The 53405-nt window shown below is 66.9% G+C and carries 59 protein-coding genes and 2 pseudogenes (2 of these 61 running past the window's edge); 27 read left to right on the forward strand and 34 right to left on the reverse strand.

From position 1 onward, the window contains the following. The 10 genes from acs to L1081_RS31375 form a co-directional block, all read right to left on the reverse strand. A protein-coding gene (gene acs, locus L1081_RS31330) for an acetate--CoA ligase (RefSeq protein WP_489418019.1) crosses the window boundary here: on the reverse strand, nt 1–1522 show its 5' portion. 401 nt of this gene lie to the left of the window's left edge; 1522 of the gene's 1923 nt are visible here — the first part of the coding sequence; it begins with the start codon at nt 1520–1522; the stop codon falls past the left edge of the window. Between the two features lie 94 nt (nt 1523–1616). Continuing rightward, complete coding sequence (locus tag L1081_RS31335; protein WP_489417370.1) at nt 1617–2525, reverse strand: acyltransferase domain-containing protein; 909 nt, start codon at nt 2523–2525, stop codon at nt 1617–1619. Then, entirely contained in the window at nt 2522–3385 is an 864-nt protein-coding gene (locus tag L1081_RS31340; RefSeq protein WP_489417371.1) for a triphosphoribosyl-dephospho-CoA synthase, read from the reverse strand. Before L1081_RS31340 ends, L1081_RS31335 begins: the two co-directional genes overlap by 4 nt. Continuing rightward, the gene (mdcG, locus tag L1081_RS31345; protein WP_489417372.1) at nt 3382–4074 is read right to left on the reverse strand and encodes a malonate decarboxylase holo-[acyl-carrier-protein] synthase; all 693 of its coding nucleotides are present in this window, start codon (nt 4072–4074) and stop codon (nt 3382–3384) included. Before mdcG ends, L1081_RS31340 begins: the two co-directional genes overlap by 4 nt. 17 nt (nt 4075–4091) lie before the next feature. Next, nucleotides 4092–4793 carry a biotin-independent malonate decarboxylase subunit gamma gene (gene mdcE, locus L1081_RS31350; RefSeq protein ID WP_489417373.1) on the reverse strand — a complete coding sequence of 234 codons (702 nt, stop codon included), beginning with the start codon at nt 4791–4793 and terminating at the stop codon, nt 4092–4094. Nucleotides 4794–4818: 25 nt separating this feature from the next. Then, nucleotides 4819–5700, reverse strand: a complete 882-nt coding sequence (locus tag L1081_RS31355) for a biotin-independent malonate decarboxylase subunit beta (protein ID WP_489417374.1) — start codon at nt 5698–5700, stop codon at nt 4819–4821. After that, nucleotides 5697–6029: a malonate decarboxylase acyl carrier protein gene (gene mdcC / locus L1081_RS31360; RefSeq protein WP_489417375.1), complete on the reverse strand. Its 333-nt coding sequence runs from the start codon at nt 6027–6029 to the stop codon at nt 5697–5699. The genes L1081_RS31355 and mdcC overlap by 4 nt, the downstream gene beginning before the upstream one ends. A 14-nt stretch (nt 6030–6043) precedes the next feature. Then, a complete protein-coding gene (gene mdcA, locus L1081_RS31365) occupies nt 6044–7726 on the reverse strand; it encodes a malonate decarboxylase subunit alpha (protein ID WP_489417376.1) in 1683 nt (560 codons plus the stop codon). Nucleotides 7727–7757: 31 nt separating this feature from the next. Further along, the gene (locus L1081_RS31370) at nt 7758–9140 is read right to left on the reverse strand and encodes an SLC13 family permease (RefSeq protein ID WP_489417377.1); all 1383 of its coding nucleotides are present in this window, start codon (nt 9138–9140) and stop codon (nt 7758–7760) included. A gap of 159 nt (nt 9141–9299) precedes the next feature. Further along, a complete protein-coding gene (locus tag L1081_RS31375; protein ID WP_489417378.1) occupies nt 9300–10214 on the reverse strand; it encodes a LysR substrate-binding domain-containing protein in 915 nt (304 codons plus the stop codon). A gap of 279 nt (nt 10215–10493) precedes the next feature. Here L1081_RS31375 and L1081_RS31380 point away from each other — a divergent pair, with 279 nt between their 5' ends. Then, nucleotides 10494–11165, forward strand: a complete 672-nt coding sequence (locus L1081_RS31380) for a glutathione S-transferase N-terminal domain-containing protein (RefSeq protein ID WP_489417379.1) — start codon at nt 10494–10496, stop codon at nt 11163–11165. A 170-nt stretch (nt 11166–11335) separates the two neighbouring features. Continuing rightward, complete coding sequence (locus L1081_RS31385; RefSeq protein WP_489417380.1) at nt 11336–11605, forward strand: hypothetical protein; 270 nt, start codon at nt 11336–11338, stop codon at nt 11603–11605. A gap of 24 nt (nt 11606–11629) precedes the next feature. On the opposite strand, the gene L1081_RS31390 is transcribed toward L1081_RS31385, so the two are convergent. Together L1081_RS31390 and L1081_RS31395 are read right to left on the reverse strand one after the other, a co-directional pair. Beyond that, nucleotides 11630–13033: a heavy metal sensor histidine kinase gene (locus L1081_RS31390; RefSeq protein ID WP_489417381.1), complete on the reverse strand. Its 1404-nt coding sequence runs from the start codon at nt 13031–13033 to the stop codon at nt 11630–11632. Further along, entirely contained in the window at nt 13030–13701 is a 672-nt protein-coding gene (locus tag L1081_RS31395; RefSeq protein WP_489417382.1) for a heavy metal response regulator transcription factor, read from the reverse strand. Before L1081_RS31395 ends, L1081_RS31390 begins: the two co-directional genes overlap by 4 nt. A gap of 127 nt (nt 13702–13828) precedes the next feature. Between L1081_RS31395 and L1081_RS31400 the strand changes: the two genes are divergently transcribed. From L1081_RS31400 to L1081_RS31410, 3 genes are read left to right on the forward strand one after another with little or no spacing between them, the layout of a single operon-like run. Then, on the forward strand, nt 13829–14464 hold the full coding sequence (locus L1081_RS31400) for a DUF5666 domain-containing protein (RefSeq protein ID WP_489418020.1): 636 nt from the start codon (nt 13829–13831) through the stop codon (nt 14462–14464). Between the two features lie 2 nt (nt 14465–14466). After that, a complete protein-coding gene (locus L1081_RS31405; RefSeq protein WP_489417383.1) occupies nt 14467–15081 on the forward strand; it encodes a cytochrome b/b6 domain-containing protein in 615 nt (204 codons plus the stop codon). Beyond that, nucleotides 15078–15815: a molybdopterin-dependent oxidoreductase gene (locus tag L1081_RS31410; protein ID WP_489417384.1), complete on the forward strand. Its 738-nt coding sequence runs from the start codon at nt 15078–15080 to the stop codon at nt 15813–15815. The genes L1081_RS31405 and L1081_RS31410 overlap by 4 nt, the downstream gene beginning before the upstream one ends. Before the next feature lie 427 nt (nt 15816–16242). Here the strand turns inward: L1081_RS31410 and L1081_RS31415 are convergent, their stop codons facing one another. The 3 genes and pseudogenes from L1081_RS31415 to L1081_RS31425 form a co-directional block, all read right to left on the reverse strand. Beyond that, nucleotides 16243–17208, reverse strand: coding sequence for a tripartite tricarboxylate transporter substrate-binding protein (locus L1081_RS31415; protein WP_489417385.1), 966 nt, complete (start codon nt 17206–17208; stop codon nt 16243–16245). Between the two features lie 548 nt (nt 17209–17756). Further along, nucleotides 17757–18023: pseudogene (locus tag L1081_RS31420) on the reverse strand (helix-turn-helix domain-containing protein); the annotation flags it as partial. Nucleotides 18024–18196: 173 nt separating this feature from the next. After that, nucleotides 18197–18640 (reverse strand): universal stress protein, encoded by a 444-nt coding sequence (locus L1081_RS31425; protein WP_489417386.1) that lies wholly within the window; start codon nt 18638–18640, stop codon nt 18197–18199. Between the two features lie 102 nt (nt 18641–18742). Here L1081_RS31425 and L1081_RS31430 point away from each other — a divergent pair, with 102 nt between their 5' ends. The 13 genes from L1081_RS31430 (at nt 18743) to L1081_RS31490 (ending at nt 30909) form a co-directional block, all read left to right on the forward strand. Further along, nucleotides 18743–21088: a heavy metal translocating P-type ATPase gene (locus tag L1081_RS31430; protein ID WP_489417387.1), complete on the forward strand. Its 2346-nt coding sequence runs from the start codon at nt 18743–18745 to the stop codon at nt 21086–21088. Then, nucleotides 21088–21225: a cbb3-type cytochrome oxidase assembly protein CcoS gene (ccoS, locus tag L1081_RS31435; RefSeq protein ID WP_489417388.1), complete on the forward strand. Its 138-nt coding sequence runs from the start codon at nt 21088–21090 to the stop codon at nt 21223–21225. Before L1081_RS31430 ends, ccoS begins: the two co-directional genes overlap by 1 nt. Before the next feature lie 65 nt (nt 21226–21290). Further along, entirely contained in the window at nt 21291–22730 is a 1440-nt protein-coding gene (gene ccoN, locus L1081_RS31440) for a cytochrome-c oxidase, cbb3-type subunit I (RefSeq protein ID WP_489417389.1), read from the forward strand. 10 nt (nt 22731–22740) lie between these two features. Next, nucleotides 22741–23370: a cytochrome-c oxidase, cbb3-type subunit II gene (gene ccoO / locus L1081_RS31445; RefSeq protein ID WP_489417390.1), complete on the forward strand. Its 630-nt coding sequence runs from the start codon at nt 22741–22743 to the stop codon at nt 23368–23370. Between the two features lie 13 nt (nt 23371–23383). Beyond that, nucleotides 23384–23524 (forward strand): CcoQ/FixQ family Cbb3-type cytochrome c oxidase assembly chaperone, encoded by a 141-nt coding sequence (locus L1081_RS31450; RefSeq protein WP_489417391.1) that lies wholly within the window; start codon nt 23384–23386, stop codon nt 23522–23524. A gap of 18 nt (nt 23525–23542) precedes the next feature. Then, the gene (gene ccoP, locus L1081_RS31455; RefSeq protein ID WP_489417392.1) at nt 23543–24457 is read left to right on the forward strand and encodes a cytochrome-c oxidase, cbb3-type subunit III; all 915 of its coding nucleotides are present in this window, start codon (nt 23543–23545) and stop codon (nt 24455–24457) included. Nucleotides 24458–24470: 13 nt separating this feature from the next. Further along, the gene (gene ccoG, locus L1081_RS31460) at nt 24471–25910 is read left to right on the forward strand and encodes a cytochrome c oxidase accessory protein CcoG (RefSeq protein WP_489417393.1); all 1440 of its coding nucleotides are present in this window, start codon (nt 24471–24473) and stop codon (nt 25908–25910) included. A gap of 10 nt (nt 25911–25920) precedes the next feature. Continuing rightward, nucleotides 25921–26211 carry a FixH family protein gene (locus L1081_RS31465; RefSeq protein ID WP_489417394.1) on the forward strand — a complete coding sequence of 97 codons (291 nt, stop codon included), beginning with the start codon at nt 25921–25923 and terminating at the stop codon, nt 26209–26211. Beyond that, a complete protein-coding gene (locus tag L1081_RS31470; RefSeq protein ID WP_489417395.1) occupies nt 26208–26459 on the forward strand; it encodes a hypothetical protein in 252 nt (83 codons plus the stop codon). Before L1081_RS31465 ends, L1081_RS31470 begins: the two co-directional genes overlap by 4 nt. Beyond that, nucleotides 26456–27877 (forward strand): oxygen-independent coproporphyrinogen III oxidase, encoded by a 1422-nt coding sequence (gene hemN / locus L1081_RS31475; protein ID WP_489417396.1) that lies wholly within the window; start codon nt 26456–26458, stop codon nt 27875–27877. The genes L1081_RS31470 and hemN overlap by 4 nt, the downstream gene beginning before the upstream one ends. 2 nt (nt 27878–27879) lie before the next feature. Next, nucleotides 27880–28590: an urease accessory protein UreH domain-containing protein gene (locus L1081_RS31480; RefSeq protein ID WP_489417397.1), complete on the forward strand. Its 711-nt coding sequence runs from the start codon at nt 27880–27882 to the stop codon at nt 28588–28590. A gap of 95 nt (nt 28591–28685) precedes the next feature. Next, complete coding sequence (locus tag L1081_RS31485; protein WP_489417398.1) at nt 28686–29510, forward strand: universal stress protein; 825 nt, start codon at nt 28686–28688, stop codon at nt 29508–29510. 46 nt (nt 29511–29556) lie between these two features. Continuing rightward, nucleotides 29557–30909: an MBL fold metallo-hydrolase RNA specificity domain-containing protein gene (locus tag L1081_RS31490; RefSeq protein ID WP_489417399.1), complete on the forward strand. Its 1353-nt coding sequence runs from the start codon at nt 29557–29559 to the stop codon at nt 30907–30909. Between the two features lie 41 nt (nt 30910–30950). Here L1081_RS31490 and L1081_RS31495 read toward each other — a convergent pair whose 3' ends face one another. The 8 genes from L1081_RS31495 to L1081_RS31530 form a co-directional block, all read right to left on the reverse strand. Then, nucleotides 30951–33047 carry a PAS domain S-box protein gene (locus tag L1081_RS31495; RefSeq protein WP_489417400.1) on the reverse strand — a complete coding sequence of 699 codons (2097 nt, stop codon included), beginning with the start codon at nt 33045–33047 and terminating at the stop codon, nt 30951–30953. A 4-nt stretch (nt 33048–33051) separates the two neighbouring features. Beyond that, on the reverse strand, nt 33052–33798 hold the full coding sequence (locus tag L1081_RS31500; protein ID WP_489417401.1) for a winged helix-turn-helix domain-containing protein: 747 nt from the start codon (nt 33796–33798) through the stop codon (nt 33052–33054). A gap of 156 nt (nt 33799–33954) precedes the next feature. Then, on the reverse strand, nt 33955–34215 hold the full coding sequence (locus L1081_RS31505) for a BON domain-containing protein (RefSeq protein ID WP_489417402.1): 261 nt from the start codon (nt 34213–34215) through the stop codon (nt 33955–33957). Nucleotides 34216–34243: 28 nt separating this feature from the next. Further along, nucleotides 34244–35275 (reverse strand): alcohol dehydrogenase AdhP, encoded by a 1032-nt coding sequence (adhP, locus tag L1081_RS31510; protein ID WP_489417403.1) that lies wholly within the window; start codon nt 35273–35275, stop codon nt 34244–34246. An 11-nt stretch (nt 35276–35286) separates the two neighbouring features. Continuing rightward, a complete protein-coding gene (locus L1081_RS31515) occupies nt 35287–35940 on the reverse strand; it encodes a BON domain-containing protein (RefSeq protein WP_489417404.1) in 654 nt (217 codons plus the stop codon). Continuing rightward, a complete protein-coding gene (locus tag L1081_RS31520) occupies nt 35937–36437 on the reverse strand; it encodes a universal stress protein (RefSeq protein WP_489417405.1) in 501 nt (166 codons plus the stop codon). The genes L1081_RS31515 and L1081_RS31520 overlap by 4 nt, the downstream gene beginning before the upstream one ends. Nucleotides 36438–36579: 142 nt before the next feature. Then, nucleotides 36580–39282: a GNAT family N-acetyltransferase gene (locus tag L1081_RS31525; protein ID WP_489417406.1), complete on the reverse strand. Its 2703-nt coding sequence runs from the start codon at nt 39280–39282 to the stop codon at nt 36580–36582. A gap of 57 nt (nt 39283–39339) precedes the next feature. Further along, on the reverse strand, nt 39340–39849 hold the full coding sequence (locus L1081_RS31530; RefSeq protein WP_489418021.1) for a universal stress protein: 510 nt from the start codon (nt 39847–39849) through the stop codon (nt 39340–39342). Between the two features lie 155 nt (nt 39850–40004). Here L1081_RS31530 and L1081_RS31535 point away from each other — a divergent pair, with 155 nt between their 5' ends. Further along, entirely contained in the window at nt 40005–40589 is a 585-nt protein-coding gene (locus L1081_RS31535) for a hemerythrin domain-containing protein (protein WP_489417407.1), read from the forward strand. Between the two features lie 33 nt (nt 40590–40622). Here the strand turns inward: L1081_RS31535 and L1081_RS31540 are convergent, their stop codons facing one another. From L1081_RS31540 to L1081_RS31550, 3 genes are read right to left on the reverse strand one after another with little or no spacing between them, the layout of a single operon-like run. Beyond that, nucleotides 40623–40943: a TraR/DksA C4-type zinc finger protein gene (locus tag L1081_RS31540; RefSeq protein ID WP_489417408.1), complete on the reverse strand. Its 321-nt coding sequence runs from the start codon at nt 40941–40943 to the stop codon at nt 40623–40625. Nucleotides 40944–40993: 50 nt separating this feature from the next. Then, a complete protein-coding gene (locus tag L1081_RS31545) occupies nt 40994–42493 on the reverse strand; it encodes a trypsin-like peptidase domain-containing protein (protein ID WP_489417409.1) in 1500 nt (499 codons plus the stop codon). Between the two features lie 11 nt (nt 42494–42504). Continuing rightward, on the reverse strand, nt 42505–43032 hold the full coding sequence (locus L1081_RS31550) for a flavodoxin family protein (protein ID WP_489417410.1): 528 nt from the start codon (nt 43030–43032) through the stop codon (nt 42505–42507). Nucleotides 43033–43228: 196 nt separating this feature from the next. Between L1081_RS31550 and L1081_RS31555 the strand changes: the two genes are divergently transcribed. Genes L1081_RS31555 through L1081_RS31570 form a run of 4 tightly spaced genes read left to right on the forward strand, consistent with a single transcriptional unit; the run spans nt 43229 to nt 45279 of the window. Continuing rightward, on the forward strand, nt 43229–43651 hold the full coding sequence (locus L1081_RS31555) for a universal stress protein (protein WP_489417411.1): 423 nt from the start codon (nt 43229–43231) through the stop codon (nt 43649–43651). 36 nt (nt 43652–43687) lie between these two features. Continuing rightward, nucleotides 43688–44089 carry a hypothetical protein gene (locus L1081_RS31560; protein WP_489417412.1) on the forward strand — a complete coding sequence of 134 codons (402 nt, stop codon included), beginning with the start codon at nt 43688–43690 and terminating at the stop codon, nt 44087–44089. Between the two features lie 30 nt (nt 44090–44119). Beyond that, nucleotides 44120–44443, forward strand: a complete 324-nt coding sequence (locus L1081_RS31565; protein WP_489417413.1) for a hypothetical protein — start codon at nt 44120–44122, stop codon at nt 44441–44443. Continuing rightward, nucleotides 44440–45279 carry a universal stress protein gene (locus L1081_RS31570; RefSeq protein ID WP_489417414.1) on the forward strand — a complete coding sequence of 280 codons (840 nt, stop codon included), beginning with the start codon at nt 44440–44442 and terminating at the stop codon, nt 45277–45279. Before L1081_RS31565 ends, L1081_RS31570 begins: the two co-directional genes overlap by 4 nt. Nucleotides 45280–45312: 33 nt before the next feature. Here the strand turns inward: L1081_RS31570 and L1081_RS31575 are convergent, their stop codons facing one another. The 5 genes from L1081_RS31575 to L1081_RS31595 form a co-directional block, all read right to left on the reverse strand. Next, on the reverse strand, nt 45313–45897 hold the full coding sequence (locus L1081_RS31575) for a hypothetical protein (protein ID WP_489417415.1): 585 nt from the start codon (nt 45895–45897) through the stop codon (nt 45313–45315). A gap of 88 nt (nt 45898–45985) precedes the next feature. Continuing rightward, the gene (locus L1081_RS31580; RefSeq protein ID WP_489418022.1) at nt 45986–46975 is read right to left on the reverse strand and encodes a zinc-binding alcohol dehydrogenase family protein; all 990 of its coding nucleotides are present in this window, start codon (nt 46973–46975) and stop codon (nt 45986–45988) included. A gap of 69 nt (nt 46976–47044) precedes the next feature. Further along, on the reverse strand, nt 47045–47767 hold the full coding sequence (phbB, locus tag L1081_RS31585) for an acetoacetyl-CoA reductase (RefSeq protein WP_489418023.1): 723 nt from the start codon (nt 47765–47767) through the stop codon (nt 47045–47047). Beyond that, nucleotides 47764–48417, reverse strand: coding sequence for a BON domain-containing protein (locus tag L1081_RS31590; protein ID WP_489417416.1), 654 nt, complete (start codon nt 48415–48417; stop codon nt 47764–47766). Before L1081_RS31590 ends, phbB begins: the two co-directional genes overlap by 4 nt. A gap of 132 nt (nt 48418–48549) precedes the next feature. Then, a complete protein-coding gene (locus L1081_RS31595) occupies nt 48550–48987 on the reverse strand; it encodes a Rossmann-fold NAD(P)-binding domain-containing protein (RefSeq protein WP_489417417.1) in 438 nt (145 codons plus the stop codon). Nucleotides 48988–49268: 281 nt separating this feature from the next. On the opposite strand from L1081_RS31595, the gene L1081_RS31600 reads away from it, so the two are divergent. Next, the gene (locus L1081_RS31600) at nt 49269–50057 is read left to right on the forward strand and encodes a helix-turn-helix domain-containing protein (protein ID WP_489417418.1); all 789 of its coding nucleotides are present in this window, start codon (nt 49269–49271) and stop codon (nt 50055–50057) included. 125 nt (nt 50058–50182) lie between these two features. Beyond that, the gene (locus L1081_RS31605; protein WP_489417419.1) at nt 50183–50458 is read left to right on the forward strand and encodes a glycine zipper domain-containing protein; all 276 of its coding nucleotides are present in this window, start codon (nt 50183–50185) and stop codon (nt 50456–50458) included. Between the two features lie 124 nt (nt 50459–50582). On the opposite strand, the gene L1081_RS31610 is transcribed toward L1081_RS31605, so the two are convergent. Genes L1081_RS31610 through L1081_RS31620 form a run of 3 tightly spaced genes read right to left on the reverse strand, consistent with a single transcriptional unit; the run spans nt 50583 to nt 51790 of the window. Beyond that, nucleotides 50583–51014 (reverse strand): DUF6691 family protein, encoded by a 432-nt coding sequence (locus tag L1081_RS31610; protein WP_489417420.1) that lies wholly within the window; start codon nt 51012–51014, stop codon nt 50583–50585. 12 nt (nt 51015–51026) lie between these two features. Further along, the gene (locus tag L1081_RS31615; protein WP_489417421.1) at nt 51027–51461 is read right to left on the reverse strand and encodes a YeeE/YedE thiosulfate transporter family protein; all 435 of its coding nucleotides are present in this window, start codon (nt 51459–51461) and stop codon (nt 51027–51029) included. Between the two features lie 2 nt (nt 51462–51463). Then, the gene (locus L1081_RS31620; protein WP_489417422.1) at nt 51464–51790 is read right to left on the reverse strand and encodes a metalloregulator ArsR/SmtB family transcription factor; all 327 of its coding nucleotides are present in this window, start codon (nt 51788–51790) and stop codon (nt 51464–51466) included. Between the two features lie 69 nt (nt 51791–51859). Here L1081_RS31620 and L1081_RS31625 point away from each other — a divergent pair, with 69 nt between their 5' ends. Together L1081_RS31625 and L1081_RS31630 are read left to right on the forward strand one after the other, a co-directional pair. Then, nucleotides 51860–52753, forward strand: a complete 894-nt coding sequence (locus L1081_RS31625; protein WP_489417423.1) for an MBL fold metallo-hydrolase — start codon at nt 51860–51862, stop codon at nt 52751–52753. A gap of 79 nt (nt 52754–52832) precedes the next feature. Further along, nucleotides 52833–53405 (forward strand): annotated as a pseudogene (locus tag L1081_RS31630) (thymidine phosphorylase) (it continues 937 nt past the right edge of the window).

Genomic DNA, 53405 nt, shown 5'->3' on the forward strand with positions numbered 1-53405 from the left:
TGCGGCCGGTGATCGTGAAATAGCCGGTCTGCGCATCGCGGATCGCGCCGTCGCCCGCAAGGTAGAAGCCCTTGAGCTCCGGCGGGAAGTAGCTCGCCTTGAAGCGCTCCGGATCGCCCCAGATCGTGCGGATCATGCTCGGCCAGGGCTTCTTCACCACGAGGATGCCGCCTTGGCCGTCCGGCACGTCGGCGCCGGTTTCGTCGACGATGGCCGCCGCGATGCCGGGGAAGGGCAGGGTGCAGGAACCCGGCACCAGCGGCGTGGCGCCCGGCAGCGGCGTGATCATGTGGCCGCCGGTTTCCGTCTGCCAGAAAGTGTCGACGATCGGACAGCGGCCGCCGCCGACGTGTTCATGGAACCACTCCCAGGCCGCCGGATTGATCGGCTCGCCGACCGAACCCAGGATGCGCAGGCTCGACAGGTCGTAGCGCTTCGGGTGCACGGCTTCGTTGCCTTCGGCCGCCTTGATCAGCGAGCGAATGGCTGTGGGCGCGGTGTAGAACACGCTCACCTCGTGGTCCTGGATCATCTGCCAGAAGCGGCCCGCGTCGGGGTAGGTGGGCACGCCTTCGAACACCACTTCGGTGGCGCCCAGCGCCAGCGGACCGTAGGCGATGTAGGTGTGGCCCGTGACCCAGCCGATGTCGGCGGTGCACCAGAACACGTCGGCGGGCTTCAGGTCGAAGGTCCACTTCGTCGTGAGCGCCGCATGCAGCAGGTAGCCGCCGCTGGAATGCTGCACGCCCTTCGGCTTGCCGGTCGACCCGGAGGTGTAGAGCACGAACAGGGGATGCTCGGCGCCGACCCATTCGGGTTCGCAGGTCTCCGGCTGGGTTTGTGTCTCGTCGTGCAGCCAGCGGTCGCGCGAGGGCTCCCAGCCGATCGGCCCGCCGGTGCGCCGGTAGACGATGACGTTCTTCACGCGCTCGCAGCCGCCCAGCGCGATGGCATCGTCGACGATGGCCTTGAGCGGCAGCTGCTTGCCGCCGCGGACCTGCTCGTCGGCGGTGATGACCATGACGGCGCCGGCATCCTGGATGCGGTCGCGCAGGCTTTGCGCCGAGAAGCCGCCGAACACCACCGAATGCGTGGCGCCGATGCGCGCGCAGGCCTGCATCGCGGCCACGCCCTCGATGCTCATCGACATGTAGATGACGACGCGGTCGCCCTTCTTCACGCCGCGCGCCCTCAGCGCATTGGCCATGCGGCAGGTGCGCGCGAGCAGTTCGCGGTAGCTGACCCGCGTCACTTGCCCGTCGTCGGCTTCGAAGATGATCGCGGTCTTGTCGCCCAGGCCGTGCTCGACCTGGCGGTCCAGGCAGTTCCAGGACACGTTCAGCGTGCCGTCCTCGAACCACTTGAAGAAGGGCGCCTGGCTGTCGTCGAGCCCCTGGGTGAACGGCGTCTTCCAGCCCAGGAACTCGCGCGCGAGGCGCGACCAGTAGCCGCTGAAGTCGGCTTCGGCCTCGGCCACCAGTTTTTCATAGGCGTCCATGCCGTACACATGGGCGTCCTTCATGTCCGGAGCCGGGTAGAGAAGTGTCTTGGGTTCGTTGCTGCTCACGATGGATCTCCTGTTGTTCGATTCAAGACTTCAAGCGCTCTGCCTGGACTCATGGCTGCGCATGGCTGTTCAGCCAGGCTGCAACCGCCGCGGCACTGCGGAAGTCATCGCAGGCGCGTGCGGGCACGGTGGGAAAGCGCTGGTTCCACATGCGTGCCAGGGCCTGGCCCGGGCCGACTTCAAGAACGCAACGTACCTGCCGGGCCGAGATGTTCTCCATGCATTCGTCCCAGCGAACCGTCTGCGCGATCTGGGCAGCCAGCGCGACGCGGGCGGACCCTGCATCTCGGATGCGGTCCCCCGCATTGCTGAACAGCACGACCTGCGGCGCGTGAAACGGCACTTCGGCCAGCGTGAGCGAAAAGCTCTGCGCCGCCTCGCGCATCCAGGACGTGTGGGAAGCAACGTTGACCCGCAGGCGGGTGCACTGCGCACCGGCTGCCGCGGCCCTGCGCTCGGCGTCGTCCAACGCGGCGAGAGGACCGCCGAGGACCACGCTGGCATCGCCGTTGCGAATGGCGAGTTCAAGCCCCGTTCCGGCGCGCAACTGTTCGAGCTGCCGCCCGGAAAGGCCGCTGACGGCCAGCAGGCCGCCGGGCACCCGGGCGGCGCAGCGGTCCATCGCTTCCGCCCGCTGCGGCGCAAGTGCCGATGCCGTGGCGGGATCGATCACGCCGGCCGCGCTGAAGGCGGCCAGTTCGCCGACGCTGTAGCCGGCGACCGCGGCGGGCGGCGGGACCCTCGGTGCGAGCTGCCCCCAGGCTGCCAGGGCAAGGCCCGTCAGCAGCGCCTGTGCGTTGTCGTTGCGCGCCGCCCAGTGCGCATCGGCGAGCGCACGGCGCCAATCGTCGACGCCGAGTTGCGCGCACATGCCGCGCACGAGCGCGTCGTCCGCCAACCACGGCAGCATTTCGGGATGCTGGGTTCCCTGGCCGGAAAAAAGCAGTGCGAAGCTCATGGGGCCGGACACACGCGCCGGATCCAGCAGGCCGCGGCCAGCGTGTCCGCCGCCCCGCCGGGCGACAGGCGGCGCCGCACGAAATCGGCCGCAATGACCTGCGCCTGCTGAAGGCCGCCGGGCCGGGCGATGCCGCCCCCGTCGAGGAAGTCTTGCGCGGCAGCCTGGGCATCACGCAGGCCGGCAAGGCCGCCGCGGTGCGCGAGATTGCTGTCGTCCAGCACCGCGATGATGTGGAACAAGGTGTCGAGCCGGGCCAGGCGGGGTGAGAGGCCCCGGGCCAGTGCATCATTCAATGCGGGCAGCGCGGTCTCGAACAGCACCGGAAACGCCAGGGCCGCCTCTTCGGATGCGCTGCGCAGGCTGTGGCGCCGTGCTGCGATGCCCCCGGGGAGGGTGGGCGGCCGTAGGCTCCGCCTGTCGAGGGCGCCGCCCCAGTGCCGGCGCAGCGCATCGCGCAGTGCTGCCGGGTGCAGTGGACCGTCTTGTTCGCGCAGTGCCGCGCCCGCCGCGGCGCACAGCAGGCCGAGCATGAAGATCGCGCCGCGGTGCGTATTGATGCCGCCGGTCGCGGCCAGCATGCGCGCCTCGGCCGCAATGCCATGCCGCTCCAGCACGGCGAAATCCGCACCGGTCGACCCGGCCTCGGCGATCTGCACGAAGTAGCCGCGCAGCGAGAACAGGCTGCGCATGAAGGTGTGCGCGTCCATGTCGTCGTGGCTGCCGCAGTCGATCAAGGTGACCAGGCCAGGCTTGGGCGACAGCGACAGTTCGTCGTACAGCGCGAGCGTGGCGGCGCGACCGATCGCTGCCAGTGTCGGCCGTGAATCCGGGGCCAGCGAGAGTGCGGCGTTCCTCATGCGACCGGTTCCATGATCTCGGCTTGCCCGCACCAGGCGGTATCCCGCTGAAGGCACACGCCGTCCAGGCGCTTGACCAGCACCGCCCGCGCAGATCCGGCGCGCCACTCGCGCCATTCACGCCAGGCCACGGCCGCGCCATCCGCGAACATGAGTTCGCCATCGAGCCGGGGCCGTTCCGCCTCGAAGGACCCGAGCGCACGAACCACGGCATCCGCATGTGCCGCGCCTTCGACGGCGATCGACAGATCGAGATCGGAATCATCCCGCACGTGATCGAGGCCGCTGATCGCCTGCCAGCCGAAGCTGCCGAACACGCGCGCGGTCGCATGGCTTGCGTCGAGGCTGCCCAGCAGTTCACGCACTGCGCCACGCGCCGACGGGGGCAGCAGCTGCTGCATGTCGGCGAGCCGTGGGAATTCGCCGAGGCCCTGCACCGCCGCCTGCGGCACCTGCAGCGCAAGCCGGCGCCGGTGCCAGCGCACAGGCGCAGGCAAGCCGAGCGCGATCCATCCATCGGCCGTGGCGTCCGCCGGCTGGCGCGTCACGACCAGCGGCAGCCGGTGCGATGCCCAATGCGCGAGGCAGTCGCGTGCCTGCGCATCCCACGGCCGGCCGAGCAAGGCGGCCCATCCGCTCGTGGAGAGGCGGGCGAGCTGGTGGCGGCGCGGCGGAAGCATGGCAGTCATGCGCATTCAGGCCGAAATCAGGCGGCGTCCAGCACGCGTTGAACGACCGATGCGGCGAGCCGGCGGCCGCCTCGTTCGGCGCCGTCCCGTGCACGCTGGTCCTCGGTCGGCGCATGGGCCAGGGCCTCGCGCAGGCAGGCCTGCAGGTCGCCCTTCCAGAGCGAACGCACGCCGCCCATCGCCACGTAGTTCTGCACGCCGGGTGCGAACACCGGGTTGGATTGGGACAGCGCGGTGAGCTTCTCTTCGGGCAACTTGGTCACGCGCGCCATCGCGGGGATGCGCATCACGCGGATCTCGGCGTCGGGCAGCGCGTAGCATGCATCGGCAATCAGGCCCGAGGTGATGAAGCCGCCCGACAGCGCCTGGTCGTACACCAGGCCGATCACGCGGTGGCCGCGGCGCCGCGCCAGGTCGATGCTGGCGCCCAGGTGTGCCATCGCCCGGTTGATGCCGAGCAGTTCGTCGCGCCGGCGCAATTGCTGGCCCTGGGTGTCGATCAGCAGCAGGATCGGTCGGCCCGGGTGCTGCGAGACGGTGTCCAGCACCACGCGGGCCTGCGCCAGTGCGAGCCGGACACCGATGGGCGCGTGATTGGTGGTGCCGATCACCGCCACCGGCTCACCGTCGAAGATGACTTCGCCTTGCAGAAAGTCTTCGTCTTCGCGCATGCCGTGGTAGGGGCCGAAGAGCTGGGTGACAAGTGAATTCCACTGCATGTGATGCCCTCTCTGTGTGTCTCTGTCAGATGGTGCGAAGCGCGCGCACGGCGTCCACCGAAAGCTCGCCGACCTGCGGCGCATCGGCAATGCCGAGCGCGCTCCAGAGCAGCTCCGCCTCGTCGCGGTCCGTGGTGTCGGCGGTGTCCAGGGCGTGCAGGCGTTGCGTGAGCAGCGCGTGCTCCTGCTCCAGTGCCGCGAGCGTGAACGGCTTCGATGCGCCGATCGCCGCGACGGCCGCCGCGCGGAAGGCGGCAACGTCGTCTTCGACCAGCGCATCGCAATCGCCGGTCAGCCAGCGGTGCTTGCCGCCCGTCGTGCGCCAGACCAGCGCCCGGTCGCGCGAGTCGAATTCATCCACGCCGTGGGATGCCTCGATCACTTCGGGGCCCGACATCGCCAGCCGGCCGACATCGCTCATCACGATGTGGTCGGTACAGCGCGCCACGATGCCCATGCCGCCGAAGCAGCCGTTGGCACCGCCGATCAGCACCAGCACCGGGATGCCCGCGGCGCGCACGTCGAGCAGGGCGCGCATCACCTCAGACACCGCAATGAGCCCGGCATTGGCCTCGTGCAGGCGCACGCCGCCCGATTCGGCCAGCAGCAGCACGGCCGCCGGCCGGTCGCGCAGCGCGCGCTGCATCAGGCCGACCAGCTTGGCGCCATGCACCTCGCCCACGCCGCCGCCCATGAACGCGCCTTCCTGCGCGGCCACGAACACGCTGCGGCCGTCGAGCAGCGCACGGCCGACCGCCACGCCGTCGTCGAAGGCGGAGGGCACGCCCAGTTGCGCCAGGTGCGGGCTCATGACCCGCTCGCTCGGGGGCAGCCATTCATGAAAGCTGCCGGGATCGAGCAGCAGCGCCAGCCGCTCGCGCGCCGAACATTCGGCATAGCTGATCATGGCTTTCCTCCAGCGATCTCGGCCACCGCCTGGTCGAGCCGAAGGCTCACCACCGCGGGCGTGGCACCCATGTCGTTGATCGACACGCGCACGCCGGCCAGCGGATGGCGCGCGTGAAAGTCGTTCATCACGGCCTGCCAGATCGGTCCGAAGCCGCGCGCCGAGGTTTCGATACGCACGGCGCAGGCATTGCCGCCGGCGGGCTCGAGCAGCACCTCGAGATTGCCCGAGCCGACCACGCCGACCAGCACCGGCGCGAACGCACCGGCCGGCCGGCCGCCGGAAAAGGAAAAGTCCAGGGTTTCGAGCCCTGCGGGAACGTCGCTCATCGTTGAATCTCCTGCTACCAGTTTCTGAAGCGCCTGGGCGGCTGGTACAAGCCGCCGGAGGCGCGCACCAGGTCGCGCATGCTGCGTGCGGCCAGCAGGTTGCGCGTGGCCTGGCGCGGGTCGATGCCAAGGTCCTGCGGCCGGCGGATCACGCCGCGGTCGCGCAGGTTCTCGACCGCGCGCTTGTCGCGCGCCAGGCCCACCGCGGTGTAGCCGGCCACGCCGCGGATGGCCTGTTCGCGCTCCGCGTCGCTGCGGCACAGCAGCAGGTTGGCAATGCCCTCTTCGGTGAGGATGTGCGAGACGTCGTCGCCGTAGATCATGATCGGCGGCAGGTCCATGCCGGCCTGCTCCTGCAGCGTCCATGCGTCGAGCCGGTCGACGAAGGCCGGCTGCATGTGCTCGCGGAAGGTCTCGACCATCTGCACCACCAGCTTCTGCCCGCGCGGCGTGCCGGCGGCGCCGGTGCGGCCGGCGCGCGCCTCGCGCCCGGCCTTGAGCCAGGCCGGGCTCGAGTGCCTGCGGCCGCGCGCATCGGCGCCCATGTTGGGCGCGCCGCCAAAGCCGGCGATGCGGCCCAGCGTGGCGGTGGAGCTGTTGCCGTCGAGGTCGATCTGCAGGGTCGAGCCGATGAACATGTCGCAGGCGTAGTGGCCCGCCGCCTGGCAGAACGCGCGGTTGCTGCGCAGGCTGCCGTCGGGGCCGGTGAAGAACACGTCGGAGCGCGCGCGGATGTAGTCTTCCATGCCCAGTTCGGAGCCGAAGGAATGCACCGACTCCACCCAGCCCGCCTCGATGGCGGGGATCAGCGCCGGATGCGGGTTCAGCGCCCAGTGCTTGCCGATCTTGCCCTTGAGGCCGAGCGACTCGGCGTAGGTCGGCAGCAGCAGCTCGATGGCCGCGGTGTCGAAGCCGATGCCGTGATTCAGGCGCTGCACGCCGTACTCGGCATAGATGCCCTTGATCGCCATCATCGCCATCAGGATCTGGACCTCGCTGATCTGCGCCGGGTCGCGCGTGAACAGCGGCTCGATGAAGTTCGGCCGCGGCGCCTTGACGACGAAGCTCACCCAGTCGGCGGGAATGTCGATGCGCGGCAGCTTGGTGGTCCTGCCGTCGACCATTTCGTTGACCTGCGCGATCACGATGCCGCCCGAGAACGCCGTGGCCTCGACGATGGCCGGCGTGTCTTCCGTGTTGGGGCCGGTGTAGAGATTGCCTTCGGCATCCGCTGCCTGCGCCGCGACCAGCGCGACCTTGGGCGTCAGGTCGACGAAATAGCGTGCGAACAGTTCGAGGTACGTGTGGATCGCCCCGATCTCGATGCGCCCGGCCGACACCAGCTTGGCCAGCCGCGCACCCTGCGGCCCCGAGAAGCTGAAGTCCAGCCGGGCCGCCACGCCGTTCTCGAACACGTCCAGGTGCTCCGGCAGCGCCAGCACCGACTGCACCATGTGCAGGCCGTGGATGCGCTGCGGATCGACCTGTACCAGCGCCTGCGCCAGGAAGTCGGCCTGCTTCTGGTTGTTGCCTTCGAGGCAGACACGGTCGCCGGGCGAGAGCACGGCTTCGAGCAGGGTGGCAATGGCTTCGGTCTCGACACGCTTGCCGGCGAGCCGCGTCCCGAGCGCGTCGGCCGCGCGCGCGAGCCGGGCACTGCGGTCGTCGGCCTTGGAGGTCCAGGAACTGAGGGTCATGAGAGGATGGATTTGAAAATGGGGGAGTGCCTCAGAGCACCACGAAGAGCAGCCACACCACCACGGGAGCCACCAGCGTCACGATGGCGCCATACACCATCAGCTGCCGGAAGAACACGTCGCGGTCCACGCCCTTGGCGTTGGCGAGCACCAGGGCGCCATTGGTCGAGAACGGGCTGACGTCGACGATGGTCGAGGACACGGCCATGGCCGCGATGAAGCCGATGGCGCTGACGCCGCCGACCCCCGTATCGCCCTGCAGGAAAGGCACCGCCAGCGGGATCAGCGAGCCGAGCACGGCGGTCGACGAGGCAAAAGCCGAAACCACGGCGCCAACGAAGCACAGCAGCAGCGCAGCGACCATGGGCGAGGTGAGGCCAGCCACGCTGTGGCCCACGAAGTCGATCGTGCCCATCTTGTCCATCACGCCCACGTAGGTGCTGACGCCCACGATCAGCATGATCTCCGGCCACGACACCTGGCCCAGTGCGCGCTTTTGCAGGTTGGGCGCCATCAGCGTCAGCACGAGGCCGATGGTGATCGAGACGAAGCCGATGTCCTGCTTGAAGAACAGCGTCAGCACGGCCAGCGCCAGCAGGCCGGCCACGGTCGCGATCTGGTAGGCACGCGAGCCGGAGTTCGCGGCTTCGGCGGGCGCCGATTCCATCAGCGAGTTCTCGGCCCGCGCCGCGGTACGCCGCTCTTCGGGGAACGATTCGCCTTCGGCGTCGCCATACACCTGGGCGCCGCTCTGTCCATGCGATGCGCGCGGCACGACCGGCGCACTGCCGTCGGCATTCGCTCTCTGGCGCATCAGCTTCATGCCGCCCATGAGGAAGAACAGCAGCAGCGACACCGACAGGTTGACGCCGAGGCTCGCCAGCATGGTGGCGATCTCGTTGAGCGGCAGGCCGGCCTTGGCGACGATCTTGTTGGTGATGCCACCGTAGATACTGATCGGCGAGAAGCCGCCGCCCTGCGCACCGTGCACGACCATGAGGCCCATGAGCAGCGGATTGATGCCGTACTTGGCGGCAAAGCCGAGCGCAATCGGCGCGATGATGGCCACCGCCGCCGGGCTGACCGCGCCCACCGCCGTGAGCAGCGCGGCGATCAGGAACATGATCCACGGAATGGCGGCGATGCGCCCGCGCACGGCGCGCACCGCCAGCCTGACGAGCCAGTCGATGGTGCCGTTGTTCTGCGCCAGCGCAAACAGGTAGGTGATGCCCACCAGCGTGAGAAACAGGTCGGCGGGAAAGCCGCCCATGATCGCCTTCGCGTTCATGCCGGCCACCAGGGTGCCGACCAGGAAGGCGCCGACGAAGGCGATCACGCCCATGTTGATGGGCAGCACCGTGGCCAGCACGAACATGCCGACCAGTGCGTAGATCGAAATCCAATGTGAACTCATCCAGGCGTCTCCGGTGTTTTAGGTGCGGCGCACATGCACCGTGCGCCTGGGTCCGTACGTTACGGACCCCCTCCGGGACGATCAATGAAGCGGCGTGGCCGACCCTTACGCCTTGCGAAACGATCGAGGGTTAACCCGAACCAGGCCGATGGCGCGCGCTCAGCCGAGTTCGGCTTTGGCCAGCCGGCACACCGACAGCAGTGCAAGCAGGTTGGGATCGCGCTCGCGCGTGCGCAGGAAGTTGAGCGCGATGGTCTGGCGCATCAAATACCGGGGCTGCAGCGGGATCAGCTGCACCTTCTGCGGCATGACGCCGCGCACCCGCCCCGGTAGCAGCGTGTAGCCGACCCCGCCGCTCACCAGGTTCATCAGCGAGAAGATGTCGTCGGTCTTCATCACCACGTTGGGCGTGAAGCCGGCGATGCGGAAGGTCTCGACAAAACCCCGGTAGGTGACGAAACCTTCGCTCAGGCTCACGAAGCGTTCGCCGGCGCAGCTGCTCAGGTCGATCTCGCCCAACGCGGAGTAGGGCGAGCCCACCGGCGCGGCAAACTGGATGTCGTCCTCGAACAGGGGCTCCGACTCGACATCGGAAACATCCTCGGGAATGGCCATGAGCGCGGCGTCGATCGCGCCATCGCGCAGCTTCTGCAGCAGGTGCGCGTTGGAGCCGAGCACGAGCTCGGTGTGCAGGTCGGGCTTGCGCAGCTTCATGCCCATGATCAGCTGCGGCACCGTGCGGCTCGTCAGCGAATAGAGCGAACCGATGCGGATGCGGTCGGCCGAGTAGCCGGCGACCTCCCGCGTGGCGCGGATGCCCTGGGCCATGGTGCGGAGCACCTCGCGCGCCACCTCCGCCAGCGCATGCGCGGCTTCGGTTGGGTGCAGGTTGCGGCCTTCGTGCCGGAACAGCGCACAGCGCAATCCGGTTTCCAGCGAATGCAGGGCGCGGTGCACGCTGACCGCGCTGATCTCGAGCTTTTCCGCCGCACGGGCCAGATTGCCGGTCTCCATGAAGGCCAGCAGGATCTCGAGCTTGCGGAAGGTGATCTCTTCGTCGACGTGGAGGAGCATGGAGGGCCTGCGGATGAGGTCCGATCGTAACGCTGGACGGCGAGCGGCTCGCGCTGGCGGGGCGCGGCGGGTCGTGCGTCGCCGGCGTTGCCCACGCCGCACGCCATCTTGGAAGACTTCGGCTATCTGGTCTGCCACACTTGACAGCCCACCATCCGATGAATCCCGTGACCCGTCGAATCGATTCCTACAGCATCAGGTTGTTCGTGGCGGCGGCCCGGGCCGGCTCCATCGTTCCGGCGCCACGCCGGACTGCGATACTCTCGGTGCACTGAAGCCATGATTACCCTGCACCATTGCGTGAGCGCACGTTCGTTTCGCCCCTTGTGGATCCTCGAGGAAATCGGGGTTGCGTACGAGCTGAAGATGATGCCGTTCCCGCCCCGCGCACTGGCCCGGCCGTACCTGGAGATCAATCCCCTGGGAACCGTGCCGGCCATGTTCGACGGAACCGTTCGCATGACGGAGTCGTCTGCCATCTGCCAGTACCTGGCGGCGCGCTTCTCCCCGGGAAAGCTCGATGTCGGCGTCGACGAGCCGGCCTTTGGCGCCTACCTGAATTACCTGCATTTCGGCGAAGCGACCCTGACGTTCCCGCAGACACTGGTGCTGCGCTATCTGCACTTCGAAACGGGCGAACGGCGTCAGCCCCAGGTAGCGCACGACTACGGCAAGTGGTTCCTCGCAAGGTTGCGGACGCTGGAACCTCTCTTGTCGGAGCAGGCGTTCCTTTGCGCAGACCGTTTCACCGCCGCCGATGTCTCGGTCGGCTACGCGCTGCTGCTGGCGCAGCATCTCGGCCTCGACCAGCAGTTCACGCCGTCGGTTCGCGCCTATTGGGAGCGCCTGCAGGCGCGGCCTGCTTACCGGAGCGCGATGGCGGCCCAGAACCACGCGGCCATCTCGCAAGGGGTGCCCACGATTGCGTCACCCGACATCAGGGCGGAATAGCTGGGTTGCACGTCAGCGAAAACCCACGGGTAACTGCCGCGCACCCGGTTCGAATCGGACCCGGCACACCATTGGATGCGCAATCTCTTCATCGGTCTTTTCAAGGACAAGGCCCGCGCTGATCGTCTATGACGGCTGCAGTCCAGCGCTCTCAACAACCGGCTTGATCCATGAAGAACCCTCTGTTCGCACATCTGCTCTTTGCGCTTGCCGCCATCCTGCCCCTCGCCGCGGCAGCACAGATCCCGGTTCAGCCGGCCGCCGACCAGGAGGCGCTCCTGGCGAGCGCTGATCCGGTATTGCGCGCCAACAAGCGCCTGGTCTACGACTTCTGGCGTGAGGTCTTCGAGGCGGGACAGGTGGCGCAGGCGGACAAGTACGTTGCCGAGTCCTCCATCCAGCACAACGCCAACGAGCCCGTGAAGCCGCCGAAACCCTGATCAACGCCAGGGGACCTGCGGCACTCACCCCTTCATCGCGGCAAAGCGCAGCTCGAAGCGAATCAAGCCGGGCATAGGGCATGAAGCGCACACTTCGCCGCCGTGCAACGCCATGATCGCTTTGACGATCGCAAGCCCGAGGCCGTTGGATTCGGTGTAGCTGCGTGCTGCGTCGCCTCGATAGAAGCGGTCGAACAGGCGCCCGAGCTGTTCGGGCGGGACCGGCACCCCTTCGTTCTCGACCGCAATCGTCGCCACGTCGCCGTCTTGCGCACCGATCAGCCGCACGGTCGTCCCCCGTGTGCCGTGGCGTACTGCATTCACGACAAGGTTGTTGACCGCACGCCGGCACAACGCGGCATTGGCGAAGGCCACACCGCTGGCTTGCACTTCGAACCGAAGCCCGTTCTCATCGGCAGGGCCCTCGAAGTATTCGGCGATCTTCTCAAGCTCGCCATGCAGCGCAATCGGAGATCGCTCGATCGCCAGCGATGCATGGTCGGCTTGCGCGAGGAACAGGATGTTCTCCGCAATCTGGCGCAACCGGTTCAGCTCTTCGAGGTTCGATTCAAGAAGGTGCTGGTACTCATCGGCGCTGCGAGCCCGTTGCAACGCGACTTGCGTCTGTCCGATCAGCGCGCCGATGGGGGTGCGGATCTCGTGCGCGAGGTCAGCAGAGAATTGTGAAAGACGCTCATAGCCGATGGCAATGCGGTCAAGCATGGCGTTGAACGCAATGACCATATGCTGCACTTCGAGCGGTGCGTCATGCTCTGGCAGCCGCACGGCGAGATTGATCGGGTTGATCAAGGCCGCCTTGCCGGCAACCCGGTGCAGCGGCCTCAGGCCGTGCCGCAACACCAGATACGCAAGAATGGTCGAAGCGAGCATCGCGACAAGGGCGCTGAGGATGACGCGATCTCGGTTGGCGCGAATCATCTTCACCTCGTTGGTCAGCGGGTGGCCAGCGACCACCTCCACCATATCGCCATTGCGGCCCGAACGCGCGAGCGCCGCGACCCAATGCATCGGCACGCCATCCGCCGTCGGTGTGTTCAGCACGTTCCCGATCGCCAGATCACGATCGGCCGCTACTGCGGCGAGCGCGCCGGGCACCGGAAAACGACGGGGGTTGACGTCGATGAAAGGTACCTCGCCGGGGCGGCGCAGCAACAGCACATCGCTCTCGGCACCCAGCATGGCCGTGAACAGCGACGGCCGCTCGTGCAGGTCAGCGATCGTCTGCACGTTGCCCACCAGGCGGCGGAAGTGCTCGACGCGACCGATCAGCCGCGTGTCGAGCTGCTCGGTGATCGCCGACCGCGCGGAATAATAGAAATAGGCGCCGAGCATGCCGGTGACCGCGCACGCGATCAGCGCAAGCAGCAAGGTGGCTCGCACTGCCAGCGATCGCGGCAGCCACCTCATGGCGCGTCGCCGAACGAATAGCCGATGCTGCGCACCGTGTGGATCAATTTTTTCCCGAACGGCTGATCGATCTTCGCGCGGAGGCGCTTGATCGCGACGTCGACGACATTGGTGTCGCTGTCGAAATTCATGTCCCACACTTCGGAGGCGATCAGCGTGCGCGAGAGCGCCTCGCTCTGCCGCTTGATCAGCAGTTGCAGCAGAAGGAACTCCTTGTTCGTCAGCGCTATCTCCTTGCCTTCGCGAGTGACCTTGCGGCGCAGGACGTCAACCTTCAGATCGGCGAACTCGTAGAACTCGGCTTCTCGCACGATGCCCCGGCGCAGCAGCGTGCGGATGCGCAGTACCAGTTCGGTGAACGAGAAGGGCTTGACGAGATAGTCGTCAGCGCCGAGTTCAAGGCCGCGGATGCGGTCGTCCAGGCGGTCTCGCGCGGTCAGGAAGAGCACAGGCAGATCCCGCTTGTCACGCAAGGCCTGCATGATCTGCCAGCCGTCGATGCCGGGCAGCATCACGTCAAGCACGACGAGGTCGTAGGCGTGTTCAAGCGCCATGTGCAGCCCATCCGTTCCGGTGCGCGCAAGGTCCACGGCGTAGCCGCTTTCCTTCAGGCCCTTCTTCAGGTAATCGCCCGTCTTCGGGTCGTCTTCGATAACAAGGATGCTCATGGGAGTGTGTTTGCCATTCTCTCTCGCGGTGCAGCGCCGGTTCATGACTTTTTTGTCATCCGAATGTCATGCCCATGAGCACGGGCGATCCCTAGAGTGGCCTGTCTTCATTCTCTATGGCTCATCCATGAACATCAGATTCGGAAAACTCCTTCGGACCTTCGCCCTCCCGACCTTGATGAGCGCCGGCCTGCTCGGCGCCAGCTACGCCGTGCACGCCCAGACGCCGCCAGCGCCGGTCGGTGTGCGCGGCGCGATCACCGCCGTCGGCGAGGATGCGATCAAGGTCCATACCAACCGCGGCGAAGACCTGACCATCAAGATCAACAAGGACACCCAGGTTCGCGCGGTCACGCTCGCCAAGTTGACCGACATCAAGCCCGGCAGCTACATCGGAACCGCAGCGACGCCGCTGCCCGATGGTTCGCTGAAAGCGCTCGAGGTGCATGTTTTCCCGCCCGCGATGGCGGGCACAGGCGATGGCCATCGTGCCTGGGACCTCGCGCCCAAGAGCACGATGACCAACGGCACCGTGGGTGACCTGGTCGCGACCAACGGCCGCACCTTGATCCTCAAGTACAAGGGCGGCGAGAAGAAGATCGTCGTGCCGGATGACGTGCCGATCGTCAACCTCGAGCCCGGCGACCGCTCGTTGCTCACGGTCGGCACCAAGGTCGTGCTGTTCGCGAAGAAAGAAGCCGATTCAAGCCTGTCTGCAAGTTTCATCTCTGCGGGCAAGGACGGCGTGACGCCGCCGATGTGACGATGAAGAGCACGATGATTCATCCGCTGGCGGTGCGCGCCGCCCATTGGGTCAATGCATTCGCGATGACCTGCATGCTGATGAGCGGTTGGGCGATCTACAACGCGTCGCCGATCCTGCCATTCCAGTTCCCCGCCTGGATGACACTTGGCGGTTGGCTCGGTGGCGCCATTGCGTGGCACCTTGCGGCGATGTGGCTGCTTGTCGCGAACGGCCTGCTGTATTTGCTCTACGGCATCGCCAGCGGTCACTTCCGCCGCGAGTTTCTTCCTATTCGCGCCAGCGAGTTGCTGCACGACACCGGACGTGCACTGACGTTGCGCCTGTCGCATGAAGTCGGCCGCTACAACACGGTGCAGCGCTTCGCCTACGTGGTCGTGCTGCTGCTTGGCGTGCTCGTCGTCGCCTCGGGGCTGGCGATCTGGAAGCCGGTGCAGCTGGCATGGCTGGCCGGCCTTTTTGGGGGCTTCGATTTCGCGCGCAAGGTGCACTTTGCGGCAATGGCGGGCATTGCCGGCTTCATCGCGATCCATCTGCTGCTCGTCCTCCTCGTGCCGCGCACGCTGCTGCCGATGGTCATCGGGCGTGCGCGGGCTTCTCACCGCACCGCATCATGATCAAGCTCTCCGATCACAAGACGCAGCTCGTCAACCTCGAACGACGGCTGCTGCTGCGTTCGTCGCTGTCGATTGGCGCGCTCTCGATGCTGTCCGGCTGCAACTTGCAGGACAACGACCAGGTCGACAAGGTCCTGTGGGCGCTGTCGCGCTGGAACGACCGCGTGCAGGCCCGCCTCTTCAGTGGCAGCCGCCTCGCGCCGACCTATGCGGCGAGCCAGGTCACGAAGCCGTTCCCGTTCAACGCGTTCTACCCGGAGTTCGACGCACCCCAGGTCGACGTGTCGAGCTGGCGGCTCGAAGTCTCGGGACTCGTCGCCGACAAGACGGCGTGGACCGTCGAGCGCCTGCGTACGCTGCCGCAAGCCCGGCAGATCACGCGCCATATTTGCATCGAGGGCTGGAGCGCCATCGGGGACTGGCGCGGCGTGCCGCTCCAGACATTCCTGCAGCGCATCGGCGCAGACACGACGGCGCGCTTCGTCGGCTTCAAATGTGCCGACCGCTATCACTCGAGCCTCGACATGGCCAGCGCGCTGCACCCGCAGACGTTGCTGGCGCTCGACTTTGGCAACGAAGCGCTGCCGACGGCGAACGGCTTCCCACTGCGGCTGAGTGTGCCGACCAAGCTCGGATTCAAGAGCGCGAAACACGTCGCCGCGATCTTCGTGACCAACACGAATCCCGGGGGCTATTGGGAAGACCAGGGATACAACTGGTTCAGCGGAATATGAGATCGGCAACTCGGCGACCCTGCCGCCGAAGCATTGACCGCCTTATGACCGCGACCGGTGTTCTGCTTGATCGCCTCGGCCTTGTTCTCGAAGTGCCAATACACCGCGCCGCGTGTCACGCCAGCGAGCCCCTCGCCACATTTTCCAGCGTGGTGCGCGCATGCCGCTGGAAGCAAAGGCTTCCAGCGCGGCTTGGAGCGCCCGGGTGCGGGTGATTTCGGTGGCTGCGCGATTGCGTCTCACGGCGCCAGTTCCGCGGTGCGTGTGAATGTGCCCTGGGCTTCCGAGCCCTCCATCCAACCGCCCCCCAAGCGTCTTGTAGAACGTCACCAGATGGGTCAGGCGCGACAGCCGGGGCTGATCCGGTGATGCGTGTACGCGGTCCCGCCATGAAACCGGATCCCGGAAGCTGGCGCACGCCGGCCCCTCAGCGCAGCGTGATGCCCGCGGTCTGGATGGTCCTGGCATAGCGCACGCGTTCGGCGGACAGCGTGCGCGCCATGTCGGAAGGCGTGCCGCCTGCGACCTTGAAGCCCATGTCCTCGAGCTTCGCGCGGGTTTCCGGCGCGGAGATCACGGCCTGGATGTCGCGGTTGATCTTTGCCACCACCGCGGCGGGCGTGCCGGCCGGCGCGAAGTATCCCTGCCAGCTCTCCACGACAAAGCCGGGCAGGCCGGCCTCGGCCATGGTCGGCACGTCGGGCAGGGCGCTCGACCGGTAGCCGGTGGTCACGGCCAGCGCGCGCAGCTTGCCGGCGCGCACATGGTCGGTCACCGCCGCCAGCGTGATAAGCGTGGCGTCCACATGGCCCGCGAGCACGTCGAGGGTGGCAGGGCCGCCGCCGGAGTAGGGGATGTAGTTCACCTGCGCGCCGGTGTCCTGGGCGATCATTTCGTGCGCTACGTGGGCGATGCCGCCGTTGCCCGGCAGGCCGAGGCTGATCGACTGCGGTTGCGCCTTGGCGCGTGCCAGGTAGCCGCGGAAGTCGTTGATGCCGGTCTTGGGGTTGACCACGAGGATCTGCGGATTCGCCACCGCCTTGATCACCGGCGCGAAGGCCTTCTGCGCGTCGTAGGGCAGGCGCTCGAAAAGAATGGTGTTGAGCGTCAGGCCTTCGCCCTGCTGAAGCAGCGTGTGGCCGTCGGCCGCCGCCTTGGCCACGCGCGCGGCGCCGATGGTGCCGCTGGCGCCGGCCACGTTCTCGACCACCACGTTCTGGCCCCAGCGTTCGGTCAGGCGTTCGGCGATGAGGCGCGTGAGCTTGTCGGCGCTGCCGCCCGCGGCCACGGGCACCACGATGTGCACCGGTTTTGATGGGAACCCGGCCGCTTCGTCGGCAGCGGCAGCGGTGAATGGGTGGAGGGCTGCAAAAGCCAGGGCGCTCAGCAGCATGGCGCGACGTGGGACGTGGGGTAGAAGAAATGTTTGCATCAGGCGGCGCAATCTAGATGCGCGCCCGGTTCCAGCCAACGAAGCAAACCGGATATGCGTAGAAGAAAAACTTCGTTGGGAGCGCGCAGCCCTGTGCGCGACCCGTTGCAGGAGTTCCGTGGTGGCGCAGCTCGAATGCCCGCGGCGACAATAGTCACGAGACAGCTGGACACCGCTAAGTAGTTGATTTTATTGACGTCTTTGCGAGTGTTTGTAGATTGTTGTCGGACGTACTCTTGACAAAAAAATCCGGACAGCCGCGATTCTCGACAACATTCTCAAGACTGCCGCGGATTTCTCACAATATTCCCCAGACGTGCGCGCCTGAGAGCTTTGCACCTCCCGCTCGTCGGACCCTACGCCACCCTGGTTGCGTGTCAGCAGACGCTCGAGCAGGGTGGAGTTCGTCGCTGTTGAAGAAGCGAATCGGCGGACCATGTGCCGAAGCCGGGAGGACTTTTGCAGCGCAATGCGGCCGGACTTCGCGCCGCGAGTTGCCTCGGAACCAACATCGGTGTGTGGATCTGCCGCAGATTGCGCCGCTGTTTCCGCGATTTGGTGGCCTCGATCGCGAGCCAGGTCGCGAGCTTCTCGGCATAGGGATCGAGCTTGCTCGAGCTCGCCCGCTTGGGGTAGCGCGGCTCTTCGTCGCCGGCTCGCAGGTACTTCTTTACGGTGTTGCGAGACAGGCCTGTACGCCTGGCTATCTCGCGGATGGACATCTGCTCGCGCAGGGCCCAACGTCTGATGACACTCAATGTCGCCACGTCTATCACTCCTAGGATCCCCTGCTTTAAAAATGAGCAGGGTAGAGTTTTACGTGGGTCAGTCTTAGACGGAAATTACTGCGTTTAGAGGGTCAATTTTCGATGGCACTCAACACCCTAAGATCGGTTGCTCGCTCCGAGACAAGCTACCCGGCGACGGGCTCCGTAGGGCCGGGCAGGGCCTACCGAAGCACAAGCACAGGCAGCGCCGAATGCGTCAGCACATGCTGCGTCTCGCTGCCCAGCAGCAGGCGCTTGATGCCCTTGCGCCCATGCGAAGCCATCACGATCAGGTCGCTCTTGTGCTTCTTTGCCGCGGCGACAATCGACTCCGCCACCAGATCCGAATTGGCGGTCGCCGTCTTGACCCGCACGCCGCTCTGCTCGGCGCGCGCCTTCACCGTATCGAGCATGGTCCGTGCCTTTTCTGCCCACTGCTTCTCGATGCGGCCGATGTCCTCGGGCGAATAGGACATGGCACCGTCGAAATAGCTCTTCGGGTAGTGCGGCACCACGGTGAGCGCCACGAGGTCGGCATCGTGCTGGACGGCGAGTGCGATCGCACTGGTTACCGCCTTCTTCGAGAGCGCCGAGCCGTCGGTGGCGACGAGGATGCGTTTGAACATGAAAAGTCTCCGGGAGTCTGTGCCGCGAGCTTAGGCAGGCGAGGGGCCCGATGGTTGATGCAGATCAAAGAGCGCCATGGCGGCCGCCTTTAGCCTTGCCCGATGCAAGCTGCGCTCGCCTCGTTTTCTCCGCCCTCGTCGTCCATGCCTGCTTCCAATGAGGCGTGGCGGGTGCTGGACGATCCGGTCGAGTGGCCGACGTTCGGTCGTCTCATGGAGGGCGATGCGGCCACGGGGCGGTGGGAGTCCTGCGCCGCGGTGGAGGGCATGCATTGCGCCGCCTGCGCTTTCACGGTCGAAGCCGCCTTGCTGAAGGTGTCCGGCGTCCTCGAAGCGCAGGTCAATGCCGCGAGCCGGCGGGCCCGCGTGGTGTGGTCGGGCGCTACCACGCGTCCTTCATCCTGGTTCGAGGCTTCTGCCGCCGCCGGGTACCCGCTGGTGCCTGCTTCGAACAGTTCCGCGCGCGAACACCGTTCCCGGGAGCTGCGGCTCGCGCTCTGGCGCTGGCTGGTGTCGGGCTTCTGCATGATGCAGGTGATGATGTATGCCTACCCGGCCTACATCGCGCGGCCCGGCGAGATGACGGCGGACGCCGCGCAGCTGCTTCGCTGGGCCTCCTGGGTGCTGACGCTGCCCGTACTGTTCTTTTCCTGCGGCCCGTTCTTCCGTAGCGCATGGAGCGACCTGCGCCATGCGCGCATCGGCATGGATGTGCCGGTCGCCTTCGGCGTCGCCATCACCTTTGCGGTCAGTACCGCGGCCACTTTCGACGGCGCGGGCGCGCTGGGCCGCGAGGTGTATTTCGATTCGCTCACCATGTTCGTGTTCTTCCTGCTCACGGGCCGCTGGCTCGAGGCACGGTTGCGGGACCGCACCGCCGGATCGCTCGAGGCTGTGATGAACCGGCTGCCCGACAGCATCGAACGCCTCGATGCCGAGGGCGGCTGGCAGCGCGTGGCCGTTCGGCGCCTGGCCGCGGGCGACGTCGTGCGGGTGCACCCCGGCGAGGCTTTTCCGGCCGACGGCGTGCTGGTCGACGGCGGCACCAGCACCGACGAAGCATTGCTCACCGGCGAGTCGCGCCCGGTGCCGCGAGCCTGCGGCGAGCGCGTGCTCGCGGGGAGCCACAACCTTTCGGCCACGGTTCAGGTGCGCATCGAATCGGTGGGCGAGGGCACGCGCTTCGCGCAAATCGTGCGGCTGATGGAAAGCGCCGCGCTGAGCAAGCCGCGGCTGGCCCAGCTTGCCGACCGGATCGCCCGGCCGTTTCTCATCGTGGTGCTCGCATCGGCCGCCGGTGCCGCGGCTTTCTGGTGGCCCGTGGATTCGGGCAAGGCCCTGATGGTGGCGGTTGCGGTGCTGATCGTGACCTGCCCGTGCGCGCTCTCGCTTGCCACGCCGGCCGCCATGCTCACGAGTGCGGGTGCGCTGGCGCGTGGAGGCGTTCTGACGTCCAACCTGCAGGCGCTGGAGGCGTTGGCCGCGGTCGATACGGTGGTGTTCGACAAGACGGGCACGTTGACCGGTGGCACGCCACGGCTCGATCGCGCGTATTGCCGCCAGGGTTTGCGTCCCGGCGATGCGCTGGAGATAGGCGCAGCGCTCGGCGTGCACTCGCTCCATCCGGGTGCACGCGCGCTCGTGAACGCATGGAATGCCCCGTTTCGCTCGCCGCCCGCATGGAGCGTGACGCAGCCGGCTGAACTGGCGGGCCTCGGGCTCGAAGGCCTGCTGCGCCGCCATGCAAGCGCGGACGGCACCGCGCGGCGCGTGCGGCTCGGGTCCGCCAGCTATTGCGGCGTGGCGCCGCTGCAGGTCGATGCGCCGCAGGTGCACCTCTGCGACGAGCAGGGCTGGATTGCGAGCTTCGTGCTCGCCGAGGACTTGCGCCCGGACGCCGCAGCCGCGGTGGCCGCGCTGCAGGCGGAAGGAATCACGGTGCGCCTGCTTTCCGGCGATCGCGACAGCGCCGCCCGGGAAATCGCCGCGCGTGCCGGCATTGAATTCGCCCAGGGCGACTGCAAGCCCGAAGACAAGCTCGAGGTGCTCTGGCGGCTGCAGGCGGAGGGTCGGCAAGTCGCGATGGTGGGAGACGGCCTCAACGACGGTCCTTCGCTGGCGCGTGCGAATGCGTCTTTCGCCTTTGGAAACGCAGTGCCGCTCTCGCGTGCGCGGGCCGACTTCGTGGTGCTGGGCGATGCGCTCGCGGCCATTCCACGCACCATCGCGCAGGCGCGTCGAACGCTGCGCGTGGTGCGGCAGAACCTCGCATGGGCGGCCGGCTACAACGCCTTGTGCGTGCCGCTGGCCGTTGCGGGCTGGCTGCCTGCGTGGCTCGCGGGTCTCGGCATGGCCGTGAGTTCGCTGGTGGTGGTGCTCAACGCGGCGCGGCTCTCGGCGCCTCATGGCACGGCAGGCGGCAAGGCAGAGGGCAGGGCGGCCGGCTGATGGACATCCTTTTTCTCTTGATACCGCTGTCGGTCATGCTGGTGCTCGTCATCCTCGGCGGGCTGTGGTGGGCCATCGAGCGGGGGCAGTTCGAAGACGTCGAGATCGAAGGCGACCGGATCCTGCGCAACGATTGATCTGCATCAAACCCTCCGGGCGGGTGCCACGGGACACTGCCCGCAGTCCATCAAGAGGCAGCACGATGCAAGAACCCAATCCTCCCGTAGCGGTCTACGACGACACCGTCGTACGGCAGTTCGCCCTCATGTCCGTCGTTTGGGGTGTGGTCGGCATGCTCGTCGGCGTGATCATCGCCTCGCAGCTGACGTGGCCCGAGCTCAACCTCGGCATTCCATGGCTCGGCTACGGCCGCTTGCGGCCGCTGCACACCAACGCGGTGATCTTCGCGTTCGGCGGCTGCGCACTCATGGCCACCAGCTTCCACGTGGTGCAGCGCACCTGCCAGGTCCGGCTGTTCGCGCCGCGGCTCGCATCGTTCGTGTTCTGGGGCTGGCAGGCCGTGATCGTGGCCGCCGCCATCAGCCTGCCGCTGGGCTACACCACGGGCAAGGAGTATGCCGAACTCGAATGGCCCATCGACATCCTCATTGCGGTGGTGTGGGTGTCCTACGCGATCGTGTTCTTCGGCACCATCGGCGTTCGCAAGGTGCGCCACATCTACGTGGCCAACTGGTTCTTCGGCGCGTTCATCATCGCGGTGGCCTTGCTGCACATCGTCAACAGCGCCGAAATTCCGGCGGGCTGGATGAAGAGCTATTCGGCCTATGCAGGCGTGCAGGACGCCATGGTGCAGTGGTGGTACGGCCATAACGCTGTGGGCTTCTTCCTCACCGCTGGCTTCCTCGGAATGATGTACTACTACATCCCCAAGCAGGCCGGCCGGCCGGTGTATTCGTACCGGCTTTCCATCGTCCACTTCTGGGCGCTGATCTTCACCTACATGTGGGCCGGCCCGCATCACCTGCACTACACGGCGCTGCCGGATTGGACGCAGTCCCTGGGCATGGTGTTCTCGCTCATCCTGCTCGCGCCGAGCTGGGGCGGAATGATCAACGGCGTGATGACGCTCTCGGGCGCCTGGCACAAGCTGCGCACCGACCCGATCCTGCGCTTCCTGATCGTGGCACTGTCGTTCTACGGCATGGCGACCTTCGAGGGGCCGATGATGTCGATCAAGACCGTCAACGCCCTGAGCCACTACACCGACTGGACCGTCGGCCACGTGCATGCCGGCGCGCTCGGCTGGGTGGGCTTCATCACCATGGGGTCGCTCTACTACCTGATCCCGCGCATGTACGGCCGCACCGAGATGTACAGCGTGAAGGCCATCGAGGCCCACTTCTGGGTTGCCACCATCGGCATCGTTCTCTACATCGCGGCCATGTGGATCGCCGGCGTGATGCAGGGCCTGATGTGGCGCGCCATCAACCCCGACGGCACGCTCACCTACACCTTCGTCGAAAGCGTGAAGGCCACGTTCCCGTTCTACGTGGTGCGGCTGGTCGGCGGCCTTCTGTATCTCGGCGGAATGCTGGTGATGGCGTGGAACGTGTGGATGACTGTCATCTCCGGGCGCTCCGTGCGGGCGTCGATCCCGGCCATCGCCATCGCCCACGCCTGAGAAAGCACCCATGAACCCGAAAACCGAAACCAAGAGCGGCTTCACTCACGAGAAGGTGGAGACCAACAACCTGCTGATGATCGTGCTGATTCTCGTGGTCGTCGCCATCGGCGGGCTGGTCGAGATCGTGCCGCTGTTCTTCCAGAAGTCGACCACCGAACCTATCCAGGGCTTGAAGCCGCCCACGGCGCTGCAGCTCGCCGGCCGCGACGTGTACCTGCGCGAAGGTTGCTACAACTGCCATTCGCAGATGATCCGGCCGTTCCGCTCGGAGACGCTGCGCTACGGCCACTACTCGGTGGCGGGCGAGTTCGTCTACGACCACCCCTTTCAGTGGGGCAGCAAGCGCACCGGGCCCGACCTGCACCGCGTGGGCGGCAAGTACAGCGACGAGTGGCAGCGCATTCACCTGAACAACCCGCGCGACCTGGTGCCCGAATCGAACATGCCGGCCTATTCCTGGCTCGGCAAGACCCCGGTCGATGCCGAAGCCATTCCGCGCCGCATGCGCGCGCTGCGCCGTGTCGGCGTGCCGTACACGGACGAAGAAATCGCCAGTGCCACCGAAGAAGTCCGCGGCAAGACCGAGATGGATGCCACGGTGGCGTATCTGCAATCGCTGGGTCTCACGCTCAAGTAGGGAGCACCGAACCATGACCGACATCACCACCTTGCGCGTTGCCGCCACCGTTCTTTGCTTTGTGCTCTTCCTGGGCATCGTGGCCTGGGCTTATGCCCGCCGCAACACGGGCCGCTTCGAGGAAGTCGCCCACCTGCCGTTCGAGCAAGACTGAAGAAAAGAGAGGTCCACGATGAGCGATTTCGTCAATAACTTCTGGTCGAACTACATTGCGGCCGGCACGGTGCTGAGCATCCTCGGATGCATGCTGCTGCTGTGGCTCACGGCCCGCAAGCGCGTGCCGTCCGATGCGGATAACACGACCGGCCACGTCTGGGACGAGGACCTGCGTGAGGCCAACAACCCGTTGCCCATGTGGTGGATCGGGCTCTTCGTTCTGACCATCGTCTTTTCGGCTGGATACCTGGTGATCTTTCCGGGCCTGGGCAGCTTCAGCGGCCAGGCGAACTGGAGCACCGAGTCCGAGTACGGCGCCGAAGTGGCCAAGGCCAACAAGGCATTGGCGCCCGTGTATGCCGCGTACGACAACATGCCCGCGGAAGACATCGCCCGCATCCCGAAGGCCATGGCCATCGGCGAGCGCCTGTTCATGAACAACTGCTCGCAATGCCATGGCTCCGACGCGCGAGGCAGCAAGGGCTTTCCGAACCTGACCGACAAGGACTGGCTGCACGGCGGCACGCCCGAGAAGATTGCAGAGAGCATCACCAAGGGGCGCATCGGTGTGATGCCGCCGATGGCGGCGGCAGTCGGCACGCAGGACGACGTGAAGAACCTGGCGAACTACGTGTTGAGCCTTTCGGGCGAGCCGCACGACTCGGTGCGCGCGGGGCTGGGCAAGTCGAAGTTCACGGCCTGCGCCGCTTGCCACGGCATCGGCGGTGTCGGCAACCAGGCGGTAGGGGCGCCCAACCTCAGCGACAAGGTCTGGCTCCACGGCTATGGCGAGACGGCCATCGTGCAGCTCATCAACGCCGGCAAGCACAGTGCAATGCCTGCGCAGGAAGGCCGGCTGACCGAGGCGCAGATCAAGCTGCTCGCCGCCTATGTCTGGGGGTTCTCCAACGCGCCCGTCTCGGGGCCCTGACGCCGGTCGCATCATGGATTCATCCGTACCTGCGAGCCCGGCCTCCCGCAAGATCATTCCCATTGTTCCGGCCGGCGCCGACTCGGTAGGCCTGTACGAGGCCACGAAGAAGATCTATCCGCGCAGCGTTCGCGGCATGTTCGCCCGCTGGCGCTGGGCGATGGTCTTCCTCACCCAGCTGGTGTTCTACGGCATGCCATGGGCGCAGTGGGGCGAGCGGCAACTGGTGCTGTTCGACCTGGCCGCGCGGCGCTTCTACATCTTCGGCCTGGTGCTGTATCCGCAAGACCTGATCTATCTCTCGGGCCTGCTGGTGGTCAGCGCGCTGGCACTCTTCCTCTTCACGGCCGTGGCCGGACGGTTGTGGTGCGGCTTTGCCTGCCCGCAGACCGTCTACACCGAAATCTTCATGTGGGTGGAGCACAAGATCGAGGGCAACCGCACCGCGCGCATGCGGCTCGATGCCGGATCGATGTCGCTCGAGAAGCTGGTGAAGAAGTGGTTCAAGCACCTGGTGTGGATCGGCATCGCGCTGTGGACCGGCTTCACCTTCGTGGGCTACTTCACGCCCATCCGGGAGCTGGGCATGGCGTTCCTGCAGACCCGCATGGGCTCGTGGGAGGTGTTCTGGGTTTTCTTCTACGGCTTTGCGACCTACGGCAACGCGGGCTTCATGCGCGAGCAGGTGTGCAAGTACATGTGCCCGTATGCGCGCTTCCAGAGCGCGATGTTCGACCGCGACACGCTCATCGTCACCTACGACCCGAAGCGGGGCGAGCCGCGTGCACCGAGGCGCAAGGGCGTCGACCCGCGCAGCATGGCGCTGGGCGATTGCATCGACTGCGGGCTGTGCGTGCAGGTGTGCCCGACCGGCATCGACATCCGCCAGGGGCTGCAATACGAATGCATAGGCTGCGGCGTCTGTGTCGACGCGTGCGACACGGTGATGCAGAAGATGTCCTATGCGCCGCGGCTGATCCGCTACGACACGCAGAACGGCATGGAGGCCGGCTGGTCGCGCCGCCAGCTGTTGCGCCGCGTGCTGCGTCCGCGCGTGCTGGTCTACACCGCCGTTCTGGCGCTGCTGGTGGCGGGACTGCTCGCGAGCCTGGTCGTGCGCACGCCTTTGAAGGTCGACGTGGTGCGCGACCGTGCATCGCTCGCCCGCATCGTCGAAGGCGGCCGGCTCGAGAACGTCTACCGGCTCCAGATCATGAATGCCACCGAGGAGCCGCGCCACTACCGCATTGCCGCGCACGGCATCGAGGGGCTGAGCGTTTCGCCCGACGAGCGCGTGACGGTCGGGCCGGCCCAGTCGCGCTGGGTTGCCGTGCGGCTGCAGGTGCCCTACGGCGCGGTTCCGGCCGGTTCGCACACGGTGCACTTCGACATCCGGGAAGAGGGCGGCGGGGTTCAGGTGTCGGAAAAAGCGGCTTTCCTGGTGCCGCGCTGAAGGAAACGAAATGAACACGACAAAGAACGAACTGCCGACGCCGGAAGATCGGTGGTGGCGGCATCCGCTGCTCTGGATGGTGATTGCCGGGCCGGCGCTGGTGGTGGTCGCGAGCTTCGTGACCTTCTGGTACGCATGGCAAAGCCCCGACTCGCTGGTGGCGGAAGACTATTACCGCCGGGGCGTCGAGATCAACAAGACCCTGGCGGACAAGAAGCTGATGCCCGCGCTCGCCGGGCGGAACCATGCGGCAACGCCGGCCGAAGCCGTGCCGCCGCCGCGCCGCGAGGCCGCACCATGAGCGGGCCCCGCCGGCCGATCAGCATTCTGTGGCCCGCTTTCCTGCTGGCCTGCGCTCTCGAGATCCTGGTGTTCGCGCTGGTCGATCCGTCCGATCTGCATTGGGGCGGCGAAGCGCTTCGCATGTCGCGCCTGGGCGTCTACACCGTAGCCTTCTTTATCTTCTGGGGCATGGCGGCAGCGTCGAGCGCGTTCACCGCGCTGCTGGCCAAGCCGACGTCGCGCGAACTTTCCGAGCATCCGCAATGACCACGACTCCCACCGCTTTCATCCACGACCCCGTCGTTTCCGATGCCGCACCCTTGTCCGCCGCCGTGCTGCGGCAGTTCGATGTTGCCGGTCCGCGCTATACCTCGTACCCCACGGCCGACCGCTTCGTCGAAGCCTTCGGCGCGGACGACTATGCGTCGGCGCTTCGCGACCGGTGCGATACGAACGCTTCGGCGACGCCGCTTTCGCTCTACGTGCACATTCCGTTCTGCGAGTCGCTGTGCTACTACTGCGCGTGCAACAAGGTCGTGACGCGGCACCACGAGAGGGCCACCCAGTACCTGGCCTACCTGGCCCGCGAAACCCGGCTCCAGGCCGCGCAGCTCAGGCGCCGCGCCACCGTGAGCCAGCTGCACCTGGGTGGCGGCACGCCCACCTTCCTCAATGACACGGAGCTGAGCGAGCTTCTCGCCATGCTGCGCGAAACCTTCGATTTTCTTCCCGGCGGCGAGCAGTCCATCGAGATCGATCCGCGCACGGTCGACGCGGCACGGCTCGCGCACCTGGCGGCGCTGGGTTTCAACCGGCTGAGCTTCGGCGTGCAGGACTTCGATCCCGACGTGCAGAAGGCCGTGCACCGCATCCAGCCCGCGCACCAGGTTTTCGGATTGATGGCCGATGCGCGGGCGCTGGGCTTCACGTCGATCAACGTCGACCTGATCTACGGACTGCCGCGCCAGAACGACGCGTCATTCGGGCGCACGATGACGCAGGTCTGCAAGCTCCGGCCCGACCGCATTGCGCTTTACGCCTACGCCCATCTGCCCGAACGCTTCAAGCCGCAGCGGCGCATTGCCGCGGAGGAACTGCCTGATGCCGCGACGCGGGTTCGGATGCTCTCCAGCGCAATTGCGACGCTCACCGCCGCGGGCTATGTCTACATCGGCATGGACCACTTCGCATTGCCCGATGACCCGCTCGCCGTGGCCAAGCGGCAAGGGCTGCTGCAGCGCGACTTCCAGGGCTACAGCACGCAGCCCGAGGGCGACCTCGTGGCGCTGGGGGTTTCCGCCATCGGACGTATCGGCCCCACCTACAGCCAGAATGCCAAGACCCTGGAGATGTACTACGACCTCCTCGACCAGGGCCGTCTTCCGGTGGTTCGCGGCATTGCGCTCTCGCGCGACGATGTTGTGCGGCGCGCGGTCATCATGGCGGTGATGTGCAAGGGGCGCGTCGGTTTCGACGCCGCGGGCGAAGCACACGGTATCGATTTCCGGCACTACTTCGCTGCCGAGCTCGCGGCGCTCGGACCGCTCGCCGCGCAGGGCCTGGTGCGCGTCAGCGACCACGACATCGAAGTGACTCCGCAGGGCTGGTTCGTGGTGCGCGCCATCGCGATGGTGTTCGACCGCTATTGCCGCGAAAACCGCACCCGCTTTTCGCGCGTGGTCTGACCATGCAGACAGCGCTCGCCGGTGCTGCGTTGCTGATGGGCCTGGCCGGCGGCCCGCACTGCGTGGCCATGTGCGGCGCGGCTTCTGCCGCCGTGATCCGCATCGTGCCGGCTCCTGTCCTGGCGGGAGCCCGCCCGGTAGGCGGCGCGGCATTGGCGGCGCAGGCGGCTTTCCACATCGGCCGCATCGCAAGCTACGCCGTGGCCGGCGTCGTTGCGGCGGCGAGCGTGAACAGCCTGGCGGAGGCCGGCACCCAGGTCGCCGCGCTCAAGCCGCTTTGGATGCTGCTGCACGTGTTCGTCTTCGCCTGGGGTGCAATGCTGGCGGTCGCGGGCCGGCAGCCGGTGTGGGCGCAGCGCATCGGCCGCACGCTGGAAGCCCGTCTCCGTCCACTCGCCGCAAGCACGGCTTGGGGCGTCCTGGCGACCGGCGCGCTCTGGGTGGCAATGCCCTGTGGGCTGCTCTATTCGGCGCTGTTGCTGGCCAGCCTGGGCAATGGGCCGCTGCAGGGCGGGCTGGCGATGCTGCTCTTCGCCATCGGCAGCGGCCTCTCCCTGGTGCTGGCGCCCTGGCTTTGGCAGCGGCTGCGCTGGAGCGGAGCCGGCGGTGCCCGGGCTTGGGGGGCGCGGCTGGCCGGCACCTTGCTCGCGGCCGTGGCGCTGCAGGCGCTCTGGTCGGACCTCAGCCACCAGATCGAGATCTGGTGCCGCTGAGCGGCGATCCGCCCGGTTTGATGCTGCGCAAGGCCGACGCCGCCCGTCAGGCCTAAGGTCTGCGCATACGCCCATCATCCCCCGAAGGAGCTTTCATGCAGACCCCGAAATCGATCCTCTTGCATCTCGACAGCTCGGACCGCACGGCCCCGCGCATCGAGCTGGCGCGCCGCCTGGCCGATGCGTTCGATGCGCAGGTGACCGGTATGCCGTGCACCATGTCGGCACTTATGCGCTATCCCTTCGCGCTGGACGGTGCTGCCGAAGCCATCGCGATCATGCGAGAGAGCGACAAGGCCGCGCGAGACAGGATGTACGCCAGCTTCACGGCCCACGCGGCGGGCTCGCCTCGCATGCACTGGACCGAACCGGAAAGCGATGCACCATGGGGTTTCTCCCGCCATGCGCTGTACGCCGACTTGGTAATTCTGGGTCAGCGAAATCCCGAAGATCCCATGGCCTCCGAACTACCCGTGGACTTCCTGCCGGACCTGCTGGTGGAAAGCGGGCGCCCTGCGCTGGTGCTGCCCTACGCGGGCCGGCTGGAGCCGGTCGGCCGCACCGTCCTGGTGGCGTGGAAAGAAACGCCCGAGGCCGCGCGCGCCGTATCGGCCTCGCTGCCCTGGCTGCGCACCGCCTCGCGCGTGCACGCGGCCAGCTACGGCGAGGACGCCGAAGCATCGCTGAAGAAACTGCAGCACTATCTTGCCGCGCAGGGCATTGCCGATGTCTCGCTGCATGCGGAAGGCCGCGAAGACGGCGATGCCGGCAACAAGCTACTGTCGATGGCGGCCGACCTGGGCGCAGACCTGCTCGTAATGGGTTGCTATGGCCACAGCCGTGCGCGAGAGTGGATCCTGGGCGGCGCCACGCGGACCATTCTCGAGACCATGACTCTGCCGGTGCTGCTGTCGCATTGAGGGCGAGCCGCCACACACACAGACGTACCGATATAGAGGAGGCGTCATGCGCATCGATTTCCTGGGCGGCACCGGCACCGTGACCGGTTCCAAGTACCTGCTGACGCACGAGGGCCGGCGGCTGCTGGTGGACTGCGGGCTGTTCCAGGGCCTGAAGCAGCTGCGGCTGCGCAACTGGGACGCGCTGCCTTTCGACGCCTCGGCCATCGATGCCGTGCTGCTGACCCATGCCCATATGGACCACAGCGGCTTTGTGCCCCGGCTGGTGAAGCTCGGCTTCAAGGGCAAGGTGTATTGCACCGCTGCCACCCGCGAGCTATGCGAACTGCTGCTGCCCGATTCCGGCCGGCTGCAGGAAGAAGAGACCGACTTTGCCAACCGGCACGGATTTTCGAAACACAAGCCCGCGCTGCCGCTCTACACCGAGCAGGACGCGCGAGCCGCGCTGAAACGGTTCGAATGCGTTTCGTTCGACGACGAATGCTCACCGTGGCCCGGCTGGTCATGGCAGTTGATCCGTGCCGGCCACATCCTCGGTGCGGCCAGCCTGCGCGTTGCATGGGACGAAGGCAGCATCCTTTTCTCCGGCGACCTGGGCCGCAGCGACGACCAGGTGATGAGGCCGCCGCAAGAGGCCGCCCCGGCGGACTACGTGGCGGTGGAGTCCACCTATGGCAATCGCCTGCACCTGGCGTCCGACACGCTCGCCGAGTTGGCGAGCGTGATCAACCGCACGGCCGCGCGCGGCGGGGTGCTGGTGGTGCCGGCCTTCGCCGTGGGGCGGGCGCAAACGCTGCTGCATTGCATCCAGACGCTCAAGCGAGAAGGGCGCATACCGGACATGCCGGTCTACCTCAACAGCCCGATGGCCGCGGATGCCACGCGTCTCTACAAGGCGCACCTCGACGAGCACCGCATGAGCGCCGAACAATGCGCGGAGATGAGCGGACGGACGATCATCGTCAACACGATCGAAGAATCCAAGCGCCTGAACAGCCTGAGCTATCCATCGATCATCGTGTCGGCCAGCGGCATGGCGACCGGCGGCCGCGTGCTGCATCACCTGAAGGCCTATGCGCCCGATGCAAGAAACACGATTCTGTTCGCGGGCTTCCAGGCCGCGGGCACGCGCGGGGCGACGCTGGTGGGCGGCGCGGATGCGGTGAAGATCCATGGCACTTACGTGCCCGTCCGGGCCGAAGTGGCGAACCTTGAAACCCTCTCCGCCCACGCAGACCGCGAGCAGCTGCTGGCATGGCTCTCGTCGCAGAAATCACCGCGTCGCGTGTTCGTGACGCATGGCGAGCCCGTGGCCGCCGACGCGCTGAGGCTGGCCATCGAGGAGCGCTACGGATGGCCCTGCACCGTGCCTGACTACCGCGAGTCGCGAGAGTTGTGAGGCATGGCGGCCGCCGCCACCACGGGGACTTCTCGCGGCAGCTAGGACCGTGCCGCCAGCACCCGGGCCAGGGCGCGCGCCAGGTCGGCGCGCGAGTAGGGCTTGCGAAGCAGCTCCCAGCTTTGCGGTACATCCCGGTCGGCATCGAGCAGCTCCGACGAAAAACCCGACATGAGGAGAATGGCGAGCCCGGGGAAACGTTGCTGCGCCTCGGTCGCGAGCCGGGTTCCGCGCATGCCCGGGCCGAGCGCGATGTCGCTCAGCAGCACGTCGAACGTCTCTGCATCCGATTCCATGCTCAAAAGGGCTTGTTCGGCCGTACCCGCTGTCACCACGCTGCAGCCGAGCGTGGCGAGAAACGTGTGAACGACATTGCGCACCTCGGGGTCGTCCTCGACCAGCATGACCCGCAGCCCCGCAGGAATCGCCTCTTCGCCGTCTTCTTCATCCGCAGCCGGAGGCGCCGCAGCGTACAGCTGCGGGAGGTAAAGCGTCAGGGTTGTGCCCGCGCCCGGACGCGTCGCGATGGCAATGGCGCCTTTCGACTGTTTCACGAAGCCGTACACCGTGCTCAGGCCCAACCCGGTGCCCCGGCCCACCTCCTTGGTCGTGAAGAAGGGCTCGAACGCGCGTTCCTTCACTTCCTCCGTCATTCCCATTCCGCTGTCGGTGATGGAAATGGCGACGAAGCCGCCGTGCGCATCGCCATTGCTCAGTTCATTGCGCACTTCCGGCGGAAGCCCGCCGCAGGCTTCGGTGCGGAAGTGCAGCGTGCCGCCCTCCGGCATCGCATCGCGTGCATTGATGGCAATGTTGAGCAAGGCCGATTCCAGTTGCCCGGGGTCGGCGAGTACGGGCGGGCATCCGGGTGTGGTGTCGATCGTGATGCCGATGCGCTGGTCGAGCGTGCGCCGCAGCATGTCGGCCAGGGATTGCAGCAGCGCATGCGTGTCCACCGAGTCGGGCTGCAGCATCTGCCGGCGGGAGAAGGCCAGCAGCTTGCCCGTGAGTTCGGCGCCGCGCCGCGAAGCCCGTGCCGCGGCGCCCACCAGTTGCTGGGCGTACCCGTCCTGGGCGATGGCGGGCAGCTCTTCCAGCACCTGCAGGTTGCCCTGGATGACGGTGAGCAGGTTGTTGAAATCATGCGCGATGCCGCCGGTGAGCTGACCGACGCTTTCGAGCCGCTGTGCGTGGTTGAGTGCCTCTTCGGTCTGCACCCGCTGCAGGCTCGTGGCCAGCAGATTGGAAAGCGACTCGAGGAACCGGAGTTCCTCGTCGCCGAAGCGCTTGGCCTCGCGCGAGCGTACCGTCAGCACGCCGATGAACCGGCCCCGGTCATAGAAGGGCACGGCCAGCGCACTGACCAGCCCGGCATCGAGGTAAGCCTGCGGCACGGCGAAACGGCGCTCTTCGCCGTAGTCGGACACCACCACCGGCTGTCCCTCGGCGAACACGAAACCGGGCGGTGTGTTCGCGTGGCTGGGAATGCGCGTGCCGATTTCTTCACCGGGCACCAGGCCCACGCCGCTCGCGACGCGGAATTCGAGCCGGCTGTTTTCCAGCAGCAGCACCATGGCCACCTGGACCTCCAGCGCTTCCGCGGCGATCGTGGGCACATGGTTGAGCACCACCTGCAGATCGCGCGTGTCCACGGCCAGGCGGCCCAACTGCGCAAGATAGTCGCTATAGCGCGCGCGCTGCAGCGCCTGCTTCACGCGCGGGTAGGCGCCAATGTCGCGGATGGCGGCAACCACGAACGGCAGGCCCTGGTTCTGCAGCGGGCTGAGCGCGATCTCGACCATCACCTCGCTGCCGTCCTTGCGCTTGGCGACGAGTTCCATCTGCGTGCCCATGGGTCTCGGGCGAGGAGCCCGGCCATAGGCCTCGCGATAGGAGGCATGGCGCGGCCGGATGCTGTCGGGCACCAGAACGTCCACATTCAGGCCTACCAGTTCGTCGACCGCGTAGCCCAGCAGATTGGCTGCCGAGGGGTTGGCCAGCACAATGCCGCCCGCCTGGTCGACGAGCAGCAGCGCATCGGGATAGGCAATGAAGAGCGAACGGAAGACGCTGCTCTCTTCAATGCCCGAAGGCAGCCCGGGCAACGCGGCGATGAGCGGGGAAGAGGGCGTTTTCATGGGGTCAACCGCGCGTGACGGACGGAACCAGGATGTAGCCCGCGCCCCGCACCGCCTTGATGATTTGCGGATCGTCCGCGTCGGCTTCAATTTTCTTGCGCAGCCTGCCGACCTGCACGTCGATGGTGCGATCGAAGGGTGCGGCTTCGCGTCCGCGCGTCTTTTCGAGCAAAAAGTCGCGCGAGAGCACGCGCCCCGGATGCTGCGCAAATGCGGACAACAGATCGAATTCACCGCCGGTGAGCGGCACGTCCTGCCCCTGCGGGTTCGTCAGGCTCCGCGCCGCAAGATCAAGCTGCCAACCGGCGAAACGGAGCCGCTCGGAAGTGCCTGGTGCGGACGAGGCGGGCGCGGCCGCCGGGACAGCGGAAACATCGTCGGGCGAAAGGCGCCGGAGCACGGCCTTGACCCGCGCCACGAGCTCGCGCAGGTCGAACGGTTTCGTTACGTAGTCGTCCGCACCCACCTCGAGGCCGACGACCTTGTCCACCGCATCGCCGCGGCCGGTGACGATGACAAGCCCACAGCGCCAGTTTTCGCGCATGCGGCGGGCAATGGAAAAACCGTCCTCGCCGGGCAAGCCCAGGTCGAGCAGCACGAGGTCGGCCGGGTCGCTGCCCATCAGCGTCATGAGGGAGGGGCCGTCGTGCAACTGGGTCACGCGAAAGCCGTGGCTTTGAAGGTAGTTGGCCAGCAGCTGCGTGATGTCGACCTCGTCATCGAGGACCGCGATGTGAAATGCGGATTTCATTCAGAAAACTTGGATGGGGGCGCAGATGTCATTGGCGTTGTTGACCGGACAAGCGTAGCACGCACGCCGTGGCAAGGCATGCTTTTTGTGCTCCGTCGTGGCACGGAGGGGCGAGCGCCGGCCCTGAAGACCACCGCCAAAACCGCCGCACCGAGTTCAGGGGCCCGGCAACGCGGCGCTTTCCACGGTTTCGTTCGCAGAAGAACCAGCCGTGGTCAGCTTGTTGACGATCATGGCGATGCCTTCCGCGCGGCGCACGGCACGTTCGACCGCCGCCTTCAGGTCCTCGCTGGCCAATTGGCCGTGCAGGGTGACCACGCCGTCCTTCACCCGCACGTCGACGTCGCATCCAAATACCGCAGGGTCCCAGTTAAGCTGGGCGAAGACCTCGTGCCTGAGTTGAATATCGGGGTTCATTTTCGACCTTTCGGAAAACCGAGACTCTTTACTCCGCATCGGCGATCCGCATTACGACGCGGCCCTCGATCCGGCCCTGCCGCATGCGGTCCAGCACCTCGTTGATGTTGTCGAGACGGTCTTCGGTGCAGACGGCTCGCACCTTGCCCTCGCCGGCGAATTCCAGTGCCTCCTGCAGGTCCTTGCGCGTACCGACTATCGAGCCCCGCACCGTCTTGGCGTTGAGCACCATGTCGAAGATCGGCAACGCAAAGTCGCCCGGCGGCAGGCCGACCAGCGCCATGGTGCCGCGCTTGTGCAGCATGCCCAGCGCCTGGCCGAAGGCGCTGCGCGACACCGCCGTGACCAGCACGCCGTGCGCACCGCGCAACGTGCGCTGCAGTTCAGCCACCGGATCCTGCGTGGTGGCGTTGATGACCATGTCCGCGCCGAGCGCCTTCGCCAGCTGGAGTTGCCCGTCGTGGATGTCGACGCCCACCACGTGAAAGCCCATGGCCTTTGCGTACTGCACGGCAAGATGCCCGAGGCCTCCCACGCCCGATATCACCACCCAGTCGCCCGGTTTGCAGTCGAGCATCTTCAAGCCCTTGTAGACCGTGACGCCCGCACACAGTACGGGCGCGATCTCGGTGAAGCGCACGTTCGCGGGCAGCCGCCCGATGTAGCCGGGGTCGGCCAGAACGTATTCGGCATAACCGCCGTTCACGGTGTAGCCGGTCATCTGCTGGTGGTCGCACAGCGTTTCCCAGCCGGTGATGCAATGTTCGCAATGCCCGCAGGCCGTATGCAGCCAGGGCACTCCCACGCGGTCGCCTTCCTTCACGTCCTTGACGCTGGCGCCCACCGCCGCGACGAAGCCGACGCCCTCGTGTCCCGGAATGAAGGGCAGGGTGGGTTTCACCGGCCAGTCGCCGTCGGCGGCGTGCAGGTCGGTGTGGCATACGCCCGATGCGACCACCTTCACCAGCACCTGGCCGGGCACGACATCGGGAACGGCGACTTCCTCGATCTGAAGCGGGCGCCCGAATTCCCGTACGACGGCAGCCTTCATGGTTTGCATGGTGTTGTTCCTCAGGCTTCGACAGCCAGTTCGTTGACCACGGAAACGATCCCCGGCGCCGACCAGGCGGCATCGCGGACAGCGTCGAATTCCGCCCAGGAACGCACCTTGCCCCGCAGCACCAGCTGAGAGCCGTTCACATCGACCGCCACCTGCCGCGGCTCGCCGCGGAAGATGCGAATGAGCGCGTCCTGCACCTGCCGCTCCACGTCGGCGGAACTTCGTCGCGGCTTGATCTTCACCAGGTTCGTGATGCCCGTAACGCCCAGCAGGTTGCGCACCGTGAATTCGGCGGTCCGGCGCTGGTAGTCCCAGTCGACTTCCCCGGAGAGCGTGACCCACCCGCCCTCCAGCATGGGCTTGATCGCGCCGCGGGGCACCTGCACGTTCCATTCGAGTGCGCGTTCGACAGCCTGGGCAAGGTCGGCATCGGTGCGTTCCAGTCCGGCGGCCAGCTTGACGGAGGTCTCGATGGCCAGCGCCTTTACGCCGCTGACGCGCAGCGCAGCGCGTTCCGCCGCGAGTTTCTCAGCATAGCTGCGAAGATGTCCCGTCAGCGTGACCACGCCATGGTCGACGATGACGCCTACGTCGGCAGCGTTCACAGCCGGGTCCCACGCCAGTTCGGCTTGCACGCCGGCCCTGAGTTGTGCATCGGTTTTCATCGGCTTCCCGTCTCCTCGGCGGCGTTTGCGTTGCTCGAAGCAGGTTCGCTGCCGGATTCTTGGCGCACGAGCAGCACGGGTACCGGGCTGCCGCGCACCACAAGGTCCGCGTCGCTTCCAAGCGCAAGGCGGCTGAAGCCGCGCCGGCCATGGGTACCCATCACGACCAAGTCGCATGCCGCGTGTTTGGCCTCTTCGATCACGACGTCGGCAATCCGCCCGCGCGTGACCTCGCGCAGGATGGTGTCGGCCTCGACTTCCGAGCGCAATGCAGCAGCCTTGCCGGCCGCCAGCACGGATGCCCCGTAGTCGCGCATCTTCTGCAGGCCGGCCTCGAAGCTGGAGATGGTCGACATCTCCATCAGCATCGGAAAGTCGTCGATCACGTGCAACAGACGCAGCTTTCCTTTTTGCTCCGACGCCAGGCGGATGGCCTCGCGCAGGCCGCGCTCCGCAGTGGGACTGCCGTCGATGGGGACAAGAATGCGGTGGTACATGGCGTTGTCTTCCTTTGGGCCGGGCTGAAGGGGAGTTCGCCTCCGGCCGTATCGGCGAACGCTTCGATTTTTCGGCTGGACCGCGGAGGCGGACTTGCGCCACGTCAAGCCAGCGGCAAGGAGCTGAGCGAAGACCGATGTTTCAACGCACGTTCTCGGCCTGGCGCGCGGTTGCCGGCTTCGTACCGGTCAGGTTCCGGACCATGCGCCGCAGCCCCGAGTCCGCGGGTTCGGCGGGGTCTGCCTCGAAGCCCATGGCGCGCGACAACTTCAGCATGCGGGTGTTCTCGCGCAGCACCAGGCCGACGAGCCGCTCGATGCCGCGATGCCTTGCGTGCTCGATGAGCCGGTCGAACAGCAGCGTGCCGAGTCCCTGGCCCTTGAGATCGGAGCGCACCACAATGGCGAACTCGGCTTCCACGTTGTCGGGATCGCTCACGGTGCGGGCCACGCCCAGCGTTTGCGTTGCGCCTTTCTCGTCCCGGGCTTCGGCAATGAAGGCCATTTCGCGGTCGTAGTCGATCTGGGTCAGCCGGGCAAGTTCGCTGCGCGGCAGCTCGTTGCGGCTGTGGAAGACCCGCATGCGGATGTCTTCGGGGTCGAGCGATTCGAGGAAGCGCCGGTGCTGCGCTTCGTCTTCGGGGCGAATGGGCCGCACCACGATCGAGCGGCCGTTCCATTCCTGCGTGCGAACCCATTGCGTGGGGTAAGGCAGGATGGAAAAGCGGTCGGCGCCGCCCAACGGCCTGCTCGAAAGCCGCACGCGCGCATCGAGCGCCAGGGCGCCGTGCTCGTCGACCCACAATGGATTGATATCCAACTCGGCCAGCTGCGGCAGATCGGCCAGCATTTGCGACACCGCCATCAGCACGTCGTAGAGCGCTTCGATCCTGGCGGACGGGTGGTCGCGGTAGCCGGCCAGCAGGCGCGAGATGCGGGTGCGGGACACCAGTTCGCCCGCCAGCGCCCGGTTGAGCGGCGGCAGCGCCACGGCGGTGTCGGCGACGACTTCCACCGCGGTGCCGCCCTGGCCGCACAAGATCACCGGGCCGAAGACGCTGTCGATGCTGGCACCGACGATGACCTCCTGCGCATGCGGCCGCCGCACCGATGGTTGCACCGTGAAGCCATCAATGCGTGCACCGGGCCGCGCAGCGGCGACCGCATCCCGCATTCTCAAGACGGCGTCTCGCAGCGCCGCTTCGTCGGCCAATGCCAGCTGCACGCCGCCCACGTCGGATTTGTGCGTGATGTCGCGCGACAGGATCTTCAACGCCACCGGATAGCCGAGCCCGCGCGCGGCCGCCACCGCGGCATCGGCCGAGGCGGCCACCGCGACGGTGGGAACGGTGTCGATGCCGTAGGCCTCCAGCAGCGCCTTGGCCTCCTGTTCGCCCAGCCATTCGCGGCCTTCGGCCATGGCGTTTTCCAGCAGGCCGCGCGCTGAAGCCGCATCGGGCGTGGGGTTCCGGCTGGCCTCGGGCGTCTCGGTCAGGATCTCCTGGTTGCGCCGGTAAGTCTGCAGCATCGCAAAGGCGTGCACGGCTTCCTCGGGCGTGGCGTAGTCGGCCACGCCGGCATCTTCGAAAAGCTTGCGCGCCTGCGCAACCGCCGCGTCGCCGAGCCAGGCGCTCATCACGCGGGAGGTGTGGCCGCGCACCAGCGGCAGGCAGGCGCGCGCGATGTCTTCGCTGCGCACGATGGCCGTGGGCGCATGGATGAAGAGCACCGCGCCCGTGCCGGGTTCCGCAAGCAGGGCCGAAAGCGTTTCGAAGTAGCGCTCGACCGGCGCGTCGCCGATGATGTCGATCGGGTTGGCGTGCGACCAGTTGGGCGGCAGCACGGCATCGAGCCGGGCGAGCAGCGCGGCGCCGGGCTCCGCCAGCGCAATGCCGGCACGCGCGGCCGCGTCGGCCGCCATGACACCGGCGCCGCCGCCGTTGGTCATGACGGTGAGCCCGGTGCTCCGGTTGGTGCGGAAGCGCGCCAGCGTTTCGGCGGCGAGGAACAGCTCTTGCAAGGTGTCCACGCGCAGCATTCCGGCGCGCCGGATTGCCGCGTCGTAGACCGTGTCGGAGCCCGCCAGCGCCCCGGTGTGCGACGCGGCGGCCTGCAGGCCATTTCCGGCGCGGCCGGCCTTGACGATGATGACGGGCTTGTTGCGTGCGGCCGCCCGCGCGGCCGACATGAACTTGCGCGGCGACTCGATGGCTTCCACATACAGCAGGATCGACCGGGTCTGGGCGTCGTTGGCCAGGTGGTCGAGCAGGTCGCCGAAATCGACATCGCAATGGTCGCCAAGGGAGATCAGCCGTGAGAGACCCACACCGCGACTGCGCGTCCAGTCGAGCACCGCGGTCACGAGCGCGCCGGATTGCGACACAAAGGCAATGTCTCCGGCCAGCGCATCGCAGTGGGCAAAGCTGGCATTGAGCCCGATGTGCGGGTTCAGCAGCCCGATGCAGTTGGGGCCCAGCAGCCGAAGCGTGTACGGACGCGCAGTGTCGAGCGCCGCCTGCTTCTGTTCGGCGCTCAGGCCGGCACTAACGACGACCACGGCACGGGTGCCGAGCGCGCCGAGTTCGCCGATCAACGCAGCCACCGTGTGCGGCGGCGTGCAGATCAAGGCGAGGTCCGGCGCCGAGGGCAACTGCAAAGCCCTGGCGTACACCGGCACGCCGTCCAGCATGGCGTGCTTCGGGTTCACACCGTAGACCGGTCCGGAAAAAGCGCCGGCGCGCAAGTTGCGCCACACCGTGGCGCCGACGCTGCCCGGCCGGTTCGATGCGCCGAACACGGCAACGGATGCGGGCGACAACAGGCGATCGAGATGGCGGATGCTCAAGGGGGTCTCCGGATATAGGGTCTGGGGTGCCGATGGGCGCCGCCCCGAACAGCTGACCTATTGGCTCGCCACGAGGCCGCTCGGCATCGTGAAACGGGCGGCCTCGGCCTTGGCCTGCGCTTCGGGTGCGCGAATCAGCAACACAGGAACAGCCGCGGTCCGAAGGATCTTTTCCGCGCTGCTGCCCATTACCATGCGCCCGAGGCCGCGACGCCCGTGCGTTCCGAGCACGATCAAATCCGCGGGCCAGGACGAGGCTTCGGCCGTGACCCGCTCGGGAACGGCACCCCGGAAGTTGTCGCACAGCACGAAATCGGCCTCGACGCCTTCGGCGGCGGCCTTTGCCTTGCCTTCCTCGAGCAGCTTGGTGCCCGTGGCGCGCAACTCGGCGAGCCAGTCGCCGGTGTGGCCCGCGTAGGCGTCCATCGCCAGGGCGAAAGAGAGTTCGTCGATGACGTGCATCAGGCGCAGGCGTCCTTCGGTGAGCTTGGCGAGGCGAATGGCTTCGGCCAGGCCATGGCTGGATGTCGAACTTCCATCGACAGGAACAAGAATTCGCTGGTACATGGTGTCCTCGCTTGGGTCTGAAGTGGTCATCAGCCAGTATCCGGCCCGGGGCGAGACGTCACTTGATATCGATCAAGCGGACGCATCGGGTTTGATCTGCAGCAACTCCGTGCGTGTCCGGATTTGAGACCCTCGGGTACGCACAGGAGCCATTCATGACACACGCCACCATTCGCATCATTCACCAGGAGCACGCGGCACTTGCCGCGATGCTGCGTTCCATCAACATGCTGCTCGAGCAGCATCGCCGCAAGGGAACCACTCCCGACTTCGCGGCGCTGCGGGCGATGTTGTTCTACGTCGACGAATTTCCCGAGAAGCGCCATCACCGCAAGGAAAGCGAGCTGCTGTTTCCGAAGCTGCGCGCAAGGACGCCGATATCCCGCGAATTGATGGACCGGCTCGACAACGACCATGCCTGGGGCGAGCGAAAGGTCCGCAACGTCGAGCATGCGCTACTGGCGTTCGAGATGCTGGGCGAGTCGCGCCGGGCAGCCTTCGAGGCGGCCATGTCCCAATACGTCGATTTCTACCTGGACCACATGGCTGTGGAAGAGCGCGAGATTCTTCCGCTCGCGGAAAAGGTACTGACCGCCGAAGACTGGCGTGAGCTCGACGAGGCCTTCGGCAGGAACCGCGATCCGCTCACCGGCTATCCGCCGGAGCGGGAATACGAGGCGCTTTTCACCCGCATCGTGAACATCGTGCCCGCACCCATCGGCCTCGGGCCGGCTGCCTAGGCGGCAGCGGAAGGGGCGGGCTCTTTCGGCGTCCTAGCGGCGCTGGTGCAGTTCCAGCGCGACCTGGCAGGAGGTGCAGCGAATGGCCATGGGCCGTGCCAGCAGGCGCTCGCGCGGAATGTCTTCGCCGCAGTCCATGCAGATGCCGTAGAGACCTAGAGCCATGCGTTGCTGCGCCTGCTCGATCTCGCCCAATCGCAGGCGGTCGACGTCGACTTCTGCAGAGTGCACGTCGTTCAGGCGCGTGGTCTCGGCCTGGTCGGCGTGGCTTCGCACTTCGTGCGCACCCTCGATCGAGCCCGCCTGCCCGGCGGGTTCGGTTTCGCGGAGTTCTTCGAGTACCTGGACCTTCATGACTTCGAGTTCCCGGGCCAAGGCGCGACGGTCGTTTGCACACAGGTGTTTCATTGCGTTCTCGTTGAAATTGGCGTTTGAAGAAAAGCGGGTGTGGTGGGCCTCGAGTCCGGTAGCCGGACCGCGACATAGGCGAGCCGCTTGTCCCGCATCACCAGCAGCGCGACGGGTTTTCCGGCGGGCATGCGCGACAGGCCCTGCCTGAACTGATCGACGCGATCCAGGCGCACCTCGTTGAGCGCCACAATGAAATCGCCGGCACGGATGCCCTCGCTGCGCGCCAGCCCGGCGGCTTCGCGCACCAGCAGGCCGCCGTCGATGCGAAGCAGCGCCTTCTGCGTGGCAGGCACTTCACCGAGAACCAACCCCAGCCCGTCGTTCCATTCAGGCGTCGGGTCGGGCGGAAGGAGGGCGGTTCTGGTGGCCCGCGGCGCCGACGGCGTGATCCAGACGGTGCGCTGCGCCCCCCGCCGCCAGACCTCCATCCGGCTGCGGTCTCCGGGCACGCGCTCGCCGATCTGCTGCAGCAGGTCGGTCAGTCGCGCGACCGGAATGCCGTCGAACGCCGTGACGATGTCCCCCTGCGCAAGGCCGGCCGTGAGGGCGGGGCTGCCTGCATCGACGCGAACCACGAGCGCGCCGGAAGGCGCGGGCAGGGCGAAGGACTGGGCCAGCGCGGGCGTCACTTCCTGAAACTCGGCACCCAGGTGGGCGCGCCGCACGGTTCCGCCGGCACGCAGCTGCGTGGCGATCCGCATCGCGAGGTTGATCGGCACGGCGAACGAGAGGCCCATGTAGCCGCCGCTGCCGCTGTAGATCATCGAGTTGATGCCAACGACTTCGCCGCGGCTGTCGAAGAGCGGGCTGCCCGAGCTGCCCGGGTTGATGGCCACATCGGTCTGGATGTAGGGAACGCTCCCGGCACCGCCCATCAGGCGGTCGACCGCGCTCACCACGCCCGCCGTGACGCTGCCGTGAAACCCGAACGGTGCGCTGATGGCAGCCACCCAGTCGCCCGGGGCGAGCCGCGAGGAATCTCCGATGAGGGCGACCGGCAGGCCGGTGGCATCGATCTTCAGCAGGCCGACATCGGTGCGCTGGTCGGTGCCGATCACGCGGGCCGTGAAGCGCCGGCCGTCGTCGAGGCGGACCTGGGCCTCGTCGATCTCCGCGAGCACGTGCGCGCTGGTGAGGATCAGGCCGTCGCTGCCAACAATCACGCCGGATGCCAGGTCGCGGATCTGGCTGACCCGCACGCTGGCCGGCAGCGGCCAGGCAAGGCGGTCGGCGAAGTCGTGTTCGGGCGCGATCTCCAGCTCGATGTCCTGCGGGCTCTGGTCGCGTCCGATGCGCAGGGTGCTGATGTCGACCACCGAGGCGCTGCGGCTCGCGACGAGCGAGGAAAAAGCCGGTGCCGAAGGCGAGCCGGCGGGCGGCCCGTCCCGCAGGGCCGGAGCGGCGAGCGGCGCAGGCCCTGCGGCGCAAGCCGTGAGAAGCGCAAGCAAGCCGGCGCATGCGGGAGCGGCGATGAAACGTTGGATTGGGTGCACGGCGTATCCGGTCAAACCGCCTGTGGGGACAGATCGACGGGCCGCACTGTCGACTGCGCCCCCTCGGCGTTGCGCACTGCGGTGCCGAATGCCTCCAGCCGCGTGGCGAAGCTGCCGTTGTCCACCTCGCGCATGGTGAAGGCCGCGTCGAGGATGGGCGCGCGTCCGATCAGGCGGCTGATCTCGGCGACGGCGTTGGGAGCGCCGCGCCCGCCCATGACCGATATCACGGCCACGTTGGGCAGGTGATTGCGCCGCATGCCGACGAAGCTGCGCATGGGCCCCGCAAGGCGCTGGCCCCAGATGGGCGACACCAGCACCACGGCGTCGAAGTTCTTCGTGCGCGGACCGTCGTAGCGGATCGGCGGGTGCCGGCGGAAGGCCGAATCGAGCAGGCACCGCAAGCCGCCGAGGGCGCCCGCGCGCGGCCTCGTTTCGACGATCTCGGCCATGGGCCAGGCCTGCTGGCTGCACAGCAGATCCGCCACCTTGCGTGAGGTTCCGGTGTAGGAGTAAACGACCACGAGGATCTTGTTCATGGCTGTCCCAGGTGTGTTCATGAAGAAACCAATGTAGGCCGCATGCCGGGCAGCTGCCTTGCGTTGAATCAAACGGGCAAGCGGCGCCGCAAGGGCAGGGTGTGCGCGATGCGTCGCTGCGTTGATCTGGCGCAAGGCGAATCTCCAGTCGCGGGCGAACATCTGCCCATCTCCACCGAGACAACAAAGGAACATCATGAAGATCCTCCTCGCCGTCGATGGCAGTGAATACACGGCTCGCATGCTCGACTACCTGGGCGCGCACAAGGAATGGTCCGGCGCCGGCCACGCGTTCACGGTCTTCACTGCCGTGCTTCCGGTGCCGCATCGCGCCGCGGCATTCGCGGGGCCGGATCTGGTGCACACCTACTACGAAGACGAGGCACGTGTCGTCCTGGAGCCGGTGCGCGCCGCGCTGGCCGCGCGCGGCATCGAGGCCGCATTCGCCCACAAGGTCGGCCATCCGGCGGACGAGATATCCGCCTTTGCAGAGCACGGAAAGTTCGACCTCGTGATCATGGGATCGCGCGGCCACGGCGCGCTGACGAACCTGGTGCTGGGTTCGGTGGCGATGAAGGTGCTGGCCCGTTGCACGGTGCCCGTGCTGCTGGTGCGCTGAACCAGCGATTCCCGATCAACTCTTCAAGGATTTGCCATGAACGCCATTCACACACTCGGCTCGGTTGCACTGCTATTCCTGGCCGGTTGCACCGCGCTGCCCTCGACAGTCGGCAAGAAGGACAAGGATCATCTGCTGCACCATCCGTCCGCAGCGTTCTCGCCTGCAGCGATGAAGTCGGACCAGCAGATGGCGCAGATGCGCGAAATGCACGCAAAGATGATGGCTGCCAAAACGCCCCAGGAACGACAGGCGCTGATGGCCGACCACATGAAAGCCATGCAAGGGGGGATGTCGATGATGTGCCAGATGGGCGCCGCTCCGACCCCGCAGGCCGGAGTCCCGTCTGAAGAAATGATGAAACGCTGCATGGCCATGAAGGACATGACCATGCAGATGATGCAGGATCGGGAAAAGCTCCAATCGCCCGCGCGATAGACAGGCGTCACGGGTCTGGTCCGCTCGATCATGGATAACGACTTCGCCTTTCCGCTGGCGCTTTGCAAGGCGCAGTGGAGCATCGGCCTGCATGGGCTCGCCATGCTCGAGACCTGCGGTGCGCAGTGCCTGGCACTCGGAGCGCACATGCTGGAGACGCAGGCGCGTGCATTCTGGAGCCCGCCGCCGGAGCAGGCTTTGCCGGTCTCCACCGCGAAGCATGCGGCAGACACTGCGCCGTCCCGGAACGAAGTGGTACAGGACGCCCTGCGCACACTGACAGCCGCGCTGAACGCGCACCCGGTTCGTCGCCATCGAAAGAGCAGGGCAGGACCTTCGCGGGGAACGTCATGACGCTCTCGACCATCGTGGTCCATCTCGACCACACCGAGCGCTGCGAGACCCGTACTCTGCTTGCGGCCCGGTTGGCACGGGTGCACGGCAGCCATCTTCGCGGCATCGCACCCACGAACGTGCGGAAAGACATGGGCAAGGCGCCATCGCATGCGGCAGAACAGGCGATTGAGGCCATGGTCTCGTCGTCGCTCCTCCTGCGCCGACGCGCCGAAACCGTCGCGCACATCTTTCACAGCCGGGTCTCCAGGCTCGGGCCGCAGTCCTTCGATGTGCGGCTGGTGGATGGCGACCCGGTGGATGCCGTCGTTGCGCAGGGCCACGCCGGTGACTTGCTTGTCGTCGGCCAGAACGACCGATCGGCAGCTGTGGAGAACTCGGCGCGCCGTCTGCCGGAAGAGGTGATGCTGCATGCCGGGAGATCGGTGCTCATCCTGCCCTGTACAGGTCGTTTCGATGTAGTTGGAAACAAGGTGCTGGTCGCCTGGGACGGCAGCCGGGAGGCCGTGCTTTCGGCCCACGGCGCCTTGCCTATACTGCGGCGCGCCGCGCAGGTCACCCTCGTGTCGGTGACCCACGGCAGGCAGGCCAGGGCGGCATGCTGCAGCCCTCAAACAAGGAACTGGCTCCGGCGGCACGGCGTCGAGGTCGCCGTCGAACAGCATGAGAGCTCCACCGGATTCGCCGACTCCTTGCTCGAATGCGCCGCGACGAGCGGCGCCGATCTGATCGTGATGGGCGGCTACGGCAATTCCCGCACTCGCGAGCAGCTTCTCGGCGGCGCAACGCGCGATGTTCTGGCCCGTGCCTGCGTTCCCGTGCTGATGGCGCACTGATGAAGCCGCATGCATCGGGTCCGCCCCGGTTCGCTACTGCTTTTGCGCGCCTGCGGGTCGCGCCGCACGCTTGACGGCCTGGCCCGTTTGGGCTGCGGCATCTGCGGCGGCTCGGGCCGCTCTGCGCATGGCTTCAGCAGCCTTTTCCAATGCCTGGCGCGTCGACTCGGCGGCCTTTTCCGCCTCTTCTTTGCTGGCCTGTGTGGACTGCTTGACCGAGTCTTCGGCTTGCTCGAGAGCCGCCTTGGCGGCGGCCGACGCTCTCCTGCTTTCTTCTTCGACAGTGCGTGCCGCTTCCCTGGTGCCTTCGAGTGCCTTGCCGGCCGAGGACGCTGCTTTTTCCTCGAACCGGTTGGCGGCCTGGGCGGCCTTGCGCGCGGCGCGGCGCACGCTTTCCGCCAGGGCCTTCGACACCTTGCCGGCGGTGGCCTTGGACTGTTCCGCCGCCGCTTCGGCGGCATCGACCGCCTTGCGTGCAGCGTTTTCTGCATCCTGCGCAGCGCTTCCTGCCGCGTTCATCGTTCTGCGCTCTGCGTTCGGGCGCTGGCTCTGCTGTCCGGGCGCAGTGCTGCTGTCCGCGGCAAAGGCGGTGGCACCAACGAAAAGGGCGAGCGACATGGAAAGGCCGCGAAGTGTTCTGGAACGCATGACTTTTTTCTCCTGTTGAAGATGGAACTGACAAATGAGGACACGCAGGGCACCCCGTTCAGGGCACCAGGACCGCGGCCCCCTCGATCCGGCCTGCGCGCAAATCGGCGAGCGCTTCATTGGCCTGCGTGAGCGCATAGGTCCTGATGCGCACCTGCAGCGGATGGGTCTGGAAGAAATCCAGGAACTCGCGGGCATCGGCGCGCGTCAGGTTGGCCACCGAAACGACGCTGCGTTCTTCCCAGAGCAATCTGTAGGGGAAGGCCGGGATATCGCTCATGTGGATGCCGCCGCACACCACGCGGCCACCCTTGCGCACTGCGCGCAAGGCCGCCGGCACCAGCTCGCCCGCGGGCGCAAAAATAATGGCGGCATCGAGCAGTTCGGGCGCGCGCTCGTCGGAGCCGCCCGCCCATCGGGCGCCCAGCTCGCGCGCGAACGCTTGCGCTTCGCAGTCGCCCGGCCGGGTGAAGGCATAAACCTCGCGCCCCTGGGCCATGGCCGCCTGCGCGACCAGGTGCGCCGCGGCGCCAAAGCCGAAAAGCCCGAGCCGGTGCACGCCTTCGCCTGCCGCCTTCAGGCTGCGCCAGCCGATCAGGCCGGCGCAGAGCAGGGGCGCGATGCGGGCGGCATCCGGTTCGGGCAGGGTCAGCGGCAAGCAGAACGCCGCCTCGGCAATCACGTGGCTCGCGAAGCCGCCGTCGCGGTGATAGCCGGTGAAGCCCGGCGCATCGCACAGATTTTCGTGGCCTGCAATACAGAAGTCGCAGCAGCCGCAGCTGTGGCCCAGCCACGGCACGCCCACGCGGTCGCCGGTGCGATAGCCCTCGACGCCGGCGCCAATGGCCTCCACGATGCCGACGATCTCGTGACCGGGCACGATCGGCAGCACGGGCAGCGGCAGTTCGCCATCGGCAATGTGCAGGTCGGTGCGGCAGACGGCGCAGGCCAGTACGCGCAGGCGCAGTTCGCCTGTCCCGGGGAGCGGCATCTTGCGGCGCTGCAGTTCCAGGGGAAGCATCGCTGCGCTCAGCACCATCGCGCACATGGTTTGGGGCTCGGCGGTCATGTTCGAACTGGCCTTTGGAGAATGGGAGGGCGGCATGCGCGGCGCGGCTCAGGCCATGTACTTGCCACCATTGATCGAGAGCGTCGTGCCCGTGATGAATCCGGAATCGTCGGCAGCAAGGAACACGACCGCGCGTGCAATCTCGGCGGGCCCGGCGAGGCGGCCGGCCGGAATGCTGGCCAGGATGCGCGCCATCACCTCGGTATCGACCGCCTCGACCATGGCCGTGTCGGTGTAGCCCGGGGCGACCACGTTGACCGTGATGTTGCGGGACGCTCCCTCGAGCGCCAGCGACTTCGTGAATCCGACCAGCCCGGCCTTCGTCGCGGCGTAATTGGTTTGGCCCGCCTGCCCGGACAGGCCGTTGACCGAGCCCATGTTCACGATGCGCCCGAAGCGGCGTTCGCGCATGCCGTTGATGATGGCTTGGCACATGTTGAAGCAGCCGCCGAGGTTCACGTCGAGCACCTCCCGCCACTGCTCGAAACTCATCTTGTGCAGCATCGCATCGCGCGTGATGCCTGCGTTGTTGACAAGCACTTCCACCGGGCCGAGCGCCGCCTCGACACGTGCGACGCCCGCGCGGCAGGCATCCGGATCGGCCACATTCCAGGCGAAAGCCGGAATGCCGGTGCGTGCGGTGAATGCCTCGGCAACCTGTGAGCGGTTGCCGTGGCTGACCGCCACACGGTACCCGGCAGCCTGCAGCGCCTCAGCCGTGGCCGCGCCAATGCCGCAGGTTCCGCCGGTAACCAGCGCGGCGCGTGTCAATTTTCCACCGCGAGATCGTTCACCACCAGCGAAACGCCGGGCGCCGCCCATGCCGCACCCTGCACCGCATTGCGTTCGGCCCACGAGTGGACCTTGCCGCGCAGCGTGACCTGCGATCCGGTCACCGTGACAGCAAGGTGTTTGGCTTCGCGTTCGGCTTGGCGCGCAAGCGCGTCATGGATCTTCTTCTCGACGTCGGCGGGGCGGACCTTGGGCGTGACCCTGACGAGGTTGGACACGCCTTTCACGCCCAGCAGGGTGCGCACGGCGCTTTCCGCGGCGCGGCGCTGGTAGTCCCACTCGACCTCACCGTTCAGCGTCAGCCAGCCCTTTTCCACCATCGGGCGGATCTTGTCGTCCGGCACCAGCACGTTCCATTCGAGCGCGCGTTCGGCGGCGGACGCAATCTCGGCATCGGTACGCTCGTTGTCGAACGGGAGCTTGACCGCGATCTCGACGGCAACGGCCTTCACACCGTGCACGCGCTGCACCGCGCGTTCGACGGCGTATTTTTCGGCAAAGCTCGCCAAATGGCCGGTCAGGGTGACTACGCCGTCCTTGACGATCACGCCGATATTGGCGGCATCGAACGACGGGTCCCAAGCCAGCTCGGACTGGATGTCTTCTCGCAATTGAGCGTCGGTTTTCATGGTATTCCTTGCAGTGAATGGAGGTTGAACGGCCCGCACCGGAACTGGCGGCGACCGTGGGTTCACTGTAGAAACGCTACCGACTGGACGTGTTGCGCTGGATCAAGTCGCGAGCGCCCCCTACGCGTCGCGTCAGGCGATGCTGCCCAGGAGCAATGCCTGCAGCACGAAACGCCGGTTGTCCGCCGGCGACGTCCGGTCGCCGAGCAGTCCGCCCAGGCCGGCGGTGGGGTGCGTCGCGCAGGCGATGCCGTCGTAGACGGGAATGCCCGCGGCCCGGCCGATCTGGCGAACGACTTCCGGTGCCACGCCCTGGCATTCCACCGCGTTGTAGAAGCGGCCGAGGATCTGCGCGGTGTGCTGGATTTCAGCGGGGCTGCCGAGACTCGAGAGTGCGGGGCGAATGGTTGCCACATGCGCACCCAGTTCGGTCGCCGCATGCCGGAACAGCGCCTGGCTTTCGCTGCCTTCATTCTCTTCGTCGCAGAGCAAGCCGAGATTCTTTCCCTTGAGTTGCAGCGGAAGAGCGCCCCGCAAGAAGGCCGTCTGCACGAAGCGGGCGCGATCCATCAAGGCCGCTTCGTCCTGACGCAGCAGCTTGTGGAATGCCGAGGGATTGTGGATTTCGAATGGAAAGAGCATGGACGCGCTGGTGTGAACACAGCAGGCTAACGGTGGCGGCGCGGATTGGTTTGACGCAGATCAAGGCCGCCGTCGCTCCCACGCTGTTACGGGCCGGACACAAACCGTTCACCGAGCGTTACCCACCGATTCCGGCTGTTGTCACTGTGTTGCCGGGCGCTTCCTAGCATCCCTCCATCGACACCGACCCACATCCAGGAGCGCTTCAAATGTTCAATCCGTCCCAGACCCAAGCCGCCGCACCGACCATGAATGGATTTCTCGCTGCGCATGCATCGCCGCCTGCAGCCATGGCGGCTCACGAACGGGCCTGCCAGAAGATGACGGACACGCAAAAACTGCTGCGAGAGCGCCTGGCGCCGCAGCGCCGCGTGGTGCACGCCGGCGACGTGGTCTACCAGGCCGGCGAGCGCTTCGGCAATCTCTACATTCTGAATTCGGGCTTCTTCAAGGTCGTCAACATGTCGGCGGATGGCCGCGAACAGGTGGTCGGCCTCAAGTTCCGCGGCGACTGGCTCGGCTTCGACGGCATTGCCGCCAACCAATATTCCTGCGACGCCGTGGCCATGGACACCGGCGAGGTGTGGGTGGTTTCGTACCAGTCGCTTTTGGCCGCGTGCCTCGCCGAGCCCGCCTTGCTGCAGGTATTCCACACCGCGATGAGCCGCGAAATCGCCCATGACCGGGATTCGCTGATGTCGGTCTGCACGCTGCCGGCCGATGCGCGCGTGGCGGACTTCCTTCGCTACTGGGCCGAGTCGCTCGCCGATCGCGGCATGCGCACCGACCAGATCACGCTGCGCATGACGCGCGCGGAGATCGGCAACTACCTGGGCATGACGCTCGAGAGCGTGAGCCGAGCCCTGTCGAGGCTGGCGCGCGACAAGGTGATCGAGTTCGTGGAAAAAGGGCGCCGCGACGTGCAGATTCCGGATGTGGGCGCCTTGTCCGCCTTTGTGCAGCGCTGCCTCGCACCGGCGCCCGCCATGCTGCAGTGAGCCGACGCCGGATCAGCCGATTGCATCAACTTCCTTTGACGTGCATCAATCCGGCGGGAGAGTAGCTGCCTAGCATGGGTGACGCGTGCCGGGATGCATGCCAACATGATGACAAGGAAAATGCCATGAACGCGACAATTCACGCCGCCACGCAAGCGCTCGAGCGGGCCTTGGACGAGACGATCGGCGAGGCGCGGTTCGCCGAGGCCGGCGACAAGCTGATCTCGAGCTTCAAGCGCGCGTGCTCTCAAGCCGACGCGCTGCAGGACGACACCGTTCGCGCGGCGAGATCGGCGGTCCGCTGCACCGACCGAGCCGTCCGCCGCCACCCGTACAGCACTATCGGCGTCGTCGCGATGGCCGCCGCGATCATCGTCGGTGTTCTGGCAGCCAGGCGCTGACGCGCGCCTGTTGCGGTTGCAAGGCCGCTGTCTGTGCAGCCGGACGATGCGAAGCGTCGCATCACCACGCAGTCGAGATATCGCGCAGATTGCGCAAGGGGAGGCGCGAGAGACGGGGTTCGATTCAATAGATATCCCCGCCGGATCTCCTCCGCTCGATCAGCTCGTATCCCACCATGCCCGCCAGCATCGCGGCGACGAAGGCCAGCGCCTTCATCTCCCCCATGCCCGCGGCCACCAGCCCCGGGCCCGGACAGAAGCCCGCCACGCCCCAGCCGATGCCGAACAGCACGCTGCCGAGGACCAGGCGGCGATCGATCGCGCGCGCGGCCGGCAGCCGCATGGCCGCGCCGAGAAAAGAGCGCGTGCGCCGCCTTGCCACCGCGAACGCGACGGCGCCGACGGCGATCGCGCCGCCCATCACAAAGGCAAGCGACGGGTCCCAGCGCCCGCCAAGATCCAGGAAGCCGAGCACCTTGGCCGGGTTGGCCATGCCGGAAACGATCAGGCCCAGGCCGAACACCAGGCCGGCAAGAAACGAAGTGAAGACGGTCACGATGGGTTCTCCTCAAAGATCCAGCAGATGGCGCATCAGGAACACGGTCAGGAAGCCGGCACCCATGAAGACCGCGGTCGCCGCCAGCGAGCGCGGCGACAGCCGAGACAGGCCGCAGACGCCGTGGCCGCTCGTGCACCCCGATGCGTAGCGCGTGCCCACGCCGACCAGAAGGCCGGCCGCAACGAGTGCGCCGTAGCCGGCATCGATCCGGGGCTGGGGCCACTGCGCGAAAACCGCATAGGCCATCGGCGCTGCGACGAGGCCGGCAACGAACGCAAGGCGCCAGGCCACATCGCCGCCGACCGGCCGCAGCAGGCCGCCGACGATGCCGCTGATGCCGGCGATGCGGCCATTGAGCAGCACGAACATCGCCGCGGCCGCGCCGACGAGCACGCCGCCCGCCAGGGCGGCCCATGGAGTGAATGCAGGCCAGTCGATCGTCATGATCATTTTTCCTTCGGGCAGTAGATCCGGTAGAGCAGGGCGAGGATCTCGAGCAGCGCCGGGTCCGCCACGGCGTAGAAGACGTTCTTGCCCTGGCGGCGCGTGGTGACCACGCCTTCGTTGCGCAGCACGCCGAGCTGCTGGGACAGCGTCGGCTGGCGGATGTCGAGCTGCGCTTCGAGTTCGCTCACGCACATCTCGCCCTGGGACAGCTGGCACAGCAGCAGCATGCGGTCCTCGTTGGCCAATACCTTCAGCATGCCGACCGCCCGGGCAGCGGCGCCGCGCAGGATCTCGGGATCGAAGACGGGGTGGGTTGGTGACTTCATGGTTGACTATATTATATAAAAATATATATTATTTGTCCGTAGATCATCGATCGACCTTGCGAGCTCGCCATGAACACCACCTCAGCCTCGGTCCAGGCCTTCTTCGACCCCCGGACTGGAACCGTCTCCTACGTCGTGTGGGACCCGGCCAGCCTGCGCGCCGCCGTGATCGACCCGGTGCTCGATTACGACTTCAAGTCGGGCCACACCGGCACCGCGTCCGTGGACCGCGTGCTGGCCTGCGTGGCCGAGCACGGGCTGCAGGTCGACTGGATCCTGGAGACCCATGCCCATGCCGATCACCTCTCGGCGGCCAGCTATCTGCAGCAGCGGGTCGGCGGGCGCATTGCCATCGGCGAGCACATCCGCACGGTGCAGGGCACCTTCAAGAAGCTCTTCAACCTGGAGCGCGGCTTCCTGCCCGACGGCAGCCAGTTCGACCACCTGTTCAAGGACGGCGAGACCTTCGGCATCGGCGACATCGAAGCCACGGCCATCCTGGTGCCCGGCCACACGCCCGCCGACATGGCCTATCTGATCGGCGGCGCGGTGTTCGTCGGCGACACGCTCTTCATGCCGGACCTCGGCAGCGCGCGGGCCGACTTCCCCGGAGGCGATGCACGCCAGCTGTACGCATCGATGCGCCGGCTGCTGGACCTGCCGCCCGGGACGCCGATGTACGTCTGCCACGACTACCCGCCGCCATCGCGGCCGGCGCAATGGCAGACCACCGTGGCCGAGCAGCGCGCCCGCAACATCCACGTGCGCGACGGCATCACCGAGGACGAGTTCGTGGCCATGCGGCGCGCGCGCGACGCCACGCTCGAGGTGCCGACGCTCATCCTGCCGTCGATCCAGGTCAACGTGCGCGCCGGCCGGCTGCCGCCGCCCGACGGCAACGGCGTGTCCTACCTGCGCATTCCGCTCAACGCGCTGCCGGTTCGCCGCACTGATTCCGATTGAGCGCCGCAGGCGCTGGCTTGACGGTCGTCAAGCTCCGGGCACGCGTCCCATGCCAAGCTTCTTGCAACAAGGAGCGCTCATGTCGCCACTTAATCATCTGCGGGCCCGCCGCGCCGGTATCGACACCTACCAGCAGCCCGTGGTGTACATGCGCAGCGATTGCGATGTCTGTCGGGCCGAGGGCTTCCAGTCGCAGGCGCAGGTGGAGGTGATCGCCAACGGGCGCCATCTGTTCGCGATCCTGCACCAGGTGAGCGGAGACTGGCTGCGCAGCGACGAGATCGCGCTGTCGGAGGCGGCCTGGAACCTGATGGGCGCCGCCGAGGGCGAAGAGCTGGTGGTGCGGCACCCGCCGATCCTCGATTCGCTGGCGCACCTGCGCAACAAGGTGCATGGCGGCAGGCTGGACTACGCCGCGCTGCGCGCGCTCATGGAAGACGTCGGCCGCGGGCGCCTTCCCGACATCCACATGGCCTCTTTCGTGACGATCTGCGCCGGCCGTGGGCTCGACCTGGACGAGACCGTGGCGCTGACGCGCGCCATGGTCGACGTCGGAGAGCGCCTCGACTGGGGCACCTCGCCCGTGCTGGACAAGCATTGCATCGGCGGACTGCCGGGCAACCGCACCACGCTGCTGGTGGTGCCCATCGTC

Origin of the sequence: Variovorax sp. MSC1_012, assembly GCF_023667525.1 — a bacterium.
GTDB lineage: Bacteria > Pseudomonadota > Gammaproteobacteria > Burkholderiales > Burkholderiaceae_C > Variovorax > Variovorax beijingensis_B.

Excerpts from the sequence above, each read along its gene's own strand:
- L1081_RS31535 (WP_489417407.1), top strand. The coding sequence starts at position 40,005 with ATGACACACGCCACCATTCGCATCATTCACCAGGAGCACGCGGCACTT.
- L1081_RS31605 (WP_489417419.1), top strand. The coding sequence starts at position 50,183 with ATGAACGCGACAATTCACGCCGCCACGCAAGCGCTCGAGCGGGCCTTG.
- L1081_RS31380 (WP_489417379.1), top strand. The coding sequence starts at position 10,494 with ATGATTACCCTGCACCATTGCGTGAGCGCACGTTCGTTTCGCCCCTTG.
- L1081_RS31415 (WP_489417385.1), bottom strand. The coding sequence starts at position 17,208 with ATGCTGCTGAGCGCCCTGGCTTTTGCAGCCCTCCACCCATTCACCGCT.
- L1081_RS31395 (WP_489417382.1), bottom strand. The coding sequence starts at position 13,701 with ATGAGCATCCTTGTTATCGAAGACGACCCGAAGACGGGCGATTACCTG.
- mdcG (WP_489417372.1), bottom strand. The coding sequence starts at position 4,074 with ATGACTGCCATGCTTCCGCCGCGCCGCCACCAGCTCGCCCGCCTCTCC.
- L1081_RS31520 (WP_489417405.1), bottom strand. The coding sequence starts at position 36,437 with ATGTACCACCGCATTCTTGTCCCCATCGACGGCAGTCCCACTGCGGAG.
- ccoG (WP_489417393.1), top strand. The coding sequence starts at position 24,471 with ATGGATTCATCCGTACCTGCGAGCCCGGCCTCCCGCAAGATCATTCCC.
- L1081_RS31485 (WP_489417398.1), top strand. The coding sequence starts at position 28,686 with ATGCAGACCCCGAAATCGATCCTCTTGCATCTCGACAGCTCGGACCGC.
- L1081_RS31595 (WP_489417417.1), bottom strand. The coding sequence starts at position 48,987 with ATGGATCGCGCCCGCTTCGTGCAGACGGCCTTCTTGCGGGGCGCTCTT.
- L1081_RS31490 (WP_489417399.1), top strand. The coding sequence starts at position 29,557 with ATGCGCATCGATTTCCTGGGCGGCACCGGCACCGTGACCGGTTCCAAG.
- L1081_RS31620 (WP_489417422.1), bottom strand. The coding sequence starts at position 51,790 with ATGAAGTCACCAACCCACCCCGTCTTCGATCCCGAGATCCTGCGCGGC.
- L1081_RS31550 (WP_489417410.1), bottom strand. The coding sequence starts at position 43,032 with ATGAACAAGATCCTCGTGGTCGTTTACTCCTACACCGGAACCTCACGC.
- L1081_RS31540 (WP_489417408.1), bottom strand. The coding sequence starts at position 40,943 with ATGAAGGTCCAGGTACTCGAAGAACTCCGCGAAACCGAACCCGCCGGG.
- ccoO (WP_489417390.1), top strand. The coding sequence starts at position 22,741 with ATGAACCCGAAAACCGAAACCAAGAGCGGCTTCACTCACGAGAAGGTG.
- L1081_RS31470 (WP_489417395.1), top strand. The coding sequence starts at position 26,208 with ATGAGCGGGCCCCGCCGGCCGATCAGCATTCTGTGGCCCGCTTTCCTG.
- L1081_RS31400 (WP_489418020.1), top strand. The coding sequence starts at position 13,829 with ATGAACATCAGATTCGGAAAACTCCTTCGGACCTTCGCCCTCCCGACC.
- L1081_RS31465 (WP_489417394.1), top strand. The coding sequence starts at position 25,921 with ATGAACACGACAAAGAACGAACTGCCGACGCCGGAAGATCGGTGGTGG.
- L1081_RS31390 (WP_489417381.1), bottom strand. The coding sequence starts at position 13,033 with ATGAGGTGGCTGCCGCGATCGCTGGCAGTGCGAGCCACCTTGCTGCTT.
- L1081_RS31570 (WP_489417414.1), top strand. The coding sequence starts at position 44,440 with ATGACGCTCTCGACCATCGTGGTCCATCTCGACCACACCGAGCGCTGC.
- L1081_RS31590 (WP_489417416.1), bottom strand. The coding sequence starts at position 48,417 with ATGAAAACCGACGCTCAATTGCGAGAAGACATCCAGTCCGAGCTGGCT.
- ccoN (WP_489417389.1), top strand. The coding sequence starts at position 21,291 with ATGCAAGAACCCAATCCTCCCGTAGCGGTCTACGACGACACCGTCGTA.
- L1081_RS31340 (WP_489417371.1), bottom strand. The coding sequence starts at position 3,385 with ATGAGGAACGCCGCACTCTCGCTGGCCCCGGATTCACGGCCGACACTG.
- L1081_RS31385 (WP_489417380.1), top strand. The coding sequence starts at position 11,336 with ATGAAGAACCCTCTGTTCGCACATCTGCTCTTTGCGCTTGCCGCCATC.
- L1081_RS31355 (WP_489417374.1), bottom strand. The coding sequence starts at position 5,700 with ATGATCAGCTATGCCGAATGTTCGGCGCGCGAGCGGCTGGCGCTGCTG.
- ccoP (WP_489417392.1), top strand. The coding sequence starts at position 23,543 with ATGAGCGATTTCGTCAATAACTTCTGGTCGAACTACATTGCGGCCGGC.
- L1081_RS31495 (WP_489417400.1), bottom strand. The coding sequence starts at position 33,047 with ATGAAAACGCCCTCTTCCCCGCTCATCGCCGCGTTGCCCGGGCTGCCT.
- adhP (WP_489417403.1), bottom strand. The coding sequence starts at position 35,275 with ATGCAAACCATGAAGGCTGCCGTCGTACGGGAATTCGGGCGCCCGCTT.
- L1081_RS31575 (WP_489417415.1), bottom strand. The coding sequence starts at position 45,897 with ATGTCGCTCGCCCTTTTCGTTGGTGCCACCGCCTTTGCCGCGGACAGC.
- L1081_RS31405 (WP_489417383.1), top strand. The coding sequence starts at position 14,467 with ATGAAGAGCACGATGATTCATCCGCTGGCGGTGCGCGCCGCCCATTGG.
- L1081_RS31370 (WP_489417377.1), bottom strand. The coding sequence starts at position 9,140 with ATGAGTTCACATTGGATTTCGATCTACGCACTGGTCGGCATGTTCGTG.
- mdcC (WP_489417375.1), bottom strand. The coding sequence starts at position 6,029 with ATGAGCGACGTTCCCGCAGGGCTCGAAACCCTGGACTTTTCCTTTTCC.
- L1081_RS31565 (WP_489417413.1), top strand. The coding sequence starts at position 44,120 with ATGGATAACGACTTCGCCTTTCCGCTGGCGCTTTGCAAGGCGCAGTGG.
- ccoS (WP_489417388.1), top strand. The coding sequence starts at position 21,088 with ATGGACATCCTTTTTCTCTTGATACCGCTGTCGGTCATGCTGGTGCTC.
- L1081_RS31425 (WP_489417386.1), bottom strand. The coding sequence starts at position 18,640 with ATGTTCAAACGCATCCTCGTCGCCACCGACGGCTCGGCGCTCTCGAAG.
- L1081_RS31480 (WP_489417397.1), top strand. The coding sequence starts at position 27,880 with ATGCAGACAGCGCTCGCCGGTGCTGCGTTGCTGATGGGCCTGGCCGGC.
- L1081_RS31505 (WP_489417402.1), bottom strand. The coding sequence starts at position 34,215 with ATGAACCCCGATATTCAACTCAGGCACGAGGTCTTCGCCCAGCTTAAC.
- L1081_RS31555 (WP_489417411.1), top strand. The coding sequence starts at position 43,229 with ATGAAGATCCTCCTCGCCGTCGATGGCAGTGAATACACGGCTCGCATG.
- L1081_RS31410 (WP_489417384.1), top strand. The coding sequence starts at position 15,078 with ATGATCAAGCTCTCCGATCACAAGACGCAGCTCGTCAACCTCGAACGA.
- L1081_RS31430 (WP_489417387.1), top strand. The coding sequence starts at position 18,743 with ATGCAAGCTGCGCTCGCCTCGTTTTCTCCGCCCTCGTCGTCCATGCCT.
- L1081_RS31450 (WP_489417391.1), top strand. The coding sequence starts at position 23,384 with ATGACCGACATCACCACCTTGCGCGTTGCCGCCACCGTTCTTTGCTTT.
- L1081_RS31625 (WP_489417423.1), top strand. The coding sequence starts at position 51,860 with ATGAACACCACCTCAGCCTCGGTCCAGGCCTTCTTCGACCCCCGGACT.
- L1081_RS31335 (WP_489417370.1), bottom strand. The coding sequence starts at position 2,525 with ATGAGCTTCGCACTGCTTTTTTCCGGCCAGGGAACCCAGCATCCCGAA.
- L1081_RS31560 (WP_489417412.1), top strand. The coding sequence starts at position 43,688 with ATGAACGCCATTCACACACTCGGCTCGGTTGCACTGCTATTCCTGGCC.
- L1081_RS31500 (WP_489417401.1), bottom strand. The coding sequence starts at position 33,798 with ATGAAATCCGCATTTCACATCGCGGTCCTCGATGACGAGGTCGACATC.
- L1081_RS31580 (WP_489418022.1), bottom strand. The coding sequence starts at position 46,975 with ATGTGCGCGATGGTGCTGAGCGCAGCGATGCTTCCCCTGGAACTGCAG.
- hemN (WP_489417396.1), top strand. The coding sequence starts at position 26,456 with ATGACCACGACTCCCACCGCTTTCATCCACGACCCCGTCGTTTCCGAT.
- L1081_RS31375 (WP_489417378.1), bottom strand. The coding sequence starts at position 10,214 with ATGCTCCTCCACGTCGACGAAGAGATCACCTTCCGCAAGCTCGAGATC.
- mdcA (WP_489417376.1), bottom strand. The coding sequence starts at position 7,726 with ATGACCCTCAGTTCCTGGACCTCCAAGGCCGACGACCGCAGTGCCCGG.
- L1081_RS31615 (WP_489417421.1), bottom strand. The coding sequence starts at position 51,461 with ATGACGATCGACTGGCCTGCATTCACTCCATGGGCCGCCCTGGCGGGC.
- mdcE (WP_489417373.1), bottom strand. The coding sequence starts at position 4,793 with ATGCAGTGGAATTCACTTGTCACCCAGCTCTTCGGCCCCTACCACGGC.
- L1081_RS31515 (WP_489417404.1), bottom strand. The coding sequence starts at position 35,940 with ATGAAAACCGATGCACAACTCAGGGCCGGCGTGCAAGCCGAACTGGCG.
- L1081_RS31600 (WP_489417418.1), top strand. The coding sequence starts at position 49,269 with ATGTTCAATCCGTCCCAGACCCAAGCCGCCGCACCGACCATGAATGGA.
- L1081_RS31530 (WP_489418021.1), bottom strand. The coding sequence starts at position 39,849 with ATGTACCAGCGAATTCTTGTTCCTGTCGATGGAAGTTCGACATCCAGC.